We start from the raw sequence: 55,693 nt of genomic DNA, 5'->3' as shown, positions 1-55,693 counted from the left end.
TGATACACTTTCCACAAAAATCTATACAGAAGTTCGTAAAGGGATCAAACCGGAGATCTATGCACTTTCTACGATCATGTTTGTGACAGTTCTGGTGCTGCTCCTTTTGATCAACTATTCACCGAAGGAAGAAGAGGAAACTGTGGTCAGAAAGAAAAAAGTCCGCAAGCCTTCCAGAGTGAAAAAGATCCTGATTCAGCGTGTAGTTCCTGTTGCAATCTGTATTGTCTTTATTGGTGGTGGTTTCTATTATGCAAAAGAAAACGATGTCATGAATGGAGAGAAACTGGTTGTATACAACTGGGGCGAATATATTGATCCGGAAGTCCTGACGATGTTTGAAGAAGAAACGGGAATTGATATTGTTTATGAAGAATTTGAAACAAATGAGATTCTGTATCCAAAGATCAGTTCCGGTGCGATCGCATACGATGTGATCTGCCCGAGTGATTATATGATTCAGCGAATGATTGAAAATGATCTGCTTTCCGAGATTAATTTTGATAACATTCCAAATCTTAAAAATATCGGGAAACAGTATCTGGAGCAGTCAAGGCAGTTTGATCCGGAGAATAAATATTCCGTGCCGTACTGCTGGGGAACTGTCGGCATTCTGTATAACAAGATGATGGTAGATGAGCCGGTGGACAGCTGGTCTATTCTCTGGGATCCGAAATACAAGGATAATATTCTGATGCAGGATTCAGTCCGTGATGCATTTGGCGTGACACTGAAATATCTTGGCTATTCTCTGAATTCCACAGATTTGGACGAGCTGACTGAGGCAAAAAATTTGTTGATTGAACAGAAACCGTTGGTTCAGGCATATGTGATCGACCAGGTGCGTGATAAAATGATCGGAAATGAAGCTGCACTTGGTGTAATCTATTCCGGTGAGGCAATTTACACACAGAAAGAAAACCCAAATCTGGAGTATGTGATCCCGAAGGAAGGATCCAATATCTGGATCGATTCCTGGGTAATCCCGAAAAATGCAGAACATAAAGAAAATGCAGAAAAATTTATCAATTTCCTCTGCAGACCGGATATTGCGTTGATGAACTTTGAATACATTACGTATTCTACGCCGAATGAAGCTGCGAGAGAACTGATCGAGGATGAATCTATCCGAAACAGTGAGATCGCATTCCCGGACCTTTCCAAATATGATAATCTGGAAACATTCCAGTATCTTGGAACAGAGGCTGACCAGGTGTATGGCGATCTCTGGAATAAAGTAAAATCCTCATAAAGCATAAAACAAAGAAAAGACTTTCTATGGAAAATGGATTTCTGTAGAAGGTCTTTTTTCTTGCGGAAAAATGTCTGACAGAGGTATAATACAGAAAAAGAAAAGTCATATGAGGAGGGTGTACTGTGGCAGAGGAAAGAACATCCAATTATATCAAACTCTGTGATGAGTGGGCAGAGAAATTCCTGCAGATGGAAAAAAAGGAATTGATGAATCGGCTTCCGGAATTGAAGGAAGAGGATGGCTATCTGAAAATCACACATTTTGGTGTGCCATTCGGAATTCGGCTGGACAATGGAAGAATTGACCGGCTGGCAGAAGTGGCAGGACTGCCTCTGAAGGGAAAAGCTTTTGAAATGAGCTGATTGTGAAAACGATGGAACTGAAAATACGTTCAGAGATAAATCTGATTCAATGAGGGAAAATGGAATGGATTATTTAACACTGGCTTTTGACAGACCGGCAGAAGCATGGAATGAGGCACTTCCTCTGGGGAACGGCTCTATGGGAGCGATGTCATATGGACGGCTTCGAGAGGAAAAGATCGAGCTGAATCTGGATACACTCTGGTCTGGAACCGGAAGAAGCAAAGAAAACAAAAATACAGATGTGGACTGGGATTTTTTGCGCCAGAAGATCTTTGACGGAGAGTATGAAGAAGCGGAAGCCTATTGTAAAGAAAACATCCTTGGTGATTGGACAGAGAGCTACCTTCCGGCAGGAAATCTGCATATTGATGCAAATATACCTGAATTAAAAGAGCATGGATCATACCAGAGACAGCTTTCGATTAAAGATGCGCTGGAACAGGTTGTATATCGTCAGGACGGACAGGGATATCTAAGAGAATTTTTTGTAAGTATGTCAGAACCGGTCATGGCACTTCATTATAGAGCAGATGCAGGCAGCAGTCTGGAACTGCGTATTTCTCTGGACAGCCAGATAAGACATGTCTGTTCTGGTTATGGGACAAGTGAACTTGTGCTTGAGGGACAGGCTCCGGTCTATGCGGCACCGTTGTATTATTCCTGTGAGCAGCCGATCGTCTATGAAGAAGGAAAAGGAACACGGTTTGCAATCGGTATTTCCGTGCAGGCACCGAAAGGCTGTATCCGCCAAAAAGACAACACGCTTCTTGTAACTGCAGATGGTGATGTGTATATTTATCTGTCCGGGATAACGGATTTTCAGGCACAGGACTCCTACTTATCCAGAAAGAAACAGATGCTGGAACAGATCTGTGACCTTTCATATCCACAATTAAAGGAAGCTCACAAGAAGGAATATGCAGCATATTTTGACCGGATGGATCTTACGTTGAATCCTGGCATACAGAATGATCTTATAACAAAAATGTTTCACTATGCCCGTTATCTTATGATCTCTTCCTCTAAACCTGGTACACAGTGTGCAAACCTGCAGGGAATCTGGAACCATAACTTGAGAGCTCCGTGGAGCAGCAACTATACGGTAAATATCAATACAGAAATGAATTATTGGATGGCAGAGAAGGCGAATTTAAGCGACTGCCATGAGTCGCTGTTCGATCTGATCGAACGGACTGCCTCGCATGGAAAAAAGACAGCAAAAGAAGTCTATCATCTGGATGGATGGGTGAGCCATCATAATGTGGATATCTGGGGACATTCCAGCCCGGTCGGATATTTCGGGCAGGATGAAAATCCCTGTACCTACTCTATGTGGCCGATGAGCTCCGGGTGGCTCTGCAGTCATCTGTGGGAGCATTACCGTTATACACTGGACAGAGAGTTTTTGAGAAAAAAAGCCTTTCCGCTTATCCGGGGAGCAGTGGAATTTTATCTGGGATATCTGGTGCCTTATGACGGATACCTCGTCACAGCTCCATCCACGTCGCCGGAAAATACATTTACAGCCTCGGATCACAGTGTCCATAGTGTGACCTTTGGTTCGACAATGGATTGCAGTATTCTGAAGGAATTGTTTGGAAATTATCTGAAAGCCTGCGAGATCCTTGATATCACCGACCTTATGGATGAAGTAAAAGCTGCACTCAAAAAACTGCTGCCATTTAAGATCGGGAAAGAAGGACAGCTTCAGGAGTGGTACCTGGACTATCCTGAGGTGGATATGCACCACAGACATGTTTCACAGCTATACGGCCTTTATCCAGGAAATCTGATCCACAGAGAAGATAAAGAACTTCTGGCTGCCTGCCGCGTAGCTCTGGACAGAAGAGGGAACGAGGGAACCGGCTGGTGCATGGCATGGAAGGCGTGTCTCTGGGCGCGGCTCGGAGATGGAGAGCGTGCGTTGAAGCTCTTGAAAAATCAGCTTCACGTTACAAAAGAAGAAAACTGCAGTCTGGTTGGCGGCGGGACCTACCCGAATATGCTCTGTGCACATCCGCCATTTCAGATCGACGGGAATTTCGGGTTTGCGGCTGCTGTGCTGGAAATGCTGGTACAGTATCAGGATGACAGGATCTTCTTTCTTCCGGCGCTTCCGGAGGAATGGAAGGATGGAAAGATAAGCGGCCTTAGGGCACCGGGCGGCATTACCATTGACTTTGCATGGAAAGACAGATGCATTACAGAATGCAGTCTGCAATCACAGACAGATATGGTACGCATACTTTTGTACAACGGAATTGAGAAGAAAATAATGCTGAAAGCAGATACCATCTGTCATATCGTTTGATTTTTTTTGCTGCGGCGGTACTCTCCGGCAGTCATGCCACAGTATTTCCGGAAACTCTGAGCCAGATAACTCTGCGAGGAAAATCCGGCAAGATGAGCGATATCCGAGATTTCATGGTCTGTATTCTCCAGGAGATTTTTGCATACTTCGATCCGGCGGTGGGTCAGATAGCTGATCGGAGAGATTCCGTAGTAGCGCGTGAATTCGTGACTCAGATAATATTTATTCAGATGGCTTAAGCTGGCAAGCTGTTCCAGATTGATGTCATCGCTGTAGTGGGAATCCAGATATCGCTTGACAAGGGCGCATTCTTTGCTTGGATGAAAGGATGGAAACAACTGAAAATCAGAGACAGCAAAACGACGGAGCTGAGAGATCAGAATGGCCAGCGTGTGTTTGCAGATCTCTTCATAACCATCATTTTTTTCATCCAGTTCCTGAAAAAGAGAATGAAAATAAAATAAAAGGTCGGCGTGCTTCTGGTGGTAGTGAAAGATCTGGAATTCCTTCTGGTCATGAAAGGAAAAACTGATCCCGTCCACACCGACCGTATAATAAGAAAGTGGCGAGGCACTTAAGGAAATTTCCGTGTGCTGAATATGAGGGTTGACGATGATCAGGTCGTCTTTTTTAATAGAAAAATGCTGGTTTTCAATCAGGAATTCTCCACTTCCCTCACTGACGTAAAAGAGTTCCGTGAAGGCATGGGTATGTGGGATGCTGGGCCAGTCTTCCTCATAATGAGAAGAAGAGGCGTTCACCAGGACTGCTTCTGTTGAAAAAGGCGTATCATCTGAAAAAGAAAAAAACTGTGTGCTCATATGTACCTCCCAGGACCGAAAAGTTTTTCAACTGTCAGGATAGCACAAAAGATAAAATACCGCAAGATTTCTAAAAAGTATAGCAAGAACAACGTTGAAAAACAGACAAAAACAACGTATTCTGATAGTATCTGAAATAAAACAAAAACAGATGATAAAAGAAATCCATAAATATAAAACGGAGGTACACCTATGAGTCAGAACAAAGGCAGAGTTACGATCCCGACAAACCTGGATGTGGTAAAAGAAACACTGGATATCGTAGAGGAATGGGGCGCAGATGCGATTCGTGACTGCGATGGAACAGAATTCCCGGCAGAACTCAAAGACACAGGTGCAAAGATCTACGCTACTTATTATACAACAAGAAAAGATAATGCATGGGCAAAGGCAAACCCGGATGAGATCCAGCAGATGTACATCATGAGTTCTTTCCATACAGCAACGGAGGAGAAACTTGAGATCAACCTTATGGATCATCTCTACCCGGACATGTTGAAAGTAAATACCCGTGATGATATCACCAGATGGTGGGAAGTCATTGACCGTACCACAGGCGAAGTCGTTCCGACAGATCGGTGGTCTTATGACGAAGAGAGTGGAAATGTCGTGATCGCACCGGCGAAACTTTTTCATGAATATACGGTCAGCTTTCTGGCATATATCATGTGGGACCCGGTTCATATGTATAATGCTGTCGTAAATGACTGGAAGGACGTAGAGCCGCAGATCACTTTTGATGTGCGTCAGCCGAAGACAAGAGCACATTCCCTGGAGCGTCTCCGTCGTTTCCTTGATACGCATCAATATGTGGATGTAGTACGTTTTACGACATTTTTCCATCAGTTTACCCTGATCTTTGATGAGTTTGCGAGAGAAAAATATGTAGACTGGTTCGGTTACTCCGCATCTGTCAGTCCGTATATCCTTGAACAATTCGAAAAAGAAGTGGGATATGCGTTCCGCCCGGAATATATTATCGATCAGGGTTACATGAATAATACATACCGTATTCCATCCAAAGAATTCAAGGACTTTCAGGCTTTCCAGAGAAGAGAAGTTGCGAAGCTTGCCAAAGAGATGGTAGACATTGTCCATGAATGCGGCAAAGAAGCTATGATGTTCATGGGCGATCACTGGATCGGTATGGAGCCGTTTATGGACGAGTTTGCTTCAATCGGACTGGATGCTGTCGTTGGAAGTGTCGGAAACGGTGCGACCTTGCGCCTGTTCAGCGATATCAAGAATGTAAAATATACAGAAGGACGTTTCCTTCCGTACTTTTTCCCGGATACCTTCCATGAGGGCGGCGATCCGGTCAAGGAAGCCAAAGTAAACTGGGTAACAGCAAGGCGTGCAATCCTTCGAAGCCCGATCCAGAGAATCGGTTACGGCGGATACCTGAAACTTGCCCTGGAATTCCCGGATTTTGTACAGTATATCAAAGAGGTATGCCAGGAATTCCGTACACTCTATGATAACATCCAGGGTGTGACCCCATACTGTGTGAAGCGTGTAGCGGTCCTGAACTGCTGGGGTAAAATGCGCTCCTGGGGCAACCACATGGTACATCACGCAATTTATTACAAACAGAATTATTCTTATTTCGGGATCATCGAGGCTTTGAGCGGCGCACCGTTTGATGTTTCCTTCATCAGCTTTGATGATATCCTGGAAAATAAGGATCTGCTGAAAAACTTTGATGTTGTGATCAACGTAGGCGATGCAGATACTGCACAAAGCGGTGGCGAGTACTGGGTAAACGAAACGATCATCACTGCAGTAAAAGAATTTGTCTACAATGGCGGCGGCTTCATCGGAGTCGGCGAACCGGCAGCCCATCAGTGGCAGGGACATTATTTCCAGCTTGACGATGTACTTGGAGTAGAAGAAGAAAATGGCTTCAACCTGAACAAAGACAAATACAACTGGGAAGAACATAGAGATCACTTTATCCTGTCAGACAGTGACGGAGACGTTGATTTCGGTGAAGGAAAGAAAAATATTTATGCACTTGACGGAACTGAGATTCTGATCCAGAAAGACCAGGAAGTGCAGATGGCAGTGAAGAACTTCGGAAAAGGCCGTGGTGTCTATATCAGCGGACTTCCGTACAGCTTCAAGAACAGCCGTGTCCTCTACCGTGCAGTCCTCTGGTCCGCATCTGCAGAGGAAGAACTGAACTGCTGGTATTCCACAAATTACAATGTAGAAGTCCACGCCTATGTAAAGAACGGCAAATACTGTGTCGTAAACAACACCTACGAGCCGCAGGATACTGTTGTATACAAAGGCGATGGAAGCTGCTTCGAACTTCACATGGAAGCAAATGAGATCAAGTGGTATCAGATCTGAGAAGCGAAAATATCTAAGAAATAGAAGAATGATGTGATAAGAAAAAAGGTATGAGATCATAGAAGCTAAATCTGTGGTTTCATACCTTTTTGAGATTTACTGATGAAATCGTTTCCCGTATTCCGAAGGGGAAATTCCCATACATTTTTTAAACAGTCTGCTGAAATAGAGCTGGTCATCAATTCCTACCATTGTGGAGATCTCTTTGAGAGAAAGTCGATTGTCTTTGATCATGGTGGCGGCTTTTCGTATTCGGAGGTTGTTCAGATAACTGGTGATGCTTGTTCCGACTTCTGATTTAAAAACACGGCACAGATAGCTGGAACTTAAGCTGACATTTGCGGAAATGGAGGACAGCGTGAGCCGGTGCATGTAATTTTCTTCGATATATGCGAGGGTTTTGGCAATATCGTCTGTATAATGTCCTTCATTTATGGTAAAGGTCTGATAGGTATTTCTGGCTTCCTCATAGTCCGGAAGATTTTCCTGATATGGCATATCCGGGGCGAAGGACTGGTACATGGTGAAACGGTTGTACAGCTTTTTTACGAGCTGAGCGACTTTCATCTGGCCTGCATCCAGTTCTTTCTGGGAAAAGACTACCAGTGCACTGTAGTCGTTCAGTACAAGGATATATGGCTGCAGTACACCCTGTACTGCGTCCAGAATCATATCACACAGAAGTTTTCCCGAGATAGAAAAAGCTTCATTGGACAGGAATTTTTCAAAGGTCACATAGCAGACGGCGCATGGTTCCTGCATAAAGCGCAGGTCTGTGCCGGCGTTTTGGATCGTAAAAGAGGAAAGGGAAGATTCTCCCTCAAAAAAGGAGAGGAGCAGGCGGGTCCTGTTTTCGGATACGGTTTCCGCTGGAACAGAAATTTTCCTGTCAGCTTTTTCATGCAGCTTTTCGGTCGTTTTGTTCAGGCAGGCGAGAAGGGTGTCCGGACTGATCTTGATCTTTAACAGATAGTCTGCCGCGCCCAGAAGAAGTGCGCTCCGCACAGAATCAAAATCTTCATAATTGCTGAGTACGAGGATCTCTCCGGGATAATTTTTTTCTTTCAGGGTACGGATTAGTTCCAGCCCGTCCATTTCCGGCATTTTGAGGTCAGTGATGATCACATCCGGCTGATGCTTCTCGATGAGAGGCATGGCTTCCAGACCATTCGAAGCAGTTCCGCAGATGGAAAAACCGTGTTCTTCCCAGGGGAGGATCGAGCGGAGAGCAATTTTTACAATGGGTTCATCATCTATAATAAGTATACTGTACATTTGGGTCCTTTCTGAGGTACTTGTTTATTCTTCTGGATGTTGTGACAGGGTATCGGCATAAAGCTCTGGCAGTGTCAGGGTGCAGGTGGTACCCTCGCCCGGGTGACTGTTGATCTTCAGCCCGTATTTCCGGCCAAAGTTCAGATGGATACGATCATTTACATTTGCTACGCCGATTTTTTTGCGGTCTTTGTGCGGGTTCAGATCAGTCTGAGTCATCTCGAATCCTTTTCCGTTATCCTGAAGTTCCAGGATCATATGTCCGTCTTCTTCCCAACAGGTAATATGGATCTTCATGACAGAACCATCATCGGAAGAACCATGCATCACGGAATTTTCCGCGAGCGGCTGCAGGATCAGTTTGGGAACGAGGCAGGAGAGCAGTTCGTCATCCTCAATGTGGAAAGAATATTCGAAACTTCCTGCATATCGGATGCGGAGGATGGCAAAATAATTTTCCAGATTTTCCAGCTCTTCCTGCACGGTGATATATTCGTTCTTATTCGTGAGCGTATTCTGAAGAAGACTGCTGAGCGCCTGGATTCCGTCACTGACGATCTGGTCATTGTGCATGGCTGCCACAAAGCGCAGACTGTTTAAGGTGTTAAAAAGAAAATGAGGATTGAGTTGATACTGGAGCATCTGAAGTTCCAGCTCTCTTTTTTTCTTTTCCTGTTCTTTTTGCTGTTCGAGAAGATTCTGGATGGTATCTGCCATGTGGTTCATGCTGCCGGACAGGTCCGAAAGTTCATCTTTGTGGTTATCCTGAATACGGATATTCAGGTTTCCGTGGGATAATTCTTTACAGAAATCCAGCATGCTTCTGATCGGGGAGGTGATTCCCGGATATACCATTGCGACGATCCCGATGCACATGAGGACCAGGATCACTGCCACGATCAGAATCCGGCGAAGCATGGTATAAACTTCGGAATTGATATAATGATAAGGCATAGTGTACACAAAAAGCTGATTGAGATTTTTATTGAAAATATAAGTGACCAGCTGTTCTTCGCCATCTTTGTGGATGCTGAAGGAATCAGTCCTGGAAGGAAGCTTCTGCTGGATATTTTTGAGAAATTCGCTGTCAACTTTTTCACCGAGTGCGATATCTCTGTCCCAGGAGGAAAGAACAGTACCGTCCATGTTCATATACATAATATTAGAAGAATCTGCCAGTCCCACCGGTTCGAGGACTGTCTTGGAAAAAATCTTCTCATCGATGGAAATCAGGGTGTAACCGATCACGCGGCTTTCGCTGTACTGTTCATAGATCCTTCTTCCAAGGACCAGAATGTCTCTGTCACGGTAGGTGTGTACATACGCCCATACATCCTGATTTTCCAGGCGCAGCCGGTCGAGGAGCATGTCTACATCATTCTGATAGAAACCGTCATAGCCAAGATCATAAAAAATATTTCCGTCGGTATCATATACGGTGATATTTTTGGCCTGTGCCGGATAGATGATCTTGGTGCGAACCATATGTTGGATCTCATTGATCGCCTGATTTTTCTCAATATCTGACATATCTTTGTTCAGAAGCCCGTCCTTGATCTCTTCGCTGATGCAGATAGAGCCACACAGATACTGATATTTTTCAATCTCACTTACCATATTCAGATTGATCATCGATAAAGTCTGAGAAATGGAAGCAGAAAGTTTTTCCCGGAGTGCTACGGAAAAGATATGAAAGGAATAGCCACTGATTCCTGCCAATGGTATAATGGATATCAGCAAAAGAGCGATGACAAGCCTTGTTTTGATACTGAATTTACGAAATCCCTGATAACGTTGTTTTTTATTCATTTTTCTCCCCGCCTTTTTATCCATTATACTAAAAAAAGTCAGGATAATCCATCCAAAACACAAATAGAAAAAGATTGTACATATTTATCACAAGAAAATCTATATCATATAATTTTTACAAGAAAAAGTTCCATAAGCAGGGCTGTTTTGTTAATTTACTACAAAAATATTTTGCCGTATACTGTCATCATAAGGCGAACGTAAAAAAGCCAGAACGAAGGAGGAAACAAACATATGAAGAAAAGATTTGCAGCTTCTGCTATGATCCTTGCGATGAGCGCAGCTAGCGTACTCTCACCACTCACTGCATTTGCAGACGCGGAAGAACAGGAACTGAACATCGCAATCTTCCAGGGTGGATACGGAGATGCTTACTGGAATCAGATGGTAGAACTCTTTGAGGAAAGTCATGAGGGCGTGAAAGTAAACATGACCATCAGCCCTACCATCGGTGATATCATTCGTCCACAGATCGTTGCCGGAAATGTACCGGATTTTATCTGCCTGAATGATGGCGGTGAGGACGGCGTGATCCTTTCTCTGATCAAAGAACATGCACTTCTGAACCTGAACGATGTTTTTGATGGCGAAAACTATGCAGGAACCGGTACACTCCGTGATGATATCACAGATGGAATCCTTGCAAGCAGCAAGTGTGCACCATATGGAGATGGCGATATCTATCTCGCACCGTTCAACAGCGGTCCACAGGGCCTGATCTACAATAAGACATTCTTCGACGAAAACAATCTGGAAGTTCCGAAGACCTGGGATGAGTTCTTTGCACTTGGTGATACAGTCAAAGATATCGACGGACGTTCCCTCTTTACTTATCAGGGAATCTATCCGGGATATATGGAAGAAATGCTCTGGCCGGCAATTGCAAATGAGTGTGGTGAAGAAGCTCTCACAAAGATCGCAAATTATGAAGAAGGCTCCTTTAATAATGAAGGCGTGCTGAAAGCCCTCACTCATATCAAAGAGATTGCAGATAAGGGATATCTTCTGGAAGGTACAGTAGGTATGAACCATACAGAATCCCAGACAGAGATGATGCTTGGAAAAGCTGCTTTTATCACAAATGGAACCTGGATGGAAAATGAGATGCAGGATGCTCCGAGAGAAGACGGATTTGAGTTTGCCATGGCTCCGATCCCGACAGAGAATGCAGATGATGTTCACTATGTATTCGACAGCTGCGAGCAGTTCTCTATTCCGGCAGCTGCAAAGAATCAGGAACTCGCAAAAGAATTCCTCCGTTTCCTGTACAGCGATGAATCTGTATCTGCATTTGCAGAAGCTTCCGGTGCCCTTTACGCAACAAAGAGTGCCCGTGAAGTGGCAAAAGACAAACTTTCTACAGCAATCTACAACATGTACGGAATCTATGACGAAGCAAATGCCTCTTCTCTGATCATGAGCTTCTCAGCAGTTCCGGCTGACTGCAAGATCAATCCAAAAGATGAGATTTTTAACCCGATCACTTCTGTTATGAACGATGAAATGACAGTAGAAGAGTGGGCACAGAATGTAGAGGACGCTTTTGCACAGGTTCGTGCAGACCAGGAAGCTGCCAAATAAATATCTTTTTTGTTATTTACAGAATGAATGTTGTCCGATTAAGCGAAAAGGCTGCTGCACAAGGTATGCGGCAGCCTTTTTTTACCCCAAAATGATTTGAAATCTGAAAAAAGGAGTGACCAGACGTGGTAAAAAAGCCAAAATTATTTATAGCTTTGTGTACGCTTCCCGCGTTGATTCTTACGATTGTTTTTATGATCGTACCGATGCTGAATGCCATCTATCTGTCATTTACCAGTTCCACAGCACTCAGTGTTGGATTCAACAGTAAGTTTGTATTTCTGGATAATTATATTTATATGTTCAAAGACAAGGACTTTGTGCAGGCGCTTTTTAATACGTTTAAACTGATGCTTGTGATTCCGGCTCTGACGATTTTTCTGAGCCTGATATTTGCTTTCATCCTTACACAGGGAGAACTTCGGGAGAAATCTTTTTATCGTACCGTATTCTTTTTTCCGAGTGTTGTATCCATGACGGTTGTCGGGATTGTATGGTCTTTTGTGTTTAATCCGACAAGAGGAATCCTCAATCATATGCTGGATCTGTTTAACCTGTCTTCCTGGAAACATGCCTGGCTCGGAGAGGGAAAAACAGCTCTCTGGTGTATCGGTGCCGCACTGGTGTGGCAGGCGATCGGTTATTATATGGTAATGCATGTGGCTTCGATTGACGGGATCTCTCAGGAAATTTATGAAGCGGCCTCGATCGATGGAGCGACCGGAGTCCAGAAGTTTTTCAGGATCACGATCCCGCTTCTTCGCAGATCCATCGGAACGACCTATATCCTTTCTCTGTCCGGAACGATCAATCTGAGTTTTACTCTGTCTAATGTCATGACGGGAGGAGGACCGAACGGTGCTTCCAGTGTCCTTTTGCAGTATATGTACACGCAGGGCATGCGAAATGCAAACTTTGGCTATGCGATGGCAATCGCCATGTTTACGCTTCTGCTTGCAATCGTGCTTGCGCTGATCTCACGAAAACTGTCAGCTGAGAAAGAATAGGAGGGAGACTGATGAAAACTGTAAGAACCTGGTGTATCAGGATCCTGATGATTCTGTTTACAATTATTTTTCTTTATCCGCTTTTCTGGAACCTGATGTCTGCGTTTAAGACAAATGCGGAGTATCTGACAGATCCTTATGCACTGCCGGTATCACTGAATCTGGATAATTTTGTCGCTGCATGGCAGAAGGCAAATATTGCAGCGTATTTTGGAAATTCTGTGTTTGTAACGGTATTGTCTACGGCATTGCTTCTGCTGTTTGTCATACCGATTTCTTACGTACTGGCAAGATACCGCTTTGCCGGAAGCAAACTGATCTCCACAATCTATATGGCATGTATTTTCCTCCAGGCAACGTATATCATGATCCCGCTTTTCCTGGAATTGCAGGCAATCAATGGGCTGAATAATCTGCCGGTACTCTGTCTGGTCTATGCGGTCATGCAGTTCCCGTTCTGCATTTTTACTCTGCAGGGCTTTATGTCTGCTGTGCCAAAAGACTATGAAGAATCTGCCCGGATCGATGGTGCCACAAACCTTCAGCTTCTTCTGAAAGTTATGGTTCCGCTTGCAAAACCGGGAATTGCAACGATCACAATGTTGAGCGCAATGGGATTCTGGAACGAATATCCGCTGGCACTGGTCCTTCTGACCGATGATGCCAAAAAGACCCTTCCGATCGGAATGGCAAATCTGTTTGAGATACAGAAGTATGCGACAGACTGGGGTGCACTGTTTGCGGGACTTGTGATCATTATGATCCCGACCATGATCATTTATCTGATCGGACAGAGATATCTGCTGCAGGGAATCGGGGCAGGCGGCCTGAAAGGGTGAATTGGATTTTTTTGAAGAAGGAGAAGAGATATGCCGACAGATCAGGAATTGATTAAGATTGTTCCGTCGAAGCGTCAGCTTAAGTATCAGGAAACGGAATTTTATGCATTTTTTCACTTTGGGATGAATACGTATACGAACCGGGAATGGGGAGACGGTACGGAAGGTCCCGGGGTTTTTGATCCGCAGGAATTTGACGCCGGGCAATGGGTATCGGCGGTGAAAGCGGCAGGAATGAAAGGCGTGATCCTTACCTGCAAGCATCATGACGGATTTTGTCTGTGGCCGACGAAATATACGCAGCATAGTGTCGCTTCGAGTCCATGGAAGGATGGAGCGGGGGATGTAGTACGGGAAGTTTCGGATGCCTGCCGCCGTTATGGCTTGAAGTTTGGAATCTATCTTTCTCCGTGGGACCGGAATCAGCCATGTTATGGAAGAGGGAAGGAATATGACGATTATTATATCGCACAGTTGACAGAACTGCTGACCGGGTATGGGGAGATATTCAGTGTCTGGCTGGACGGGGCCTGTGGGGAAGGTCCGAATGGAAAGAAGCAGGTTTATGACTGGGAGAGATATTATGCATGTGTACGGAAGTATCAGCCAGATGCCTGCATCTGCGTCTGCGGACCGGACATCCGATGGTGTGGAAATGAAGCCGGCGATGTAAGAAAATCAGAGTGGAGTGTAGTTCCTGCGCGGACAGCTCTGGCAGAAAGTGTGCAGGAAAGAAGTCAGCAGTCGGACGATGAAGAATTTCGCCAGAGGAAGATCACCAGTGATATGGAAGACCTTGGAAGCCGTATCGCTCTTGAGGGCGAACATGATCTGATCTGGTATCCGGCAGAGGTAAATACCTCGATCCGACCGGGATGGTTTTATCATCCGGAAGAGGATGGCCAGGTGAAAAGCCTGGAAGAACTGGTCCATATTTATCTGGGGTCTGTTGGTGGAAATGCAACATTTCTTCTGAATATCCCGCCAATGTCGAACGGGCTTCTGCATGAGAATGATGTGGAGCGTCTGAGGGAACTGGGAGAATGGCAGCAGAGAAGTTTTTCCCGCAATCTGCTGGAGGAATCCCACAGACCGGTGGAACTTGTCTTTGCATTGGATGAAGCAGAAGATGTCGGGTATCTGGTACTAAAAGAAGAAATCCGGAATAGCCAGAGAGTAGAGGCTTTTGAAGTATTTGTAAGAGATCAGGGAGAGTGGGAGAAGGTCTATACAGGAACTGTAATCGGGTACAAAAAAATCATCCCACTTTTTAAAGAAAACGTGAAAGAAATCAGAATCGTACTGAACGATTACAGAGTTCTGCCACAGATTTCCTTTGTTGGAGTATATCCGAGGAAGAAATAAAGTACAGAGTCAACCCCAAAAGAGAAAGCAGATGACCTAAATTCTATAAAGACAAAAATAAACCATCCAGGAGCGTTGCAAATGGATGGTTTATTTTCTGGTTTTACCATTTCTGTGCACGTTTCTCAATGAAATCCAGAATGGCATACAGCCCCATTGCGATCACGCACAGGATTACGATGGACATCAGCACCCATGTCAGCTTAAAGGTCTGGGAACCGTAGATGATCAGATATCCAAGCCCCTGCCTTGCACCAATGAATTCACCGATGATCACGCCGACCAGGCACAATCCAATATTGACTTTCATCACACTCAGGATGAGAGGCACGGAAGACGGAAGGACAATCTTTGTCAGTTCGTCTTTTTTTGTGCCGCCGAGGGTGCGGATGAGTTTCAGTTTTTCCGGGTCAGCTTCGCGGAAGCCGGTGTAGAGATTGATGACTGAGCCAAAGATTGCCACAGACATTCCGGCAACGATGATCGTCCGGATATTTGCACCGAGCCACACGATCAGGAGCGGGGCAAGGGCGGATTTTGGCAGACTGTTCAGGACGACGAGGTAAGGCTCCAGGATCCGTGAAAGCTTTGGACAGCACCATAGAAGAACCGCCGTGCCGATCCCGAGAAAAACGGTAAAGACAAAGCTGACCAGAGTTTCCATCAGCGTGATCCCGATATGTGTAAACAGAGACTGATCCTGTACCATCTTAAAAAATGTTCGCCAGATCTCAGACGGACTGCTGAAGATAAAAGAATCGATCCATCCCTGTCTGGCAGATACTTCCCACAAAAGGAGAAAGCCCAGGAACAGAAAGATCCTGGACACATGGATCAGATATTTTTCACGCCGGACACAGGCCAGATATTTTTTCTGTGCAGGAGAAAGGTCAGGCATACTGGTTCAGCTCCTTCCAGATAAGATTGAAATAAGACTTAAATTCCGGTGCACCGCGTGCGGCAAGAGGGGTCCTTTCATCCAGTGACAGTCGGATCGGGACAATACGCGCGACATAGGCAGGACGGGCAGAAAGGATGATCACACGGTCTGCCATGCTGATCGCTTCGGAAATATCGTGCGTAACAAGGATCGCGGTTTTCTGTTCTTTTTTGAGGATGCGACCGATGTCATCGCTGACATTCAGACGTGTCTGATAATCCAGTGCAGAGAAAGGCTCGTCAAGCAGCAAAAGTTCCGGTTTCAGGGAAAGTGTGCGGATAAGAGCCGCACGCTGGCGCATGCCGCCGGATAACTGCGAAGGACGGGCGGTGCGGAACTTGTCAAGCCCGTAGGTGTCAAGCATTTTTTCGATGTATGCAAGTTTTTCAGGCGTTTTTTCCTTACGGATCTCAAGACCGAGGAGGATATTCCGGTAGATGCTTCTCCATTCCAGAAGATGGTCTTTCTGGAGCATATATCCAATGCGTGGATCGCCGGGAGACGGAGGGATGCCGTTCATAAGAATCGTGCCTTCTTCTGCTGGGAGCATGCCGCAGATCAGATTCAGGAGCGTGGATTTTCCGCAGCCGGATGGACCGACAACGGCAAGAAATTCACCGGGCATCAGGTCAAACGATATATTTGAAAGAGCTTTCGTCTCTCCGGATACGGTATGGTAAGAAAGAGAAACATTTCTGATCTCCAGAAGGGGTTTCATACAAAATACCTCGAAAGAGAATCTATATTTTAAGATATGCGGGAGAGTGCATCTGTGTTATGATAGGAAAAAGGATCACGGAAACAGTCTGACACAGAAAGATCCATATAGAAATTTCAGCAATAATCTTACAAGAGGAATATCACCATGAATAAACGAAATTATCAGAAAGAGCTTGACCGGCTCATTGAAAACATAACAAAAGAGGGAAAAGTTCCACGGCTTTTTCTTCACAGCTGCTGTGCACCGTGCAGCAGTTATGTGCTGGAATATTTATCTCAGTATTTTGAGATTACAGTATTTTTTTATAATCCCAATATCTCATTGGAGGAAGAATACCGTAAGCGAGTCGCAGAGATTCGCCGTCTGGTAGCGGAAATGTCTTTTACACATCCGGTTCATATCGAAGAAGGCACCTATGATCCGCAGGTATTTTATGAAATGGCGAAAGGTATGGAAAAAGTTCCGGAGGGTGGCGAACGTTGCTTCAAATGCTACCGCCTCCGAATGGAAGAAGCAGCAAAACTTGCCAGAGAGGGAAACTATGATTATTTTACAACGACGCTTTCAATCAGTCCTCTGAAAAATGCAGAGAAGATCAACGAGATTGGCGAAGAACTGGCAGAAATTTACAAAGTACCTCATCTTCCATCTGATTTCAAGAAGAAAAACGGCTACAAGCGTTCGATTGAATTATCTCACGAGTTTGATCTTTACCGGCAGAATTACTGTGGCTGCGTCTTTTCGAAGCGCGAACAGGAAGAAAAACTGAAACAAAAACTGAAATAAAAACAAATTTCAGAGAGTTCTGCTCTTTGATTTTCCACTGGAATGTGGTAAACTGATAGAAAATTATGCACTGTGGGATTCTGGTGAGATCTGGCAGTGGCAAAATCACCGTACAATAAGGAGGACATTATGGCACAGTTATGGGGAGGACGTTTCACAAAGGAAACGGACAAACTTGTATACAATTTCAATGCTTCTATTTCATTTGACCAAAAATTTTATAAACAGGATATCCGCGGAAGTAAAGCTCATGTCAGAATGCTGGCCAAGCAGGGCATCCTGACAGAAGAAGAAAGAGATCAGATCCTTGGCGGTCTGGACAGTATTCTTGCAGATGTAGAATCCGGAAAACTGGAGATTACATCTGAATATGAAGATATTCACAGTTTTGTAGAGGCAAATCTGATTGACCGTATCGGAGATCCGGGTAAGAAGCTTCATACAGGAAGAAGTCGTAATGACCAGGTTGCTCTTGATATGAAATTGTATGTGCGTGATGAGATCGAAGAGATCGATGCAGAACTGAAGAAACTTCTGGAAGCTCTTCAGGTGATCATGGAGAATAATGTGCACACATATATGCCTGGATTTACGCATTTGCAGAAAGCACAGCCGGTTACACTGGCACATCATGTAGGGGCATATTTTGAGATGTTCCGCAGGGACAGAAGCCGTATGGCTGATATTCGTAAACGTATGAATACCTGTCCGCTTGGAGCAGGTGCGCTTGCAGGAACCACTTATCCGCTGGACAGATTTTATACTGCAGAGCTGTTGGGCTTTGACGGACCGACGAGAAACAGTATGGATTCCGTATCTGACAGAGATTATGTGATCGAACTACTTTCTGCCATGTCCACAGTCATGATGCATCTGAGCCGTTTCTGCGAGGAAATCATTCTCTGGAATTCCAACGAATACCGTTTTGTGGAGATCGATGACGCATACAGCACCGGAAGCAGTATTATGCCGCAGAAGAAGAACCCTGATATCGCAGAGCTTGTAAGAGGTAAGACGGGACGTGTTTATGGTGCACTGACTTCTATCCTGACAACTATGAAAGGTATTCCGCTTGCATATAACAAAGATATGCAGGAAGATAAAGAACTGACCTTTGATGCGATTGATACCGTAAAAGGCTGTATTGCCCTGTTTACAGGTATGGTCTCTACCATGGAATTCCGTAAAGATGTCATGGAAGCAAGTGCAAAGAACGGCTTTACTAACGCAACAGATGCTGCAGACTATCTGGTAAATCACGGAGTTCCGTTCCGTGATGCACATGGTATTGTAGGCCGCCTGGTACTGACCTGTATTGATAAGGGAATCTCTCTTGATGAACTTCCGCTTGAAGAATACAAAGAAATCTCACCTGTATTTGAACAGGATATTTATGAGGCAATCAGCATGAAGACATGTGTGGAAAAACGTGAGACATATGGTGCTCCGGGACCGAAAGTGATGGAGCAGATCATTGCAGAGAACAAAGAATATCTGAAAAATAATTAAAAACCACTTGCATTTTTGATTAAAGTGGTATAGTATGTACAAAGAAAACAGATGTGTGCCGTACAAAGACACATGTGAAATAAACGAGTGAGGAGAACGATTGTTATGAGTGAAAAACTGAGAGTCGGTATTTTAGGTGCTACAGGTATGGTAGGACAGAGATTTATTTCTCTTCTGGAAAACCATCCGTGGTTTGAGGTCGTTACTCTGGCAGCAAGCCCGAGAAGCGCTGGAAAGACATATGAGGAAGCTGTTGGCGGCAGATGGAAAATGGATACTCCAATGCCGGAAGCAGTAAAGAATATCGTAGTTATGAATGTTAATGAAGTAGAAAAAGTTGCTTCTACTGTTGACTTTGTGTTTTCCGCAGTTGACATGTCCAAAGATGAGATCAAAGCGATCGAAGAAGAATACGCAAAGACAGAGACTCCTGTTGTTTCCAACAACAGTGCACATCGCTGGACACCGGATGTGCCGATGGTAGTGCCGGAAATCAACCCGGAACATTTTGATGTGATCCAGTATCAGAAGAAACGCCTTGGTACTACTAAGGGATTCATCGCTGTTAAACCAAACTGCTCCATTCAGAGCTATGCACCGGTACTTACTGCCTGGAAAGAATTTGAACCATATGAAGTAGTTGCTACTACATATCAGGCAATTTCCGGAGCAGGAAAGACATTTAAAGACTGGCCGGAAATGGAACACAATATCATTCCATATATCGGTGGAGAAGAAGAAAAGAGCGAGAAAGAGCCGTTGAGACTGTGGGGTAAGATTGAAGACGGAGTGATCGTACCGGCAACAGAACCAGTCATCACATGCCAGTGCCTGCGTGTTCCGGTACTGAACGGACATACAGCAGCAGTATTTGTTAAATTCCGTAAAAAACCTACAAAAGAACAGTTGATCGAAGCTCTGAGAAACTTCAAAGGTCTTCCTCAGGAACTGGAACTTCCGAGTGCACCGAAACAGTTCATCCAGTATCTGGAAGAAGACAACCGTCCGCAGGTAAGCGAGGATGTCAACTACGAACACGGAATGGGCGTATCTGTTGGACGTCTCCGTGAAGACACTGTTTATGATTATAAGTTTGTAGGACTTTCTCATAATACCGTAAGAGGAGCTGCCGGTGGTGCTGTACTCTGCGCAGAAACTCTGAAAGCAAAAGGCTATATTACAAAGAAATAAAAATCATTTCAAATAATGATATTTAACCAGAACTGTCCTGACAGGAAATAAAGTCTGCCAGGGCAGTTTTTTTGCGCTTTTCTGTCAAAAAAAGACATGGAGAAAACGGAAGATTTATGTTATCATAGATGGACAAGGTTAAGACAGAAAGGAAATTGAGCAAAATGGAGAAGGTATATCTTACAAAGCTCGCCCCCAACTGTGGATGTGCAGCGAAAGTAGGTCCGGGAACGCTGGCAGGTGTACTTTGTGGACTGCCGAAATTTCAGGATCCGAATCTTCTTGTTGGAACAGAAACATCTGATGATGCAGCTGTTTACAGAATTTCGGACGAACTGGCAATGATTCAGACCCTTGATTTTTTTACGCCGGTTGCAGACGATCCATATGATTTTGGGCAGATAGCAGCGGCGAATGCATTGAGTGACGTCTATGCTATGGGTGGTGAGCCGAAAACCGCATTGAATATTGTTGCTTTCCCGAAGGATATGGATACAGCAATCCTTGGTGAGATTCTGAAGGGCGGAGCGGACAAAGTAATGGAAGCGGGAGCTGTACTTGCCGGTGGGCATACGATCCAGGATGATACACCGAAGTATGGCCTGAGCGTAACAGGCTTTGTACATCCAGAGAAGTTCTGGAAGAATTACGGAGCTCAGACAGGTGACAGGCTGATCCTTACAAAACCGCTTGGAACGGGTATTGTGAATACGGCTATCAAAGCCGATATGGTATCTGAAGAGGCGCGGGAAGCAGCTTTGAAATCTATGAAGACGCTAAACAGATATGCCCGTGATGTATTAAAAAGACATACTGTTCATGCCTGTACAGATGTGACAGGGTTTGGTCTTGGCGGACATGGAACGGAAATGGCAGACGGTAGTAAGAAGACACTTGTGATCGATGCAAAAGCACTTCCGATTCTTCCGGATGTAGAAGAATATGCCTCTATGGGACTGATTCCGGGAGGTGCATATCGCAACCGGGAATTTGCAGCAAAATCCGGTTACATAAGCACAGCAGAACTCTGGCGGGAGGATCTGGTCTTTGATCCGCAGACGTCTGGCGGACTTCTTGCGGCGGTTCCGGCAGATGAAGCAGAAGAGATACTTCTGGAATTGAGTGAATCTGCTCTTTCCTGTGCGATGATCGGTGAAGTGACTGACCGGGAAAATCACGCACTGGAGATTCGATAACTGACAGTTATCGAAAATAAATGAAAATTTGTTATAAAAATATCAAACTTTGCGGTATATATATTGAGAATTTATATCAAAAATGCTATAATGCAAGAATACAATATGTGGAGGGAACAAAAGAGTTTATAAGATACTCTGTTCCTTGGAAAGGGAGGTATTTTTTATGAATCAAGAGGATGTACAGAAACTATCAAATGCAGCAAACGCGAAGATTACCCTGCTGAAAAATGACTTTTTCAAGTATTTCATGCGGGCGATCATGGCAGGGTTCTTTATTGTAGTTGCAATGATCTTTTCCAATGTTGTGGGAAATGTGTTCTCAGGGGCCGAAGAACCGGCATGGGGGAAATTCCTGGGGGCGCTCGTGTTCTCGATTGCGGTATTGCTGATTTCGCTGGTAGGCGGCGAGCTTTTTACCGGAAATAATCTGGTGATGGCATTTGGAGCATTTGACAAGAAGATCAGCTGGGGCGATGCGGCTAAAGTATGGGTAGTCAGCTATATCGGTAACTTTGTTGGCTGTCTGATTCTTTCTCTGATTTTTGTATGGGCGGGAGCATCCGGAACAGCAGATTATTTTGCCGGATTTATCGGAAATAAACTTGCAATTCCGGCAGGTCAGATGTTTTTCCGTGCAGTTTTGTGTAACTTCTTTGTATGTCTTGGGGTTCTTTGTGGCATTAAGCTTAAGAGCGAAGTTGCAAAGTTTTTGATGATCGTTATGTGTATTTCTGGATTTGTTGTCAGCGGATTTGAGCACTGTGTGGCAAATATGGGTATCTTTGTAACAGCAGGATGTCTGGTACCGGGAGTTTCCATTGGAGCAATGGTTAAGAGCATGATAATCGTCACTTTGGGAAATATGGCAGGCGGTGCGCTTCTTCTTGCATGGCCTCTCAGAAAGATGAGTGCAGATAAATAATATGGGTAAATCCTTATACATAGCTGAGAAACCAAGTGTTGCTCAGGAATTTGCGAAAGCATTAAAAATTAACGGACAGAGAAAGGATGGCTATCTGGAATCAGAAGATTCTGTAGTGACCTGGTGTGTTGGGCACCTGGTCACTATGAGCTATCCTGAAAAATATGATATCAAGTATAAAAGGTGGAGTTTGGATACCCTGCCTTTTTTACCGCGTGAATTTAAGTATGAAGTGATTCCGGGGGTGCAGAAACAGTTTAACATTGTTAAGGGGCTTCTGAACCGTCCGGATGTAGAGAGGATTTATGTGTGTACCGACTCCGGGCGTGAGGGAGAATATATCTATCGTCTGGTGGCACAGATGGCGGGTGTGAAAGATAAAGAGCAGCGTAGAGTATGGATCGATTCCCAGACAGAGGAAGAAATCCTTAGAGGAATCCGCGAGGCAAAAGAACTGTCAGTCTATGACAATCTGGCAGATTCTGCCTATTTGCGGGCAAAGGAAGATTATCTGATGGGAATCAATTTTTCCAGAGTCCTGACTTTGCGTTATGGCAACAATGTTTCTAATTACCTGAACAGTAAATATCAGGCAATCTCCGTAGGCAGAGTCATGACATGTGTGCTTGGAATGGTTGTGCGTCGCGAACGGGAGATCCGATCTTTTGTGAAAACCCCGTTTTACCGTGTCCTTTCCAGTATTGCACTGGAAGGAGAACACTTTGATGGAGAATGGAGAGCAGTAGAAGGAAGCAGATATTTCCAGTCGCCGTACCTTTATAAGGAGAATGGCTTCAAAGAAAAGAAACATGCCGAGGAACTGATTCGGATGTTGGAGTCGGAACAACCCTTGTCCTGCCGCGTAGAAAAGGTGGAACGCAAAAAAGAAAACAAAAATCCGCCACTTTTATTTAACCTGGCAGAGCTTCAGAATGTCTGCTCCAAACTGTTCAAGATCAGTCCGGACGAGACACTTCGTATTACACAGGAATTGTATGAGAAAAAACTGGTGACTTATCCCAGAACTGATGCCAGAGTGCTGTCGAGTGCGGTTGCAAAAGAAATTTATAAAAATATTTCAGGACTGCGTCGATATCTGATGATCGACAATGCAGCAGATGAGATTTTACAGATGGGTTCTTACAAAACAATCGCAAAAACCAGATATGTCAATGATAAACAGATTACAGATCATTATGCGATCATCCCGACAGGTCAGGGATTAAATGTTCTGAAAAGTCTTTCTCAGACATCACAGAGAGTTTATGAGACGATCGTACGACGTTTCCTCTGTATTTTCTGTCCGCCGGCAGTTTATCAGAAAGTCAGTCTGGTGACAGAGATGCAGAAAGAAAAGTTCTTTTCCGGTTTCAAGGTGCTGCAGGAAGAAGGATACCTGAAATATGCGACGAATTCTTTTGCCAGAAAATCAGCAGCAGACAGATCACAGGAGTCCGGCAAAGAAGACAGTGAGGAGGCATCCTGTGACGTGCAGCTTTTGAATGCGTTGCAGCGACTGAAAAAGAATGATATACTGACCGTAGATGCTCTGAACATTAAAGAGGGAGAAACGTCTCCGCCGAAACGGTATAATTCAGGTTCTATGATTCTGGCAATGGAAAATGCAGGTCAGCTGATCGAAGATGAGGAACTGAGAGCACAGATCAAGGGAAGCGGAATCGGAACCAGTGCAACAAGGGCAGAGATTCTTAAGAAACTTGTTTCTATCAAATACTTGTCATTAAATAAAAAGACACAGGTAATCACACCAACGCTTCTTGGAGAGATGATATTTGATGTTGTAAACTGTTCGATTCGTCAGCTTCTGAATCCTGAACTGACAGCAAGCTGGGAAAAGGGCCTTACATATGTGGCAGAGGGAAGTATTACTTCACAGGAGTACATGGACAAACTGGAACATTTTGTGCGTCTGCGTACCGCTCAAGTGGAACAGAGTAATTATCAGTATGCACTGCGGCAGTTTTTTGACGCAGCCGCTGCGAATTATAAATCGAAGCCAATGGCTTCCAGACGAGGAGGAAAATCATAATCATGTTAAAAGATTTTACAGTTGCAAATCTTCTGGATTTGAATGAAACAATAGCTGCAGAGTTGTTTGAAGGAAAGACATATCCGTGGGAAGTTCTCCCGGAAATCAGTGATTTTATTATGAAACTTGGTCCGACACTTAATCCGTCTGAGTATGAGTGTAAGGATGGCAATGTATGGATCGCAAAATCTGCCAAAATAGCTCCAACTGCTTATATCAATGGGCCGGCTATTATCGGTAAGGATGCGGAAGTCCGCCATTGTGCATTTATCCGTGGAAATGTAATTGTGGGAGAAGGAGCAGTTGTCGGAAATTCCACAGAACTCAAAAATGCAGTCCTTTTTAATAAAGTACAGGTTCCGCATTATAACTATGTAGGAGATGCTGTTCTTGGATACAAATCCCATATGGGCGCAGGTTCTATCTGCTCCAACGTTAAGTCAGACAAGAAACTGGTCGTTGTCAAAGATGGTGATGAGAAGATAGAGACAGGACTGAAGAAATTTGGTGCCATGCTTGGTGACTATGTAGAAGTTGGATGTGGCTCTGTGCTGAACCCTGGAACTGTGATCGGCAGAAATACGAATATATATCCGCTTTCACCGGTAAGAGGCTGCATTCCGGCAGACAGTATCTACAAAAACGCAGCCGAGATCATCAAAAAGAATTAAGGCCGGCCAAAATAGTCTTTAAAGAAAAAAGAGATTCCGGATGATCACAAGGATTGTGATATGTACGGGATAGAATAAATAAAAGAAATACTTCGCGGCTTTTCCTCGGATAAAGCCGCGTTTTCCATTGTACATATTAATGGAAATAAAGGCAAAACAGGCTTTCCATTCATAACTCAGCCAGCAGCTTCCAACGATCGCCTGGGATACTTTCTCATTTCGGAGAAGATACATCAGAACGAGAAAGATGAAACCACGCCATCCGTAATCTGCATGCAGCAGGATAGAGATACCGAGGAGAGCAAGCAGAGAGAAAAGCTGCATCCACGGTGTTTCCCAGAAGTATTCAAGAGCACAGAAGGCAAGATATCCAAGAAAGAGAGTAAAAAAAACATTCTGTTTATCAGCATAATGCCAGGTGTTTGAAAACATAAAATTCCACGGAATTTCGGAAATTAGCGCAAACAGCAGCAGATTCCGGCCATATTTTCTGCGGTCATGCGTATGAAGGAATCCTTCGACGATCAGGAAACAGAAAATAGGAAAAGCACATCGTCCGATATCGCGGACAATACGATAGAAAGTAATTCCTTTTCCATTGATATAAAAGAGCTCCGTGAGCGCCGGCGGATAGTGGCTGAGTATGATTGCACCTGTATGATCGATCAGCATGGCAATACAGGCAAGCAGTTTCAGCATGCTGCCACTTAGAATCTGAAAGCGTGCCGGAAAAATGCTTGGAGGGAGTTTGTCAGACATAGAATTTTCTCCTTGTTTTTTAATGAATTTTATCACATTTATACAAGAACGGCAATTATATGATATCCATATAGAAAAGTTCGTATTATTTGACATAAGTTTGACTGGACTAACGGTAGTGATTTGTGAGAAAATACATTCAGGTTGTTAGTCTATCTTTTAACAACATCATAAGTAAATCTATACTTGAAAGGAGTTTTAACATGATTTATTCACGCGAAGTAGAAGAAATGTGCCCAGTTGCACAGGGTGTCCATCACGGCGCCGCTCCAATCCCGGAAGAAGCAAAATGGGTTCAGGCTAAGGAAGTGAAGGACATTTCCGGTTTCACACATGGTGTAGGCTGGTGTGCTCCTCAGCAGGGTGCCTGTAAGCTGTCCCTGAACGTAAAAGAAGGTATCATCCAGGAAGCACTGGTTGAGACAATCGGATGCTCAGGTATGACTCATTCCGCAGCTATGGCATCTGAGATTCTTCCAGGATTGACTGTTATGGAAGCTCTGAATACAGACCTTGTTTGTGATGCTATCAACACAGCTATGAGAGAACTTTTCCTTCAGATCGTATACGGACGTTCCCAGTCTGCATTCTCTGAAGACGGACTTGCAGTAGGTGCTGGTCTGGAAGACCTTGGTAAAGGACTTCGTTCTCAGGTTGGTACAATGTACGGAACACTTAAAAAAGGTCCTCGTTACCTGGAAATGGCAGAAGGCTATGTTACAGGTATCGCTCTTGACGAAGATAATGAAATTATCGGTTATCAGTTCGTAAGCCTTGGCAAAATGACTGACTTCATCAAAAAAGGTGATGACCCGAACACAGCATGGGAAAAAGCAAAAGGTCAGTACGGCCGTGTTGCAGATGCTGTTAAGATCATCGACCCGCGTAAAGAATAATTATACCGATTATAATTTCAGGAGGATAAGTAAATGGCTTTATTTGAATCATATGAGAGACGAATTGACAAAATCAATTCAGTTTTAAACAGCTATGGAATCGCTTCTATCGAAGAAGCAGAGAAAATCACTAAAGATGCAGGCCTTGACGTATACAATCAGATCAAAGGCATTCAGCCGATCTGCTTCGAGAACGCTTGCTGGGCATACATCGTAGGTGCAGCTATCGCAATCAAAAAAGACTGCAGAAGAGCAGCTGACGCAGCAGCAGCTATCGGTGAAGGACTTCAGGCTTTCTGTATTCCTGGCTCCGTTGCTGATACACGTAAAGTAGGTCTTGGACATGGTAACCTTGGTAAAATGCTTCTGGAAGAAGAAACAGACTGCTTCTGCTTCCTGGCTGGACATGAGTCCTTCGCAGCAGCTGAGGGTGCTATCGGTATTGCTGAAAAAGCAAACAAAGTTCGTAAAAAACCTCTTCGTGTTATCCTGAACGGTCTTGGAAAAGACGCTGCTCAGATCATCTCCCGTATCAACGGATTTACATATGTAGAGACAGAGTATGATCCATACAAGAACGAAGTTAAAGAAGTATTCCGTAAATCTTATTCTGAAGGACTTCGTGCAAAAGTTAACTGCTATGGTGCTAACAGCGTTCCGGAAGGTGTTGCTATCATGTGGAAAGAAGGCGTTGACGTTTCTATCACAGGTAACTCCACAAACCCGACTCGTTTCCAGCATCCGGTTGCAGGTACTTACAAGAAAGAATGCAACGAAAAAGGAAAGAAATACTTCTCCGTTGCATCCGGTGGTGGTACAGGACGTACACTTCATCCAGACAACATGGCAGCAGGTCCTGCTTCCTACGGTATGACAGATACACTTGGACGTATGCATTCTGACGCTCAGTTCGCAGGATCTTCTTCCGTACCGGCTCACGTAGAAATGATGGGTCTGATCGGCGCAGGAAACAACCCGATGGTTGGTATGACTGTAGCTGTAGCTGTAGCTGTTGAGGAGGCAGCTAAGGAAGGCAAGTTCTAAGAAATCCAGTAAAATCAAGGGTTTAAGAAGTTGTAAGAAGTAGAAAAAAGTAGGAAAATGTATGTTATTCATACATTATTCCTACACTACTTCTACACACCTATTCCTACACTGAAAAAACATATTATTTTATTTTTTCTATATCCTCTCGCAACCATTCTAAATCACGTACGGTGTAAGTGGATTCAGTTATATCTTGAATTGAATGACCGACCATTTCTTTGAGGGCGTATTCATCCATTCCGGCTTTTTTACCCATCGTAACAAATGTTGTTCGAGGATCATGAGGTCTGTGTTCGGGATTCAAGTTTAATTGTTTAACAACCTTTTCAAAACGACTTGCATATTTGTCGTATGTTACAGACCAGGAACCAGAGTGAGTTTGTCCTTTATCATTGAAAAGATAATCGCTGTTTATAGAAAGGGCGAAATCATAATTGCGTTTCACAAGTTCTTTGATTTTGGAATGAATAGGAACAATCCGTTGCTTTCCGGCTTCCGTTTTCATTCCTGCTTGCATATACCATTTCTCCAAATTTACTTCATCTAAGCGTAAAGTAGCAAGTTCTTGAGGTCGCCATCCCATATAGCATTGTATGATAATCCAGTCTGTAAATTTAACATCATCAACATTTTTCCATAAAAGATCCATTTCTTTATTATCAAAGGGAAAATGCTTTTTCTTGTTTTTTTCTATTTCAACGATAACATCTCCAGAGAGCTCAAATGTTCTTGCATAATTCATTGGTACAATTTCGTATTCTAAAGCATAGTCTAGCATGTTATTGAATAGTGATTTTATTCTCGATTTAGTTCCTGGAGTTGCATAAACTTTTTCCCCTTTCTTTTTTCCGCGAGTTTCAATTCGAAAACCTTCCTCCATACACCCTTTAATATGTCGAGATCTGATGTCTTTCGCACGCATATCATATATAGAAGAACAATAAGCCCATGCCGAGTTTACAGTCCTAATATAGTTGTCTGTGGCATTTTTAAAATACTCAGCAGTCCATTTTTCGTAAAGCTCTTTCACTGTAATGTCCGGCTTTAAGTCATATGGATTTTTATTATATTCTACTAATGCGGCATAGGCGTCGTTATAAGTTGGAAAATAGGATTCCGGTTTTAGTGGCTTACATATAGGACGACCAGTAGATGTTTTTCCAACAGTAACCATTGCCCGATATGGGTTTCTAAGGTTTCGATTTTTGATTTGACTTATCTGTCCAAAGCCGTTAGGAAGTCGTTTTCTTTTATTATTTTTATTGCGGGGCTTTCTTGGTTTGATGTCTGGCTGTATCGGATATCCACAATGTGGGCAGAAAGTAGCTTTATCGCTTATCTGTAATTCGCATTCGGGACATTTTAGCAGCATATTTCATACCTCCTTCACGATATTAAAATGAGTTTTGTGTGTGGCAATGTTGATTTATCATGAGTAATCATATATGCTAGTGTAGGAATTGTCAACTCCTACACTCAATATTTTAAAGGGTTTTAATATATGGTTAGTAATGATAAATCAATTTGTCAGAATTGTGGGTCTAAATTAAAACGGTATGATAAGGTTTCAAGAATAGTACGGACGAAAGGCGGAAAAACTTCGTGGATAGAGATTGAACGTTTTCGATGTCCCGTTTGCGGTCAAATACATAGAGAGTTACCAGATTATATTTTTCCGTATAAGCAATACGAAGCGGAGGTGATTCGTGGTGTGTTGGAAGGTTTTATTACTTGTGAAACTTATGGATATGAAGATTATCCATGTGAAATGACCATGATTCGATGGAGGAATTCGCAGGAATTACAACTCCTTTTGTGAAGAATAAAACGAAAGGAGAAAAATCATGTCAAAAGAGGAACGGCACTTACAGACTAAGATTCGAATGTTTGAGGACATACTTTTAAGAACAAAGAATCCAAGTCAAGTAGACAACATCCAAATGGAATTGACAAGGATGAGAGCAAAATTGCAAAAATTATACTTCAAAAGAATGGAGTCCTAACAAGGGCTCTTTCTTTTTTGTGTGTATCGTTTTGCCACTGAGGTTGTTTTAACAAATCGCAAGTCTTATCCTAGAATAGCCGTTGAAAGGAGGTAACAGCCAATGGAAGAAATTGCATTTACACCGGGGTCTGTTCCAGTGGTAGTGGTAGCCAGAGTGTATGGAAAAGATGCTTCTTGGGTTCGTGCCGGTATTATATCCGGGTGGCTACCAATTGGAAAAGCTACTAGAAATGGTAAATTGATAACCAACATTGAGGAGATGAATTCAAGATACGGACGCATCAATTTTTACATCTCTCCGAAACGGCTTTGGGAGGAAACGGGATATTTGTGGAAAGGAGAGAAAAATTAAAAATGGGCACAACAATTCGTCCGGAATTATCGGAGAAAAATCCATATTGGATTGAACGTCATCGTTATTATGAGCTGAAGCATTTTTGTCTTCAATATCCAATCTGGAAAAAAGCATATGCAGCCTTGGATGGGCTTAGCCGCCGACCTTCCGATTTAGAAGTCTTTTCGAAAAAGGGAGAGATTAGCGATCCAACTGTTCGGTGTGTAGAAGCTCGATCCTATTATATTGAGCGTATGAAGACTGTTGAGCAGGTAGCGATTGCAACGGATGCGGAGTTATCCAGCTATATTCTAAAAGGAGTAACCGAAGGATGGTCTTATGACATCTTGAAAGCTAGGTTAAATATTCCATGCTGCAAGGATGTTTATTACAACTTATACAGACGATTCTTCTGGTTATTGAACAAAGCGAGGGATTGAAATGAAAATTATAGACATAGCAGTCAAGAAGGTCTATCGTTTCAACTGTCCGAATTGTCAGAGTCGTCTGGAAGCCGACAGTAAAGAAGTGGTAGATATCGGAGGAAAGGTGTGTAAATTCCATTGCCCTATGTGCCGGAAAGAGCGGTACATTGCTTGGTCTGACATGAGAAAGAAAATCGTGTATGAGGGTGAGAATACGCAATAATTACATCTCCTATTGTGAAAGGAGGTCGTTTAAATGATTAAATCAAAATTTGGACCGATAACAAATCCTAAAACAGGTATGAGCAAAGACATTGTTATAAATGCTTTGTCAAAAGAAAGTCTTAAAGACATTTTAATAGGTGGAGGTATTGTGATGGTAGGTATTACCTATCTAGCATTATCAACGTTTAAAAATGGAGCAAAGGCTTTTGAAACGGCGGAGTATGAAACATTGGAATCGCTTGATTTGTTTACTAATTAACGGTCAAAGACAAACGTCATTTAATAACAGATTTAAAGACTGAGCCAGCAATGGCTCTTTCTTTTTATCCTAGATTAAAATGCAGTACCGAGGTATCTGAAAGACATGTTATGTTGATATTTGAAAAAATCCCGGGTGGGAAATTTGGAAAAAGGTTTTTTGAAAGGTGGGGACAAAATATGGAACTGATTATTTGTATTATTGTTGGCATCATTATCGGAATTGTCTTCGGACGACGAGTGTTTCGAAGCGATGTCGTGGGTTCGCTGCGAGTTGATCAATCAGATCCGGATAGCGGACCTTATTTGTTTTTGGAGCTGTCTCATGAAGGGGTAGATGCGATATATAAGAAAAAATATGTTGTCCTAAAAGTCAACATCCAAGATTATATTTCGCACGAATAACAAGTCCTTTTATGGAACAGTTAATGAATTCACGAAAGGAGAACTAAAATGGGTGAAAACATCAAAGAATTGTTGAACGAGGAGATAGCGGCAGAGATTCAGGCGATATCTTCTCTGGATTCAGGTAGCGAAAAGAAATCAAAGGCTATAGAGGATTTAGCGAAGCTGTACCGTTTGAGAATCGAGGAAAGTAAAAATGAGTTAGACGCGGAAGATAAGCGAAGTCGCCGTACATTGGAAAGTGAGGCAAGTATCCGAGAACATGAGATAAAACAGTCTCAATTGGATGAACAAATCAAAGCAGATGTACAAGATGAGCAATTTAAGTCCTGCCAGCTCAACGAGCAAATGAAAGATCGATATTTCAAAGTGGGTATTGCTGCGGCAGAACTGCTTATACCGTTGATGTTCTATGGTATCTGGATGCGGAAAGGATTTAAGTTTGAGGAAACTGGAACATATACCTCAACAACATTCAGAGGATTGTTCAATCGTTTTAGACCGACAAAGAAATAATTAACCGGTCAGAAAATGAGGAGGGCGTGATTTATACATGTCCTCTTCGTTTTTGCGTGATTTTTACAGACGCTATTATGGAAAGGAGATGCTATAAAGAGCTCTTTGTCTCTTGACTATAAACCGGAAGAAACCGTACAATAATAGCGGTTCTTTCGAAAATGAAAGGAGATAATATTTATGAGCCACAAAATTATCAAACCAGAAGGTATTGAATTGATTGAGTACCTGAATAACGGATATGCGATTTGCAATCGGTGTGGAGCCGTCATGAGGCAAACAGAAGATCCGAAGACTGGATGCGGAATTTATATCTGTCCATCGTGCGGATTAAAGATGGACGAAGAGGATTACGAGTATGAGTCCGATGAAGAAGTAGAGTGGACGGAAGAAATGCTCGATATGGAACAAGGAGATATTCCTCCAGCCGGATGTAGAGCCTGTGGAGGACCATATCCGTATTGCAAAACGTCATGTAAGCTATTTGATGACTAAAAATATTATTGAGGGAAGGTCTATGCTTCGGCATAGGCTTTTTCTTTTTGGAGAATAAACGATGCGATACCATTATGAAAAACCAGAGATCTATTTATCAATGTATGGGAAAGTATATTTTTGCGATCATCCGGTCTATCATTGCTGCACGCTATTTCAAATCGGAGAAAAGGGACTGGCGATTATTCAGCAGCGATTTGATGAGAAAACGAAGAGTACCTGGTGGGGAGAAGTGGACCCATGGATTACAGATGATTTATATTTGCATCCTTGCTTTAAAGGATACTTTGATATGCGTTCTGGAATGGCTACGAACGGACTTTATCCGACCGTAACGATTCGTCAGATTATGTGGGCTTTAAAAATGAAACCGATTAAGAAAGAACGATGGGAAACTGTCTTTGACAGACGGGATATTTAATCCGCAAAAATCACAACTCCTGTTATGGAAAACTGATAAAAGTGAAAGGAGTTTAAGGGTGATGGACGAAATGAAAATCAGCTCAAAATTTACACGGATGTTACTTTCAAAATTAGCAAAAGGAGTATTACATAAAAAACTTGGATACGACATAGATATCCAGTTAAACGAGTTAAATGCTTCGATTTCAGATGAGAAAGCACATGTGCATGTAAGTATTGACGCGGATATGAGTAAAGAAGAACTCATGAAAATTCTGAAAAAAGTCGGTTTGAATTAGAGGGATTGAGCCAGCAATGGCTCTTTCTTTTTACTCCGCAAAATTTACAATTCCTATTATGGAGAAACAGTTAGCTCATTGGTAGAGCGCCACGCTTTTGTGGAGGTAATCGGTTCGAGTCCGATACTGGTTCTCTTTTATTTTTTATCAATCTTAGGAAAGGAGATTTTTAAGAATGTGGTCAAAAATTTAAGTCTGGGTGATTTGGAGTTAATTTTATGCGATTGGTATGAAATGGATGAACAACTTCCAAATCCTATCTTTGAAAAGAAAGAGTTTGAACGGGTCAGTAATGGTTTATGGGCTATTGGGGAATTTCGAAATTATGTATCAAAACAGATTTATCCAGAAACTCAAACTTCGATAAAAAATCTGAGAGAAATGGCTTGTACATTTGCGAAAAAGATGGAAATGTTTGCATCTATGAACAAAAAGAATAGTTCCATTTTCATGACTGCAAAACTGATCGGAGAAAGTATTCAAGATTTACTACACGCTATGGAGTAAGACAAAACGAAAGGAGAATATCATGCAAAAAGTTAAAATCTCAAAAAGAGTTGGGAGGCAATTGTATCGCTCTTCGCCGACCATATTAACTGTAGTGGCTTCCGTTGGAGTTGTTACAACAACTATTATGGCTGTTCGAGCAACACCAAAGGCAATAAAAATATTGAAAGAAGCGGAGTTAGAGAAAGGGGAAGATTTAAGCAAATTAGAAATTATTCGAGCGGCTGGACCGATTTATATTCCTTCTGTTCTACTGGGAGTTTCAACCATCGCATGTATCTTTGGGGCAAACGCATTAAATCAAAAGAAACAAGCATCTTTGATGAGTGCCTATGCCATGCTTAACGAATCTTATAAGCAATATCGAAAGGCAGCCAAGACAGTTTATGGGGAGGATGCGGATGATAAAATCCATGCGGAAATGGCGAAAGACGCGATGGTATCGACATATGACTGGGGATATCAGGTTTACAACATGGATATGGATTCCGATAGCGAGAGGTTACTTTTCTACGATCTTGCTTCAAAGAAATATTTTAGAACAACGATGGCTGCTGTATTAAATGCTCAATACCATGTAAATCGTAATCTTTCAGTAAGAGGGGTTTGTCCGTTGAATGAATATTTGTCCTTTCTTGGTCTGGATGAGGTGGACGGAGGTGATGTAATTGGTTGGGATATATGTTATATGATTGAAGAAATGGATTGTTACTGGTTGGATTTTGATAATCATAAAACGACTTTGGAAGATGGGCTGGAATGTATCATCATTGATACGATGGCATTGAGTAAATTTGAGTGATTCGCAAAAATTACAAACCGTATTATGAAAGGAGGCTAATGCTTTATGACGAATGGAAAAATTATCAAAACTATTGGTATTGCGGTTACCGTAATTGGGTTTGGAGTGAATATCCTTACCGATTGGGTGAACGAAAAGAAAATGGATGAGAGAATCGAAGAGAAAGTAAATGAGGCACTTGCCAAACGAGATAGCGAAAACGAAGAGGAGTCCTAACAAGGGCTCTTTCTTTTTAGTTTGGAGTAGGTGCATATGAACGATGAAGCGATTCAAAAAATTATAAGCTATGCAAACGAATATTTATTCGAACCGAGGTCAAATTGGTCTAAACAAGCCATTATGGAACGCTCATATGAAAGATGGGCAGTTGATGAGATTCTTTTAACTATTATGGATCATCCATTGACCGAAGCCGACTTTGTGATAGAAGGATTTATTTTAAAAATGGAATTTTTTCTTCATATGTCGGGAAATCAGGCAAATAATCTTATATTTCAAGTTGCAGAAAATACGGCTGAGGCACTTCTTGGTCTTATTTTATAACCACAAATTTTATATTTTCGAAAGGAAAAACATCATGAAGGTATTAAGAAAACAGGAAATTGAAACAGCTAACATTCAGGTAGGAGATCAGGTAATTATTCCATTAGCAGAGATTGGCGAGTTTAGCGCAACTGCTCACAAGGTTACGGATGAAGGAATCATGTTTATATTTGATGAGTATATTACTCGTCGTCCGATGAATAGCAAAAATACAAACAAAGGCGGCTTTGAAAAGTCTGAACTGAAAAAGTGGATGGATACGGTTCTGCTTATGACATTCCCGGAGGAACTGCGTGATAAGATTTATGGTCTTACGCTTCCTACTGTTGGACAGATTGTGGGGCATGAAGACGAATGGGATAATAACAATTTAGAACCCGATACTGACGAGCAGCTTCCGTTGATGACGGAACGAAAGAACAGGGTTGCTTATTTTAAAAATGATTCATCATGGGGCTGGCTGAGAAATGCAACAAAAGAAGAAGTTTCTTCGGCTGTTTTCGCTCGTGTGAACGGCGGTGGCGCTGCGTACTGCTACGCCGCTTCGGTCTCGTATGGGGTTCGTCCGGAATTCTGGTTGGTTAAGCAGGAATCCAGGGGCCCTGTGCCCCGTGAAAGCAAGGTTTCTTATAGAAATTACTGTGGGGGAAGAAACTCAAAAGAGGTAACAAAAGAATCCTTACAGGAGGAGGTTTTTGAAAAAGAGAACGAGATCAAGCTTCTCAAACAGGAAATCAAAAATCTGGAAGAGAAAGAGGCTATGGAACAGGCGGCTCGTGAAACGAAAAAAGTGATGGATAGTTATATTCAGGCCGGATTTACGAAAGACGAGGCGTTTCAGATGGTAATGGAGCTATCAAAAACGATTCTCGGAGGAGGAAGATAATGAAAAAAGAATTATCAAAAAGCTTTTTATTGCTTAAAACATCGATTAAAAAACATAGTCCAGAAATTCTTACAGGCATTGGTATTGCCGGCATGATTACGACAACTGTTATGGCGGTTCGTGCAACACCAAAGGCTCTTATTCTTATCGAAGAAAGAAAAGAGGAAATCGGTGTTAATCAGCTCGAGGCCGTAGATTTGATAAAAACAACATGGATGTGTTATGTTCCGGCAGCACTTACGGGGACACTTTCCATTGCATGTTTAATCGGCGCTAGTTCGGTAAACGTTCGTCGAAACGCAGCACTCGCAACAGCCTACACCTTATCGGAATCGGCTCTCAAAGACTATCAGGAAAAAGTAATAGAGATGTTTGGAGAGAAGAAAAACGAAGCTGTAAAGGATGCTATTGCAAAAGACAAAGTTGAGAAAAATCCGGTGGTTACACGAGAAGTAATCATTACAGAAAAAGGAAATACACTTTGCTATGATGCGGTGTCTGGGAGGTATTTCAAGGGAGATATCGAGAAAATTAAGAAAGCTGAATGTGAGCTGAATCGACAGATGAGGGATGAAATGTATATATCCCTGAATGATTTTTACTATGAAATTGGTTTGGATAATATTAAGCTGGGGGATGAACTTGGTTGGAATATTGATGACGGATATATCGACTTATCCTTCAGTTCACAATTAGCCAGTGATGGAACACCTTGTCTGGTGATCGATTACACAATTGCACCGAGATACGACTTTCGTAATTTGAGATAACCGCGCGAAAAAAACAATGGCTTTAATGGAAGAAGAATCACACATTTTCAAAAAATGAAAGGAGAATATTTATGGAAACTAATGAGATCATGAACAATGAAGAGGTTATGGAGACAACTACTGAGGAAATCGTTAAATCGAGTTCTGGTAAAGGGTTTAAGGTTGCGGCCGGTGTTGGTTTAGCTGTACTTGCAGGTGTTGTAATCTACAAGTATGTGGGTAAACCGATGATTGCCAAAATCAAAGCTCAGAAGGAACAGCAGATTATCGATGCTGAGTGGGAAGATTCAGATGAACCGAACATCGAGAGTGAGAAAGAGGAATCCGAAGAAATCTAAAGAGAAAACTGTGTTTCAACACGAGGGAGAGTATCTGTAACAAGGTACTTTCCCTTTTTTCTTTTATCCGGAGGTGATTTTTATGAATTTATATTTATATGATGGACCGGTGATGGAGTTCGATAACTGTGTTGCCAATCGTTGGACTGCTTCTACACGAGCGGTTTCTGAAAAGAAAGCACGATCGAATCTTACATATCAATTTAAAAAGAAAAACAATCGACTTCCGGGTACAAAGATTATATTACCTGGAAAAATTAGTCTAGTGAGTGGAAAGGAGATAACTTAATGGAGGAATATAAGCCAAATTCCCATAGGTCAAAGGAGGAACGAAAAGAATCTATTCCAGAAAAACATGTAGAGAAAGTAATTTCCGGAACGGTGAAGCCTAAGAAGAAGTCAGAAATGCAGAAGTTTGCGGATGTATTCATTTCTGAGGATGTCAACAATGTGAAATCGTATATTGTGATGGATGTTCTTATGCCGGCAATTAAAAAGGCAATTTCTGATATAGTTACCAACGGTATTGATATGATTTTGTACGGAGAAGCTGGGAAATCAAAAAAGAATTCTACAGCGTCCAAAGTATCCTATCAGAAATATTATGATGGCGGAAAAAAAGATTATGCCGCACCGAAAAGTCGGACAAGTTATGAATATGATGAACTCTTATTTGAAACTCGCGGAGATGCAGAATCCGTTCTGGATGCTATGAATGAAATTATTGCTCAGTACGAGGTTGTCAGTGTCGCAGACCTCTATGATTTGGCGAATGTATCCAATGACAACTATGCCGCAAATAAATATGGTTGGACGGATATTGCTGGATGCAGAGCAGTTCGTGTACGGGATGGCTATATCTTGAAATTACCTAAACCTACACCATTGTAAAGGAGAAAACAGATTATGTATGAATCAGAAGATAAAATGGTATCTCATCCGGAGCATTATATGTCCAAGACAGGTATGGAAGTCATTGACGTCATTGAAGCGTTTACCGACGAATTAAAAGGTGTCGAGGCGACTGATACCGGAAATATCATTAAATATGCCTGCCGTTGGAAGAAGAAAAACGGCATTCAGGATTTGGAGAAAATCCTTTGGTACACGCAGCATTTAATTGATCATTTAAAAAATATAGAAGAGGAGAATAAGTAACCATGAAAAAAGCAGAGATTGTTAAGAGTGTGAACGGTTTGTTTAGCAAAACAAGTTTTCAGTTAAAGAAGCATAGTCCGGAGATTCTTGTTGTAGCGGGGGTTATCGGCGTAGTCACAAGTGCGGTAATGGCATGTAAAGCGACAACGAAAGTCAACGAGATTCTGGACAAGACTAAAGAAGATGTTGAGGCAATTCATAAATGCGAAGAAGATGAATCTATGAAAGAGCAGTATTCCAGCGAAGATGCAAAGAAAGATTTAACGATTGTATATGCTCAGACGGGCGTAAAGTTTGCAAAGTTATACGGTCCGTCTGTTGTGCTTGGAGCACTGTCAATTACCAGTATTCTTGCATCTAATAATATTCTTCGTAAGAGGAATGTAGCTTTGGGTGCGGCTTATGCGGCCATTGATAAAGGATTTAAAGAATATCGAAATCGAGTAATTGAAAGATTCGGTGAAGAGGTTGATCGTGAACTGAAATATAATCTCAAAGCCAAAAAGTTTGAAGAAACTGTTGTAGATGAGGAAACCGGAAAAGAAAAAAAAGTTAAGAAAAATGGCTTTGTTGTGAGTCCGGCAGATATCAGCGGATATGCACGTTTCTTTGAGAAATACACGCAGGATGAAGACGGAAATTCTATTTTGAATCCTCATTGGGAAAGCAATAATGAGTACAATTTAATGTTTATCAAGGCACAGGAACGTTATGCTAACGATCTTCTGAAGGCTAAAAAGCGAGTATTTCTGAATGATGTTTATGAGATGCTAGGTCTTCCAAGAACAAAAGCTGGTCAGATTGTAGGTTGGGTCTATGATCCTGAGAGCCCGAAGGGAGATAATTATATTGACTTTGGGCTGTATGCAGACAATTTGAGTTATTCTGATTATGTCAATGGATTTGATCAGGCAATCCTTCTCGATTTCAATGTGGACGGAAATATTTGGGATTTGATGTAAGAAAAAATTTTACAACCATCCCTAAGAGTTTGATATGACCAATTCTTCGGGGTGGTTTTTTAGGAGGATTTTATGCGTAAGTTAATCAAAGTAATAGCTGTTCCTGTCTTATGTTGTATCATTCTATTGTTTTTCATGGTGGACTTTCATTCACATGGAGAAGAAGTTTCAGCACCCAGAGCAACGGATGTTAAAAAGACGGAGCCAGCTATTGCGGTTTGGCAGGAGGAAAAGGAAGTTGTTCCGATTGCTATTGAAGAAACGGAGGAATTAACAGAAATTATAGAAGAAATGTCGAAAGAAGATGTGGAGTTAATTGCTCTTGTTACGATGGCTGAAGCAGAGGGCGAGTGTGAAGAGGGAAAAAGACTTGTAATCGACACTATACTAAACAGAGTTGATTCTGAACATTTTCCAGATACCGTTTACGAGGTTATCTATCAGCCAAATCAATTTTCATCTATGTGGAATGGACGAGTTGATCGATGTGAGGTTCGAAAAGATATTTGTGGGCTCGTTTATGAAGAATTGGAATCAAGAACAAATTATGACGTTGTGTTCTTTACTGCTGGTGAGTATAGTGCATACGGTGTTCCTATGTTTCAGGTTGGAAATCATTATTTTTCAAGATACGAGTAAGGAAAGGAGAATTATTATGCGTAATTTTTTAGCAGTTGTGTCTTATACATTGGCAGCTATGTCTGGTATTTGTTTCGCTGGTGGAATCGCCATTCTGTCAACAGGAAAGGGGCACTAATATGGATGGTCTGGAGAATATAATATCGGTACTGGACTACGTTCTGGATACCAAAAGAAAAAGACATATTACAGGAGGCATTTTGTTGAGTGTTTCCTTTCTTTTTGGAGGATTAGCAATAACCGTAATGACAATCAAAAACGAGGAGGATGAGTATGAACAGTAAAAGGTGGGTTCTTCTTGCTTTTATTGCTGGAGCAGGGATAGGCTCTGTATGTACATGGCAACTACTCAAGCGAAAATACGAGCAAATTGCCCAAGAAGAGATTGATTCTGTAAAAGCGGCTTATGCCGCAAGAGAAAATGTAGAAAAAGCAGGGAAGAGTTTGTTAGAAGGCTTACAAGACGGTCTGAAGAAAAATGAAGCTCAAGAAAATGAAGATTTAAAAAAATATAAATCAATCATTCAGAAAGAAGGCTATACAAATTATTCTCGCAGTGTGGAGGAAAAGAAAGGAGATCCGTTCGTGGAAAAGCCGTATGTTATTTCGCCAGAGGAATTTGGTGAATTTGAGGAATATGAAAAAATAAGTCTTACCTATTATGCGGATCAAGTCTTGACGGATGAAAACAACGAAGAGGTAGACGATGTGGAAGAAATTGTTGGAGAGGAATCTTTGACACACTTTGGGGAGTATGAGGACGATTCCGTATTTGTCCGAAACGATCGGTTAAAGTGTGATTACGAAATTCTGCTTGACCAGAGGAACTATTCTGATGTTACAAAGACGATGCCACATCGAGTGGAGGAATGATGACGAAGAACGAGCTTAATGATGCATATTTTAATTGGATGTGTCAGCTTGTGTTTGATGGCAGATATTCGAAGAAATTATCGTATCGAAGACTTTTGAAGGTTCTGCATAAAATTGAGTTTACTTACAGTATTCCGATGGATGGAAATCGGGCGGAAGATGGTATTGATTTGAGGTATCGGTTTGGATATGAGAATGGATGCAGTAGCTCCATGATTTCCGCTTATTTAGACAATAAGACGTGCAGCGTTCTGGAAATGATGATTGCACTTGCTATTCGGTGTGAAGAGCATATCATGGACGATCCTGATGTGGGAAACCGAACTGGACAGTGGTTTTGGAATATGATTGTAAATCTTGGATTAGGATCTATGAACGATTCTAAATTTGACAGAGCCTATATTGAAGAAATTGTGCAAAGATTTCTGGAACGAAAATATAGTCGAAATGGTTCAGGAGGACTGTTTACTGTAAACCATAGTAGATACGATTTGAGAACTGTTGAAATCTGGTATCAGATGTGCTGGTACTTAGACGAAAATGTTTAGGAGGAACGCTATGAGCCATAGTGAAGTAATGAAATGGTTTGAATATTATTTTCCAGATTATGCGGGTGAACGAATAGACGTATTCTTTCCAAATGGAAGAAATAGTATTCGGATACGCCAGAAAAATGGTCAGGAATTTATATTCACTTACCACAGTCAAAAAGAATGGAAATTAGAAACGATTACCAGTTTTTTGAATGGAATGAAGGGAGGAAAAAAGTAAAATGTGTGAGATTATGAATTATATTTTTAGGAGTTTACATAATTCGGACAGAAGGTTAGATGTTATCTCAAGAGCTATCAGAAAACAGCAAAAATTCAACAACTGTGTTGCGGTTTTTTCTGTTCTAGTTACGATGAATTTTTTTATTGGTGAGATTGAAAGACAGGAACAGGCAGCAAAAATTAAAAAGCTTGAAAGCGAAATCGAAGAATTAAAGCGTGACAAAGGAGAGTAAAAAATGAGATGATCGACTTTTTGATGATTTCCACACGTAGTACAAAGCGTGGTGCAATTGAAATCTATCCAAAGTTCATTATTAAAAAAAGCTCCGATCTGATGATTCGAGGTGGTGACTTCTACGCTATCTGGATTGAAGAACGAGGTTTATGGTCTACGGACGAACAAGATGCTTTGCAGTTGATTGACCGTGAGCTGGATAGATACGCAGAAGAAAGCCGCCAACGCTTTGACTCTGATATTAAAGTCCTTCACATGTGGGATGCTGAATCCGGAATGATTGATTCCTGGCACAAATATTGTCAGAAACAGATGCGGGATTCTTTTCACACACTGGACGATAAATTGATATTCTCCAACACCAAGACCGACAAAAAAGATTACGCCAGTAAAAAGTTGAAATATCCGCTTGAAGCTGGCGATTTGTCTGCTTATAACAAGTTGATGTCTACTTTGTACTCCGAGACAGAGAGGCAGAAAATTGAATGGGCTATCGGTTCCATTGTGTGCGGAGAATCAAAGAAATTGCAAAAATTTATGGTTTTGTATGGAGCTGCCGGAACAGGTAAATCTACGGTTCTCAATATTATTCAGCAGCTTTTTGAGGGATACTATTCCGTTTTTGATGCCAAAGCTCTGGGTTCATCTAGCAATTCTTTTGCATTGGAAGCATTCAAGAACAACCCTCTTGTGGCTATTCAACATGATGGGGATTTGTCAAGGATTGAAGATAATACTAGATTGAATAGTCTGGTGTCACACGAGCTGATGACGGTAAATGAGAAATTCAAATCTACTTATTCAAACCGTTTTAAATGCTTTTTATTCATGGGTACAAATAAACCGGTAAAGATAACGGACGCAAAATCAGGTCTAATACGACGATTAGTGGATGTATCTCCTTCCGGAAATAAATTAGGACCCAAAGAATACAAGACAATTATGAAACAGATTGAATTTGAGCTTGGAGCAATTGCATATCACTGCCAAGAAATCTATTTGAAGAATCCTGGAATGTATGATGATTATATTCCTATCGCGATGTTAGGAGCTTCGAACGATTTTTATAATTTCATTGTCGATTCGTACCATGTCTTTAAGAGAGAAAACGGTACAACTTTGAAAGCTGCTTGGGAAATGTATAAAACTTATTGTGACGAAGCAAAAGTCGGATATCCATTTTCACAGAGAGTTTTTAAGGAAGAACTGAAAAACTATTTTCGAGACTACAAAGAACGATTCAATATGGAAGATGGCTCAAGGGTAAGAAGTTATTACATTGGATTTCGGACAGAAAAGTTTGAAGAGGAAACTATTGTAGAGAAACAGGAAGAAAAGCATTCGTTGTTACACTTTGACGACATAGAGTCTGTATTTGATAGGGAGTGTTCTGATTGTCCGGCTCAGTATGCAACGGAAAAAGAAACTCCGTCAATGAAGTGGGATAATGTAAAAACCAAACTATCAGACTTGAATACTTCTCAAATCCATTATGTTAAAGTCCCAGAGAATCACATTGTGATTGATTTTGATATTCCGGATGAAGACGGAAATAAATCGTTTGAGCGGAATGTAGAAGAAGCAAGTAAGTGGCCGGCAACATATGCAGAGTTAAGCAAAAGCGGAAAGGGAGTTCACCTTCATTATATCTATACGGGAGATGTGAACAAATTAAGTCGTGTTTATGACGACCATATTGAAGTAAAAGTGTTCACAGGCAAAAGCTCATTACGGAGAAAACTTACGAAGTGTAATGACTTGCCTATCGCAACTATTAGCTCTGGTTTACCGATGAAAGGAGAAAATAAAATGGTAAATTTTGAAGCGATAAAAAGCGAGAAAGGGCTTAGAACACTGATTAAACGAAATTTGAATAAAGAAATTCATCCAGGTACTAAGCCTAGTATCGATTTTATCTACAAAATACTGGAAGATGCTTACTCCAGTGATTTAAGTTACGATGTAACGGATATGCGTAATGCGGTATTGGCATTTGCTGCAAACAGTACACATCAAGCCGATTATTGTATTAAATTGGTAAACAAGATGCAGTTTAAATCGGCGGACCCTTCCACAGCGGGGAAAAACGAAGAGGCAAAACTGGTATTCTATGATATTGAAGTATTTCCCAATTTATTCCTTGTAAATTGGAAGATGGAGGGAGAAGGGAAGCCAGTTGTACGAATGATCAATCCAACACCAACAGAGATTGAAGAATTGATACGATTTCGATTGGTTGGATTTAACTGTAGGAGATATGACAATCATATTCTCTATGCAAGACTTATGGGTTATACAAATGAGCAATTATACAATCTTTCGCAAAAGATTATCAGTGGAAGCCCAAACTGTTTCTTTGGAGAAGCCTACAATGTTTCTTATACGGATGTATATGATTTTGCATCTGCTGGAAACAAAAAAAGCTTGAAAAAGTTGGAAATTGAAATGGGAATCCATCATCAAGAGCTGGGACTTCCATGGGATCAACCAGTACCGGAAGACATGTGGACAAAGGTTGCTGAGTATTGTGATAACGATGTGATTGCTACGGAAGCAGCGTTTCATTATTTGAAAGCGGATTGGACGGCTAGGCAGATTCTGGCGGATTTAGCTGGAATGACCGTCAATGATACCACTAATACGCTTACTCAGAAAATTATATTTGGGAATGAGCGAAAACCGCAAGACCAGTTTCATTATCGTAACTTAGCAGAACCGGTACATGATCTTGATGAGGAAACTTATTCGTTCTTAGCGGAAGCATGTCCAGAAATGATGTCCCAAACGCATGGGGAGGAAGGAAGTCTTTTACCATATTTTCCAGGATACAAGTACGAAAACGGAAAGTCTACTTATCTGGGAGAAGAAGTTGGAGAGGGCGGTTATGTTTATGCGGAACCTGGGATGTATGGGAATGTAGCTCTGTTAGATATTTCTTCGATGCATCCGCATAGTGCAATTGCGGAGGTATTGTTCGGGGTTAAATTCACCAAATCATTCCGTGATATTGTAGAAGGACGAGTCAGCATTAAACATGAGGCATGGAATGAGGTCAACCATATGCTGGATGGAAAGCTGACACCGTATATTCAGAAAGTAATTGATGGAGAAATGACGGCAAAGGATTTGGCGAACGCTTTGAAGACTGCAATCAATTCTGTTTACGGTCTTACTTCTGCAAATTTCGATAATCCATTCCGTGATCCTAGAAACAAAGATAATATTGTAGCCAAACGAGGAGCTCTGTTCATGATTAACCTCAAACACGAGGTACAGGAACGGGGCTTTACTGTTGCCCATATTAAGACCGATTCTATTAAGATTCCGGACGCAACTCCTGAGATTATCCAGTTTGTTATGGATTATGGAAAACGGTATGGCTACACCTTTGAACATGAGGCTACATATGACAGAATGTGCTTGGTAAACGATGCTGTTTATATCGCCAAGTATAAAGACGGAAAATGGACCGCAACCGGTACACAATTCCAGATTCCATATGTCTTTAAGAAACTTTTTAGTAAAGAAGAGATTGTCTTTGAAGATATGTGTGAAACAAAATCAGTAAGCAGTGCATTATATTTGGATATGAATGAGGGGCTTCCCGATGTATCTTCTTCCGAAAAGGAATTTGCAAAATTGGAAGATCAATACAAGAAAGGGCTACTCTCAGATACAACTCTTGAGAATCTTTGTGGGGAACTGCTCGAACGTATCGAAGAAGGGCACAATTATATTTTCATTGGACGAGTTGGTCAATTCTGCCCGATTAAACCAGGAGCTGGCGGCGGTTTATTGATGAGAGAAAAAGACGGAAAGTATTATGCTGCTACAGGCTCAAAAGGGTATCGATGGCTGGAATCAGAGATGGTTAGAGAATTATCTAAAGAAGATTCTATCGACCGTTCTTATTATGACAAACTTGTCGATGATGCTGTAAAGACCATATCTAAATATGGCGATTTTGAATGGTTTGTTTCGGAAGATCCTTACATTGCAAAGCCAAAACTTGAGGATTTTATGAACATTCCAGAAGACGCAGATGAAGAAATACCATTTAATTAAAAGAAAAGGAGAAATATATCATGGCTTTTAAAAATGTACCAAATATCATTATCGAAAACGCTCGTATTATCTTTCGTAATTTCAGAGGAGAAGAATCAAAGTATAATCGCGCGGGAAACCGGAACTTCTGTGTCATCATCGAAGATTCGGAGCAGGCAGAGAAACTTTCCAATGATGGATGGAATGTAAGACTGCTGGCTCCGAGAGACGAGGACGAAGAGCCGAGACATTATATCCAGGTGGCAGTCAGCTTTGAGAATATCCCGCCTAAGGTATATATGATTACTAGAAAAACAAAAACACCGTTGGATGATGAATCCATTTCCACTTTGGACTATGCGGAGATTCGGAATGTAGACTTGACGATTCGACCTTATTCATGGGAAGTGAATGGAAAGACTGGTATCAAAGCTTATCTGAAGACGATGTATGTTACTATCGAAGAGGACGAGTTCGCAGAGAAATATGCGGAGGAAGAGGGACCGGAAGAAGTTTAATTCTTCTAAAATATAAAAATAGGGTGCTTGCTATCACTAAGCAGGGTAAATGTCCTAAGGTAAAAGGAAACAGCCCTCTATTTTCGTGAAAGGAGAAAAACTATGGTATTTTGGAATCCGAAAAAGAGGCGAACCACAGCGAAACCGAAAACAACCGCTTCTATTTCTAAACCCAAAGTAGGTAGCGTAAAACAAGAACTAAATATTCTGCCACAACCTAAGAAAACAGATAACCCAAAGCCTAATAAAGTTCCTAAAAATGAAGATGTTAAAAAGCAATTTCTAAAAACATTTAATCAGTTGACTTACCGGCACCGATCATGGGATGTATGGCGGGATTTCATCATAATGTTTGCCTGTTCTTTATCGAATCCAGTGGATAAATTCCACTATGAAGAACGGGAAAAACGATATTTGAAAATTATTAAAAAATACAATAAGCGGGAGCAAGAGCAGTTCCCGGAATTGGCTGCCTATGTAGTTATGGCTTTGGAAGAAAACCCAGAGCAGGACTTTCTAGGCAGTATTTTTATGGAATTGAACTTGGGTGACAAATCCAACAGTCAATTTTTTACTCCATATCATGTGTGTGAATTGATGGCAAAAGTAACCGAAGAGGATGTTGCTGCTGTTGTGAAAGAGAAAGGATATATAACTATTAACGATTTTTGTTGTGGGGCAGGAGCTACTTTAATTGCAGCAATCAACGAAGCAAGAAAACAATTAGAAAAAGTTAATCTGAATTTTCAGAATCATGTATTGGTTGTGGCACAGGATATTGACGAAATTGTCGCTTTGATGTGTTACATTCAGCTTTCTCTTCTTGGAGTGGCTGCATATATCAAGGTGGGTGATGTATTTACACAACCGATGTCTACGGATGATAATGGAGAAAATTACTGGTTCACGATGATGTATTTTTCGGATGTGTGGACTATGAGAAGAGTGTTTCACAGCTTATGAAAGGATGACAAATATGATTAAAACAGTATCGTTGAAGAAAGAGGACTGTTATTGCGATTTGGCTACTTTTTATGAAAATGTAGCACGAAAAATATCGGCAAGAATAACAGATAAAAGCAAATTTGATTGCCGAAAAATTTGCGTTACGAAAGACGTTCAAGAAGTGTTATGGTCTTATTATCGTGAGGAGAAGAACCAAACTGACGAGCAGATAGCATCTATATTGCTGATAGGTGGACCTAAAGCGAATTTGGAGGAGTATGGGATTCTGGAGTATCGAGCAGAAGTTGAAAACGGATTTGTATCTTGTGGGGAGAATCCAGATGGCTGTTAAACTATATGATTATCAGATAGCAGCAGTAGAAAAAATGCAGAATGGATGCATACTTTGCGGGGGTGTTGGAAGTGGAAAATCCAGAACTGCTTTAGCTTATTATTATCTTCAAAACGGTGGAGAACCGAGCTGTTTGACAGGAACGGAGGAATATATTCCAATGGAAGATCCTCCAAAAGATTTATATATCATTACAACAGCAAGAAAGAGAGATACGATGGAATGGGAGGGGGATCTTTCACCCTTCCTTCTCTCCATTCATAAAGATGTCAATTTATACTCCAATTTAATTAAAGTGGATTCTTGGAATAATATTGGAAAGTATGCAGATGTGAAAAATGCTTTCTTTATATTTGACGAGCAAAGAGTAATTGGGGCAGGAGCATGGGTAAAAGCATTCCTAAAGATAGCAAAATCTAACCAATGGATTCTGCTATCGGCAACTCCGGGGGATACATGGCAGGATTATATTCCAGTGTTTGTTGCGAACGGATTCTACAAAAACCGAACAGAGTTCATCCGGGAGCATGTGGTATATAGCAGATTTAGCAAATTTCCAAAGATTGACCAATATCTAAACACTGGACGATTGATCCGTCTAAGAAATCGAATTTTGGTGAATATGGATTTCAAGCGACAAACAGTTTCACATCACGAAGATGTGTTTGTGCGGTATAGTATCGAGCAATATAAAGATGTGGGAAGAACCAGATGGGACCCGTACAAGAATGAACCGATTACAAACGCAGCCGGTCTTTGTTATATATGGCGAAAAATTGTGAATACAGACGAATCAAGACAACTTGCACTGCTGGAAATTGTAGAAAAGCATCCAAGAGCCATTATATTTTACAATTTTGATTATGAGTTGGAGCTTTTAAAAGAATTGTTTATTCCACATGCAGATACTATGTATTTTGAAATCGCGGAATGGAATGGCCATAAACATCAACCTATTCCAAAATCAGAAAGCTGGGTGTATCTTGTCCAATATAACGCAGGAGCTGAAGGATGGAATTGTATTAAAACTGATACGATTATATTCTATTCGCAGAATTATTCCTACAAAATCATGCAGCAATCTGCGGGGCGAATAGACAGGTTGAATACACCATTCAAAGATTTGTATTACTATCACTTGAAATCTCGGAGCGGAATCGATTTAGCAATCAGTAAAGCATTAAAGGAGAAGAAGGATTTTAACGAAACAAGATTTGTGAAGTGGTAACAATCTTATAGCAATACCGCCAAGCTTGTGTTAATATTAAAAATAGGAGGTATCAAGAATGTTTGATATTTTACAGAAGGCTGGGAGGGGTGTCAAGAAGTTTATGAGCGAAAAAATCAACACTTGTAAAGAAATTTTATCATCTGCTCAGAACAGATTGATTATTGGTCTTGTGATGATTGGTACTGGAGTAGGCTTTGTTGCTTCTGCTTATATTCGTGTACCGAAGGAGCAAATCTAATTTAAGAAAATTCGCAAAAATAACATGCCCTATAATGAAAGGTATATTTACCTTATCTTAAAAGAAAGGGCTTGCTAAAGGAGGCAGGTAAATGGAAGACAATATGAAAGAATTTGTTGCGTTTAGTAGAAAACTTTTGAGGGTTCTTATCGAACTCAGAGAGTTGCTGGAGGAAGGGGAATACGAAAAAGTCAAATCCAAACTCGATGGGTTGATTGAGGACACTCAGAGGGATATCGAAGCGTAACCAAGAAGCAATTATGTCAGAAAGGACCTGTGGTTGAAAAATCGCAGGCTCTTTCTTTTTTTATATCAAATGGGCGGTTTATTATGAACGAAGAGTATTTAAAAGAGTTAATAGTAGGTATTCGAGTATTTTTATGGATGTTGTCTATAAAGATAAAAGCTTTATCATTGACAGAATTTTGGAAATTGCTAGAAGGTTGTAGTTCTCAACAAAAACTTTATGCAGTATGGCTTAGATACTATTTTTAGAAGGAGCGATGTTATGAAAATCAAGGAAGTAAATACGAATTATATCCTTTTTGATAATGGTTCAAGAATCACATTTGACCACGAACAGGATTGTTGTGAAACAAATTATGCAGATTTTGAGCAGCTCGAAGATTTGGCATTAGAATACGAGTTTGAAAATGACTTGATATTCGAAGTGGTTCCAGAAAATGGCTTTAGATTTGGAAGCAAAGGAACACCGATGTTCTTTATCCCTTGCTATTCGGATCAGAATGGTTACTATTCCTCAGATATTGATATTTTCTACGATGGAAGGCATGTGTTCAATGTAGATTGTGAAGAAAGGATTTATTAAAACTATGAACGAAGAGTATTTAGAAGTTAATTTTGAAAAATATTGCAAGACGTGTCAGCACAAGGAATTGGAGGAAAAATTCGATCCTTGTAATAGATGCTTAGAACACGGTTGTAATCTGAATTCCCGTAAACCTATTATGTGGGAGGAAAAGAAAAAATGAAATCGACAGATAGTGTTATTGTAAGTTGGGATTTTTCTCGTGGAAAAGATGTTGGTGTTTTAATTGTTGGTAGTCAGAAAAACGGGCGAGTGGATGTCATCAATGCCTATCAAGGAAAGGAAGCATACGAGCTTTATCGAAAACTTACCATTCAGAAGAAAGGAGCGGACAAGTGAGCTTTCAGTACGATCAATATTTAACTCAGCATCGTTCTAATGTAAAAAGAGGATTTGACTGGATTGCTGAAAATCTTCCAGAACTTCTAGTCGATGGATTCGATTATGGATGGCAAATTGAATTTGCACATGATAAATCCAAAGATGAACAGGATGAATATGAGGCTTACGATGCGTATTTTTATGGAGGAAATCGTTCTTATGCGGTTATGCAAAATTATCAAAAAGCTTGGTTGTTACATCTGCATAGAAACCCTCATCACTGGCAATATTGGATTTTGATAAATGATGATCCGAAAGAGGGAGAAATTATTTTGGAGATGCCATACAATTATATCATCGAGATGATTTGTGATTGGTGGGCATTTAGTTGGCAAAAAGGAAAGCTGGATGAGATATTCGGCTGGTACGATGAGCATTGTAAGTATATGAAGCTGCATCCAAAGACTAGAAAGACCATTGAAGATATTCTGGAAAAAATGAAAACAAAGTTGGATGAGATCAAAGAAAAAAAATGAACTACAGAATTAGACATATTTTGGCTCGGATTCTTTTTAATTAGTGAATTCGGGCTATTTTTATGTCTTTTTGAAGGAGAGGAAGATGAAACAACCGAAGAAATTAACCCGTGAACAGAAAGAATGTCTGTCTGCTCATTATCTTAATTGTAAAGATTGGATGCTGGTGGAGGAAACAGATTTTTATTATCGCATTATCAATAAGAATACCGGTGTGATAAAGAGCGTAGATAAATTCAGAAGAGTAAGAAGGAGAAAATGATATGAATTCTAAAATTATCGCAGTAGATTTTGATGGAACTTTATGTGAAAACAAGTGGCCAGAGATTGGTGAGGCAAATGAAGATATGATTTACTATCTTAGAAAAAGACAGGCAGAAGGGGACAAACTAATTCTTTGGACCTGTCGTGTTGGTGATATGCTTCGGAAAGCAATCAATTGGTGCTACAATTATGGTTTGATTTTCAATGCAGTCAATGAGAACCTTCCTGAAATCATCGATAGCTTTGGCTCTGATACGAGAAAGATATTCGCCAACGAATATATTGATGATCGTAATCGTCTTATCAGTTCCTGCCGAGAAAAATCGAATATGGAATTATGGGTAGAGAATGAAGTTCGAATCGCCTGTGAACATGAGAGAAAAGCATCCGGAACAAAAGAGGAAGAACAGGATTATGGTTGTGCTTGCTTCGAAAGTGCCTTAAAAGCATATCGAAGCCTTCTGGAAGACGGTCATTCTGGATTTAGTATCGGTATGACAAAGTATATTTTGGTTCGCATGATTGAAAGAAAACCGCTCACCCCTATTGTAGATACGGAAGATGTCTGGAGCGATGCTAGAGATCGAAGTGGTCATCGAGGAGAAGTTGTCAATTATCAGTGTAAGCGCATGAGCTCATTATTTAAGTATGTGTATGCTGATGGGACGGTAAAATATCGAGATGTAGACCGGTTCTGCGGTATCAATTTGGATAACCCAAATGCTTCGTATCATAGCGGTTTAATTGATCGTGTGATGGAGGAAAAATTCCCGATTACCATGCCATATTTCCCTGAAAGTAAGCCTTTCAAAGTGTATTGTGAAGATTTCCTCGTCGATTCTAAAAATGGAGATTATGATACAGTCGGAATTCTGTATGCGATTGTACGGCTTTGTACTGTAAACGATAAACTTGGATATTTCCATGCATGGGAACATTACTCAAAACCTTTGGAAGCCAGTCCTCTAATAGGAGGAGCTCCGGCTGGGGTATTCAGCAAGATATTCGGTATTGTAGAGTTTTCAGATGGAGTCAGACGAGTTGATCCAACCGATATTTGTTTTTGCGATGAAGAGAATCAGATGCTATCAGAAATGGAGAAATTCGAAAATGAATAATGACATACTCATTATAATTCACCGAGATAAGTGTAAAGATGTGCTTGAGGCAATGTATGATTTAATCAACTATCTTCCAGATATTCGAAAAAATATGTATGTTGACAAGCATCGAGCAGTCATTGATATATGTAATCATATTAGGGTTTCATTCCGGTGTGGTGATGTATATAAAATGGCAGGGATAAGACCAAACTATTATGAAACTTGGAGCTTAGAAGCTGATGAATTTCTCGCTCAGTCGGCAGCAAAGTGCTGTGGGAAAAAGTTGGATTCTTTACAGGATATTGCTCGTGTCATTCAAGAAGAAATAAAGGAGAAAGAATTTAATGATCAAAATTGAAAATGTAGAAATTATGGGATGGGAACATGTCATCAGGGGAATGCGAAATCCGATGAATAGTTGGCAAAAATCGGATAGCGGTATCTGTAAAGGCGGAGATGATGGTATTGGATGTAAAAGTTGTGCTGCTTATGATTGCGAGCATACATATGATCATTCGTGGCAGCTTGGTAAAGCAGACCATGATTTGATGATGCGACTTGCAGCGGGTGGTCCGACTCACGCAAAGTATCGCCGAATGATTACCGTCTATATGGACATTACAGCTCCGCTTTATTGGTGGAAAGAGTTTGATACTTACAAAGTTGGTACCGTTGCAAATTCTTGTTCCACCATGCATAAGATTGCGGAGAAGAAATTTACAAGGAATGACTTTAGCTGGGAGCACTTAACTGGAGATGAAATCGTTCCGGATCATGCCTGTATATCATCCACCTATATTCTCGACCAGATAATAGAATCGTTAAATTTCTGGAGACATGAATATTTAACCGGAGAGGAATCGGGAATCAAGAAAGACAAAAGAGCATGGTGGCAGATGATCCAGCTTCTCCCCTCTTCTTACAACCAGAAGCGGACAGTCATGCTGAATTACGAAGTGTTAGCGGGAATCTATCCGATGCGGAAAAACCATAAACTCGATGAATGGGTAGAATTCTGCAAGTGGATTGAAAGCTTACCATATTCAGAAATTATTGTTGGTAAAAAGCAAGATGATTAAATATTATGAATCGGTGTTTTACAACACGTTGGAGGAATTAAATGCTACCTATAAACATAACCATCCAGATGTGTTACGCCTCAAAAAAAAAAAAACAATATGGGAATGGTGTTCAGTTTAGCAGAATAATGTATCCGGAAAAGATTATGCCGCGATTTGAATTATCTTGTTATAGAATTTTGGAGGAGGATTGAGTGTGTCGATAAAGGTCAAAGATTTATTACCTCTCATATGGTACAACGATATTCGTTTAGTTGTTGGTGCGAATGAAGAAGTTTGCTTAATACGAAAAGACTTCAATAAAAAAAATACTTTCCGACGAGTGTCTCAATATGGAAGTAGAGTGTATTGAAAATGATGAATGCATTCTTGATACTGTAAACATTCATGTGAAGAAAGTATAGAGAGGAGATTATGATGTCTAAAGTTCCATTCGCTGAGTATAAAATTGGTTTTGAAAAATTTCTAAAAAGTGAAAGCGGAACAATTTATGTCCAGTGTAAGACATTTAATGAAGCTTTATACGAATTACAAGAATTGATGAAAATGGTCGACTTCGAGAAATTCCACGCTTTATCTTATTCGACTTCGGATAGACTTTACTATTGGAATTTTTATAAAGAAAATACGATTTTCTGTTTAACAGACAGAGGCAGTACCTTCACTCATATTAAACATGTTCGGGAAAAAGGGGGAAAAGTTTTCTCTTGTAAAGGATTTGAAAAGCGAATGAAATATTTTATGTATATTGATGGAAAGGAAGGTTCGACAAAATGATATTTACTTTTATTCAGCTACTTATCATGTTCATCACTGTTTACTTATGTGTTTATTCGCTGATTGACCGAGTGCTGAAATGCATCGAACACTGTGCAACAGCGAAAGCATACGGAAAATTCCGAGAGGCGGGAATTATGACAAAAATGGAAGCCGTTGAAGAAAATATAATCAAATCAACAAAGGAGAAGGACAATGTGGAAAAAGGAGTTAATTAAAAATAAAATATATGCAGTCATTTTAATGTGTGGCGGAGCGTTGGCAATCCCATGGTGTGATGGGGATGCAACGTTCTTTTTATTTTCCCTGATGATGGGGATACCGCTGTTCTTTGCAAAAGAAAATTGGATTTATGAGGGGGAAGAAGATGATGGGACGAGCAGAGAGGAGACGTACTCAGAAATTAGAACAAAAAGCGAAAACCGCCACATACAATCTCACAAAAGAGCAGCTCAATATAGCGGTACGAGAACAAGTAGGAAAAGAGCTTGAGCGTATTAAGCAGGAAGCCACGGATGATGCCGTAAATACCGCTATGGTTTTACTCCTGACTCTCCCTTTGGAAGTGTTAATGGATCATTATTGGACAAAGACCTACGCCAAGCGTATTCCGAGATTTACTGAATTGGTTCTGGAATATTACGAACGCTGGCAAAATGGAGAGTTGGATATGGATAAGTTAAAAGAAGATTTGTGGGAGTATGGCGGTGTTAAATTAGTAGAAGGAGAGGGCGAAACAGCATGAAATATGTAATTGGAATTATTATCGGAATTGTGTGTCTGGCGGGAGTAATAGCATTAAAAGCAATTAGTGCGTCTACAACCTATATGGATGACTCTTTCCGATGGGGAGGACGAGATGGGTATTAAAAATGATTGTCGAAGAAATGCAGAGGGATATTCAGACCCGACTGCCTATGAAGCGCTGAAGAACATGGAACAGGAAGACGAACGGTTTCACAAATTATTGGACACTATCTTTGCTCTTTGTGAGTTGTCAGATTTTCATATTGAGGAACGGATCGTTATCAAGGACAAACGAACGGGACGAATTTGGAGGTGATATATAAACATGAATGATTTTCAGAAAGTAATTGATACGATTACGAAAGCATTTGAAGAATTTGCCGCCAAGTTAAAAGAGATGGCGGACACTCTGAACAAAGCGTTTGGATTATCGGTGCCCGAGAAAGAGAAGAAAAAGAGTCTAAGCTCTCCGGCTCGATATGGGATGTCTTTGAAAAAATTCCGAAGAGAATCTTTCATTAAACAATATTCTTACCGTCCGATTGCTCGGAAACATTTACCTTACCAGAGGAGAAACTATTAAAAACGTCTGTACAAAGCTTGAAGGTGGGTGAAAATTACGCCCACTTTTGAGTTTTGAAAAACGGGCTTTGGTCACTTTTATTTGGGCTTTTTGGAAAATGAGGGGAATTTTGGGGAAGGATTCGGACGATTTTGGTCAAATTTGTGGTCATTTGCCCACTTTGTGCCCACTTTTAAAACCCCGATTTGGTCAGTAAAAACCCAGTATTTATGCGGGTTTGCGGGCTCAAAGCCCACTTTCCCACTTTTTTTCTTAAACTATTATGATAGAAAGTTTAAATATATATAGTAATAGCGAAAAAAAAGTGGGTTTTTGACCACGAGTAAAAAATGGAGGAAATCATGAGCAAGATTAGTTGGGAGAGTTTATATGAAAATTTCAAGTCAATTTATCCAAGGTTGTCGCGGTCATCCGTATATTTTCGTCCGTTTGGGTATATGAGTATATTAGTGTACTTTGAAGATGGGATGAGAATGGTTTATGACGATCTCAGAAAACAGGCTCATATCACAGGTTGAAGAAAATGTCAAGAGCTAATAAAAAAATCTTGTAGGTTTGTCAAACATATGTTACACCCCGATCAATAAATTCCCTCAGAACAG

72 protein-coding genes and 1 tRNA gene (1 of these 73 cut by a window edge) are annotated in these 55,693 nt (G+C 41.2%); 66 read left to right on the top strand and 7 right to left on the bottom strand.

Going from position 1 to position 55,693, the window contains the following annotated elements:
* The 3 genes from LI112_RS08380 to LI112_RS08370 all read left to right on the top strand — a co-directional run.
* Positions 1-1,252, top strand: the 3' portion of a protein-coding gene (locus LI112_RS08380) for an extracellular solute-binding protein (RefSeq protein WP_022387764.1). Its footprint begins 632 nt before the window's first position; only the last 1,252 of its 1,884 coding nucleotides appear in the window; its start codon lies beyond the left edge, outside the window; it ends in the stop codon at positions 1,250-1,252.
* A 125-nt stretch (positions 1,253-1,377) separates the two neighbouring features.
* Positions 1,378-1,617, top strand: a complete 240-nt coding sequence (locus tag LI112_RS08375) for a hypothetical protein (RefSeq protein WP_044924815.1) — start codon at positions 1,378-1,380, stop codon at positions 1,615-1,617.
* 64 nt (positions 1,618-1,681) lie between these two features.
* On the top strand, positions 1,682-3,931 hold the full coding sequence (locus LI112_RS08370; protein ID WP_227190528.1) for a glycoside hydrolase N-terminal domain-containing protein: 2,250 nt from the start codon (positions 1,682-1,684) through the stop codon (positions 3,929-3,931).
* Here LI112_RS08370 and LI112_RS08365 read toward each other — a convergent pair.
* A complete protein-coding gene (locus LI112_RS08365; RefSeq protein WP_005422221.1) occupies positions 3,919-4,752 on the bottom strand; it encodes an AraC family transcriptional regulator in 834 nt (277 codons plus the stop codon). The two genes, LI112_RS08370 and LI112_RS08365, sit on opposite strands and share 13 nt — an antisense overlap.
* Before the next feature lie 192 nt (positions 4,753-4,944).
* Here LI112_RS08365 and gnpA point away from each other — a divergent pair, with 192 nt between their 5' ends.
* Positions 4,945-7,107: a 1,3-beta-galactosyl-N-acetylhexosamine phosphorylase gene (gene gnpA / locus LI112_RS08360; protein ID WP_005422239.1), complete on the top strand. Its 2,163-nt coding sequence runs from the start codon at positions 4,945-4,947 to the stop codon at positions 7,105-7,107.
* Between the two features lie 96 nt (positions 7,108-7,203).
* Here the strand turns inward: gnpA and LI112_RS08355 are convergent, their stop codons facing one another.
* Both LI112_RS08355 and LI112_RS08350 read right to left on the bottom strand, forming a co-directional pair.
* On the bottom strand, positions 7,204-8,382 hold the full coding sequence (locus tag LI112_RS08355) for a response regulator (protein WP_138343409.1): 1,179 nt from the start codon (positions 8,380-8,382) through the stop codon (positions 7,204-7,206).
* Positions 8,383-8,406: 24 nt separating this feature from the next.
* The gene (locus tag LI112_RS08350; protein WP_227190527.1) at positions 8,407-10,191 is read right to left on the bottom strand and encodes a sensor histidine kinase; all 1,785 of its coding nucleotides are present in this window, start codon (positions 10,189-10,191) and stop codon (positions 8,407-8,409) included.
* A 234-nt stretch (positions 10,192-10,425) separates the two neighbouring features.
* Here LI112_RS08350 and LI112_RS08345 point away from each other — a divergent pair, with 234 nt between their 5' ends.
* From LI112_RS08345 to LI112_RS08330, 4 genes are all read left to right on the top strand, one after another.
* Positions 10,426-11,772 (top strand): carbohydrate ABC transporter substrate-binding protein, encoded by a 1,347-nt coding sequence (locus LI112_RS08345; RefSeq protein ID WP_022388998.1) that lies wholly within the window; start codon positions 10,426-10,428, stop codon positions 11,770-11,772.
* 125 nt (positions 11,773-11,897) lie between these two features.
* A complete protein-coding gene (locus LI112_RS08340) occupies positions 11,898-12,779 on the top strand; it encodes a carbohydrate ABC transporter permease (RefSeq protein WP_173907955.1) in 882 nt (293 codons plus the stop codon).
* An 11-nt stretch (positions 12,780-12,790) separates the two neighbouring features.
* The gene (locus LI112_RS08335) at positions 12,791-13,618 is read left to right on the top strand and encodes a carbohydrate ABC transporter permease (protein WP_022388996.1); all 828 of its coding nucleotides are present in this window, start codon (positions 12,791-12,793) and stop codon (positions 13,616-13,618) included.
* Between the two features lie 30 nt (positions 13,619-13,648).
* A complete protein-coding gene (locus LI112_RS08330) occupies positions 13,649-14,983 on the top strand; it encodes an alpha-L-fucosidase (RefSeq protein ID WP_227190526.1) in 1,335 nt (444 codons plus the stop codon).
* Positions 14,984-15,086: 103 nt separating this feature from the next.
* Here the strand turns inward: LI112_RS08330 and LI112_RS08325 are convergent, their stop codons facing one another.
* Positions 15,087-15,881 (bottom strand): ABC transporter permease, encoded by a 795-nt coding sequence (locus LI112_RS08325; protein ID WP_055055164.1) that lies wholly within the window; start codon positions 15,879-15,881, stop codon positions 15,087-15,089.
* Positions 15,874-16,641, bottom strand: coding sequence for an ABC transporter ATP-binding protein (locus tag LI112_RS08320; protein WP_055065486.1), 768 nt, complete (start codon positions 16,639-16,641; stop codon positions 15,874-15,876). Before LI112_RS08320 ends, LI112_RS08325 begins: the two co-directional genes overlap by 8 nt.
* 147 nt (positions 16,642-16,788) lie before the next feature.
* Between LI112_RS08320 and LI112_RS08315 the strand changes: the two genes are divergently transcribed.
* From LI112_RS08315 to LI112_RS08285, 7 genes are all read left to right on the top strand, one after another.
* The gene (locus LI112_RS08315; protein WP_022389353.1) at positions 16,789-17,430 is read left to right on the top strand and encodes an epoxyqueuosine reductase QueH; all 642 of its coding nucleotides are present in this window, start codon (positions 16,789-16,791) and stop codon (positions 17,428-17,430) included.
* A 129-nt stretch (positions 17,431-17,559) separates the two neighbouring features.
* The gene (argH, locus tag LI112_RS08310) at positions 17,560-18,939 is read left to right on the top strand and encodes an argininosuccinate lyase (RefSeq protein WP_044924829.1); all 1,380 of its coding nucleotides are present in this window, start codon (positions 17,560-17,562) and stop codon (positions 18,937-18,939) included.
* 105 nt (positions 18,940-19,044) lie between these two features.
* On the top strand, positions 19,045-20,130 hold the full coding sequence (gene asd / locus LI112_RS08305; RefSeq protein WP_022389355.1) for an aspartate-semialdehyde dehydrogenase: 1,086 nt from the start codon (positions 19,045-19,047) through the stop codon (positions 20,128-20,130).
* Between the two features lie 164 nt (positions 20,131-20,294).
* Positions 20,295-21,326, top strand: a complete 1,032-nt coding sequence (gene selD / locus LI112_RS08300) for a selenide, water dikinase SelD (RefSeq protein WP_117738934.1) — start codon at positions 20,295-20,297, stop codon at positions 21,324-21,326.
* A gap of 166 nt (positions 21,327-21,492) precedes the next feature.
* Positions 21,493-22,251, top strand: coding sequence for a formate/nitrite transporter family protein (locus LI112_RS08295; RefSeq protein WP_022389357.1), 759 nt, complete (start codon positions 21,493-21,495; stop codon positions 22,249-22,251).
* 1 nt (position 22,252) lies between these two features.
* Positions 22,253-24,301 (top strand): DNA topoisomerase, encoded by a 2,049-nt coding sequence (locus tag LI112_RS08290; protein WP_227190525.1) that lies wholly within the window; start codon positions 22,253-22,255, stop codon positions 24,299-24,301.
* 2 nt (positions 24,302-24,303) lie between these two features.
* Positions 24,304-24,972: a UDP-N-acetylglucosamine pyrophosphorylase gene (locus LI112_RS08285; RefSeq protein ID WP_055055169.1), complete on the top strand. Its 669-nt coding sequence runs from the start codon at positions 24,304-24,306 to the stop codon at positions 24,970-24,972.
* Between the two features lie 18 nt (positions 24,973-24,990).
* On the opposite strand, the gene LI112_RS08280 is transcribed toward LI112_RS08285, so the two are convergent.
* Positions 24,991-25,731 (bottom strand): TraX family protein, encoded by a 741-nt coding sequence (locus LI112_RS08280; protein WP_227190524.1) that lies wholly within the window; start codon positions 25,729-25,731, stop codon positions 24,991-24,993.
* A gap of 203 nt (positions 25,732-25,934) precedes the next feature.
* On the opposite strand from LI112_RS08280, the gene LI112_RS08275 reads away from it, so the two are divergent.
* Together LI112_RS08275 and LI112_RS08270 are read left to right on the top strand one after the other, a co-directional pair.
* Positions 25,935-26,627: an iron-sulfur cluster assembly scaffold protein gene (locus LI112_RS08275; RefSeq protein WP_005422272.1), complete on the top strand. Its 693-nt coding sequence runs from the start codon at positions 25,935-25,937 to the stop codon at positions 26,625-26,627.
* A 33-nt stretch (positions 26,628-26,660) separates the two neighbouring features.
* Entirely contained in the window at positions 26,661-27,671 is a 1,011-nt protein-coding gene (locus LI112_RS08270; RefSeq protein WP_227190523.1) for a GGGtGRT protein, read from the top strand.
* A 124-nt stretch (positions 27,672-27,795) separates the two neighbouring features.
* Here LI112_RS08270 and LI112_RS08265 read toward each other — a convergent pair whose 3' ends face one another.
* A complete protein-coding gene (locus LI112_RS08265; RefSeq protein WP_004847465.1) occupies positions 27,796-29,046 on the bottom strand; it encodes a tyrosine-type recombinase/integrase in 1,251 nt (416 codons plus the stop codon).
* 129 nt (positions 29,047-29,175) lie between these two features.
* On the opposite strand from LI112_RS08265, the gene LI112_RS18505 reads away from it, so the two are divergent.
* The 49 genes from LI112_RS18505 (at position 29,176) to LI112_RS08025 (ending at position 55,091) form a co-directional block, all read left to right on the top strand.
* Positions 29,176-29,493, top strand: a complete 318-nt coding sequence (locus tag LI112_RS18505) for a DUF6431 domain-containing protein (protein WP_004846167.1) — start codon at positions 29,176-29,178, stop codon at positions 29,491-29,493.
* Positions 29,494-29,779: 286 nt separating this feature from the next.
* Complete coding sequence (locus LI112_RS08255) at positions 29,780-30,031, top strand: hypothetical protein (RefSeq protein WP_227190521.1); 252 nt, start codon at positions 29,780-29,782, stop codon at positions 30,029-30,031.
* 2 nt (positions 30,032-30,033) lie between these two features.
* Positions 30,034-30,453, top strand: coding sequence for a hypothetical protein (locus LI112_RS08250; protein ID WP_004846238.1), 420 nt, complete (start codon positions 30,034-30,036; stop codon positions 30,451-30,453).
* A 1-nt stretch (position 30,454) separates the two neighbouring features.
* A complete protein-coding gene (locus LI112_RS08245) occupies positions 30,455-30,661 on the top strand; it encodes a hypothetical protein (protein ID WP_009320504.1) in 207 nt (68 codons plus the stop codon).
* Between the two features lie 33 nt (positions 30,662-30,694).
* Complete coding sequence (locus LI112_RS08240) at positions 30,695-30,922, top strand: hypothetical protein (RefSeq protein WP_004846240.1); 228 nt, start codon at positions 30,695-30,697, stop codon at positions 30,920-30,922.
* A 179-nt stretch (positions 30,923-31,101) separates the two neighbouring features.
* Complete coding sequence (locus LI112_RS08235) at positions 31,102-31,326, top strand: hypothetical protein (protein WP_009320506.1); 225 nt, start codon at positions 31,102-31,104, stop codon at positions 31,324-31,326.
* A 48-nt stretch (positions 31,327-31,374) separates the two neighbouring features.
* Positions 31,375-31,842: a hypothetical protein gene (locus LI112_RS08230; protein WP_004846242.1), complete on the top strand. Its 468-nt coding sequence runs from the start codon at positions 31,375-31,377 to the stop codon at positions 31,840-31,842.
* Positions 31,843-32,022: 180 nt separating this feature from the next.
* Entirely contained in the window at positions 32,023-32,337 is a 315-nt protein-coding gene (locus LI112_RS08225) for a hypothetical protein (protein ID WP_009320510.1), read from the top strand.
* Between the two features lie 61 nt (positions 32,338-32,398).
* Positions 32,399-32,758 (top strand): hypothetical protein, encoded by a 360-nt coding sequence (locus tag LI112_RS08220; protein WP_044998026.1) that lies wholly within the window; start codon positions 32,399-32,401, stop codon positions 32,756-32,758.
* Positions 32,759-32,819: 61 nt separating this feature from the next.
* Positions 32,820-33,038 carry a hypothetical protein gene (locus LI112_RS08215; protein ID WP_004846246.1) on the top strand — a complete coding sequence of 73 codons (219 nt, stop codon included), beginning with the start codon at positions 32,820-32,822 and terminating at the stop codon, positions 33,036-33,038.
* Positions 33,039-33,101: 63 nt separating this feature from the next.
* Positions 33,102-33,172: transfer RNA gene (locus LI112_RS08210), tRNA-OTHER, on the top strand.
* Positions 33,173-33,215: 43 nt separating this feature from the next.
* Positions 33,216-33,545, top strand: a complete 330-nt coding sequence (locus LI112_RS08205) for a hypothetical protein (RefSeq protein ID WP_009320520.1) — start codon at positions 33,216-33,218, stop codon at positions 33,543-33,545.
* Between the two features lie 22 nt (positions 33,546-33,567).
* Positions 33,568-34,347 carry a DUF6353 family protein gene (locus LI112_RS08200; RefSeq protein ID WP_009320521.1) on the top strand — a complete coding sequence of 260 codons (780 nt, stop codon included), beginning with the start codon at positions 33,568-33,570 and terminating at the stop codon, positions 34,345-34,347.
* A gap of 45 nt (positions 34,348-34,392) precedes the next feature.
* Positions 34,393-34,563 carry a hypothetical protein gene (locus LI112_RS08195; RefSeq protein ID WP_004846249.1) on the top strand — a complete coding sequence of 57 codons (171 nt, stop codon included), beginning with the start codon at positions 34,393-34,395 and terminating at the stop codon, positions 34,561-34,563.
* Between the two features lie 36 nt (positions 34,564-34,599).
* The gene (locus LI112_RS08190) at positions 34,600-34,890 is read left to right on the top strand and encodes a hypothetical protein (protein WP_004846250.1); all 291 of its coding nucleotides are present in this window, start codon (positions 34,600-34,602) and stop codon (positions 34,888-34,890) included.
* Positions 34,891-34,924: 34 nt separating this feature from the next.
* Positions 34,925-35,776, top strand: a complete 852-nt coding sequence (locus LI112_RS08185; RefSeq protein WP_227190519.1) for a DUF6273 domain-containing protein — start codon at positions 34,925-34,927, stop codon at positions 35,774-35,776.
* Positions 35,776-36,546, top strand: coding sequence for a DUF6353 family protein (locus tag LI112_RS08180; RefSeq protein WP_004846252.1), 771 nt, complete (start codon positions 35,776-35,778; stop codon positions 36,544-36,546). Before LI112_RS08185 ends, LI112_RS08180 begins: the two co-directional genes overlap by 1 nt.
* 71 nt (positions 36,547-36,617) lie before the next feature.
* The gene (locus tag LI112_RS08175; RefSeq protein WP_009320526.1) at positions 36,618-36,884 is read left to right on the top strand and encodes a hypothetical protein; all 267 of its coding nucleotides are present in this window, start codon (positions 36,618-36,620) and stop codon (positions 36,882-36,884) included.
* An 82-nt stretch (positions 36,885-36,966) separates the two neighbouring features.
* Positions 36,967-37,173, top strand: coding sequence for a hypothetical protein (locus tag LI112_RS08170; protein WP_227190517.1), 207 nt, complete (start codon positions 36,967-36,969; stop codon positions 37,171-37,173).
* Entirely contained in the window at positions 37,173-37,775 is a 603-nt protein-coding gene (locus LI112_RS08165) for a hypothetical protein (protein WP_227190515.1), read from the top strand. Before LI112_RS08170 ends, LI112_RS08165 begins: the two co-directional genes overlap by 1 nt.
* Positions 37,776-37,790: 15 nt before the next feature.
* Positions 37,791-38,042 carry a DUF3310 domain-containing protein gene (locus LI112_RS08160; RefSeq protein WP_004846256.1) on the top strand — a complete coding sequence of 84 codons (252 nt, stop codon included), beginning with the start codon at positions 37,791-37,793 and terminating at the stop codon, positions 38,040-38,042.
* A 2-nt stretch (positions 38,043-38,044) separates the two neighbouring features.
* A complete protein-coding gene (locus LI112_RS08155; RefSeq protein ID WP_004846257.1) occupies positions 38,045-39,004 on the top strand; it encodes a DUF6353 family protein in 960 nt (319 codons plus the stop codon).
* 72 nt (positions 39,005-39,076) lie between these two features.
* Positions 39,077-39,643 carry a cell wall hydrolase gene (locus LI112_RS08150; protein ID WP_227190513.1) on the top strand — a complete coding sequence of 189 codons (567 nt, stop codon included), beginning with the start codon at positions 39,077-39,079 and terminating at the stop codon, positions 39,641-39,643.
* Positions 39,644-39,762: 119 nt separating this feature from the next.
* Positions 39,763-39,927, top strand: coding sequence for a hypothetical protein (locus tag LI112_RS08145; protein WP_004846259.1), 165 nt, complete (start codon positions 39,763-39,765; stop codon positions 39,925-39,927).
* A complete protein-coding gene (locus LI112_RS08140) occupies positions 39,917-40,516 on the top strand; it encodes a hypothetical protein (protein WP_227190512.1) in 600 nt (199 codons plus the stop codon). Before LI112_RS08145 ends, LI112_RS08140 begins: the two co-directional genes overlap by 11 nt.
* Positions 40,516-41,064, top strand: a complete 549-nt coding sequence (locus LI112_RS08135) for a hypothetical protein (protein ID WP_227190561.1) — start codon at positions 40,516-40,518, stop codon at positions 41,062-41,064. The genes LI112_RS08140 and LI112_RS08135 overlap by 1 nt, the downstream gene beginning before the upstream one ends.
* A gap of 10 nt (positions 41,065-41,074) precedes the next feature.
* Positions 41,075-41,287, top strand: a complete 213-nt coding sequence (locus LI112_RS08130; protein WP_009320540.1) for a hypothetical protein — start codon at positions 41,075-41,077, stop codon at positions 41,285-41,287.
* A 1-nt stretch (position 41,288) separates the two neighbouring features.
* Positions 41,289-41,522, top strand: a complete 234-nt coding sequence (locus LI112_RS08125; RefSeq protein WP_227190511.1) for a hypothetical protein — start codon at positions 41,289-41,291, stop codon at positions 41,520-41,522.
* 8 nt (positions 41,523-41,530) lie between these two features.
* Positions 41,531-45,589, top strand: a complete 4,059-nt coding sequence (locus LI112_RS08120; RefSeq protein ID WP_227190510.1) for a DUF5906 domain-containing protein — start codon at positions 41,531-41,533, stop codon at positions 45,587-45,589.
* Between the two features lie 20 nt (positions 45,590-45,609).
* Complete coding sequence (locus LI112_RS08115) at positions 45,610-46,086, top strand: hypothetical protein (RefSeq protein ID WP_009320546.1); 477 nt, start codon at positions 45,610-45,612, stop codon at positions 46,084-46,086.
* Between the two features lie 102 nt (positions 46,087-46,188).
* A complete protein-coding gene (locus tag LI112_RS08110) occupies positions 46,189-47,049 on the top strand; it encodes an N-6 DNA methylase (protein WP_227190509.1) in 861 nt (286 codons plus the stop codon).
* Between the two features lie 13 nt (positions 47,050-47,062).
* Positions 47,063-47,383 (top strand): hypothetical protein, encoded by a 321-nt coding sequence (locus LI112_RS08105; protein WP_009320548.1) that lies wholly within the window; start codon positions 47,063-47,065, stop codon positions 47,381-47,383.
* A complete protein-coding gene (locus LI112_RS08100; protein WP_227190508.1) occupies positions 47,373-48,611 on the top strand; it encodes a hypothetical protein in 1,239 nt (412 codons plus the stop codon). The genes LI112_RS08105 and LI112_RS08100 overlap by 11 nt, the downstream gene beginning before the upstream one ends.
* Positions 48,612-48,669: 58 nt before the next feature.
* Positions 48,670-48,852, top strand: coding sequence for a hypothetical protein (locus tag LI112_RS08095; RefSeq protein WP_009320550.1), 183 nt, complete (start codon positions 48,670-48,672; stop codon positions 48,850-48,852).
* 91 nt (positions 48,853-48,943) lie between these two features.
* Positions 48,944-49,099, top strand: coding sequence for a hypothetical protein (locus LI112_RS08090; protein WP_004847026.1), 156 nt, complete (start codon positions 48,944-48,946; stop codon positions 49,097-49,099).
* Between the two features lie 83 nt (positions 49,100-49,182).
* A complete protein-coding gene (locus tag LI112_RS08085) occupies positions 49,183-49,347 on the top strand; it encodes a hypothetical protein (RefSeq protein ID WP_156796077.1) in 165 nt (54 codons plus the stop codon).
* 13 nt (positions 49,348-49,360) lie between these two features.
* Positions 49,361-49,681 (top strand): hypothetical protein, encoded by a 321-nt coding sequence (locus tag LI112_RS08080; RefSeq protein WP_009320551.1) that lies wholly within the window; start codon positions 49,361-49,363, stop codon positions 49,679-49,681.
* 159 nt (positions 49,682-49,840) lie between these two features.
* Positions 49,841-50,020 carry a hypothetical protein gene (locus LI112_RS08075; protein WP_004847024.1) on the top strand — a complete coding sequence of 60 codons (180 nt, stop codon included), beginning with the start codon at positions 49,841-49,843 and terminating at the stop codon, positions 50,018-50,020.
* Positions 50,017-50,538 (top strand): DUF5662 family protein, encoded by a 522-nt coding sequence (locus tag LI112_RS08070; RefSeq protein WP_227190507.1) that lies wholly within the window; start codon positions 50,017-50,019, stop codon positions 50,536-50,538. Before LI112_RS08075 ends, LI112_RS08070 begins: the two co-directional genes overlap by 4 nt.
* 85 nt (positions 50,539-50,623) lie before the next feature.
* Positions 50,624-50,800, top strand: a complete 177-nt coding sequence (locus LI112_RS08065; protein WP_227190506.1) for a hypothetical protein — start codon at positions 50,624-50,626, stop codon at positions 50,798-50,800.
* Position 50,801: 1 nt separating this feature from the next.
* Positions 50,802-51,920, top strand: a complete 1,119-nt coding sequence (locus LI112_RS08060) for a hypothetical protein (protein WP_227190505.1) — start codon at positions 50,802-50,804, stop codon at positions 51,918-51,920.
* On the top strand, positions 51,913-52,263 hold the full coding sequence (locus tag LI112_RS08055; RefSeq protein ID WP_227190504.1) for a hypothetical protein: 351 nt from the start codon (positions 51,913-51,915) through the stop codon (positions 52,261-52,263). Before LI112_RS08060 ends, LI112_RS08055 begins: the two co-directional genes overlap by 8 nt.
* Positions 52,250-52,984 carry a hypothetical protein gene (locus LI112_RS08050; protein WP_227190503.1) on the top strand — a complete coding sequence of 245 codons (735 nt, stop codon included), beginning with the start codon at positions 52,250-52,252 and terminating at the stop codon, positions 52,982-52,984. The genes LI112_RS08055 and LI112_RS08050 overlap by 14 nt, the downstream gene beginning before the upstream one ends.
* Positions 52,985-53,398: 414 nt before the next feature.
* Complete coding sequence (locus LI112_RS08045) at positions 53,399-53,761, top strand: hypothetical protein (RefSeq protein ID WP_004847014.1); 363 nt, start codon at positions 53,399-53,401, stop codon at positions 53,759-53,761.
* Positions 53,758-53,979, top strand: coding sequence for a hypothetical protein (locus LI112_RS08040; RefSeq protein ID WP_009320559.1), 222 nt, complete (start codon positions 53,758-53,760; stop codon positions 53,977-53,979). Before LI112_RS08045 ends, LI112_RS08040 begins: the two co-directional genes overlap by 4 nt.
* A 152-nt stretch (positions 53,980-54,131) precedes the next feature.
* Positions 54,132-54,506, top strand: coding sequence for a hypothetical protein (locus tag LI112_RS08035; RefSeq protein ID WP_044929584.1), 375 nt, complete (start codon positions 54,132-54,134; stop codon positions 54,504-54,506).
* Positions 54,503-54,631 (top strand): hypothetical protein, encoded by a 129-nt coding sequence (locus tag LI112_RS18165; protein WP_009320561.1) that lies wholly within the window; start codon positions 54,503-54,505, stop codon positions 54,629-54,631. Before LI112_RS08035 ends, LI112_RS18165 begins: the two co-directional genes overlap by 4 nt.
* Entirely contained in the window at positions 54,621-54,824 is a 204-nt protein-coding gene (locus tag LI112_RS08030; protein WP_009320562.1) for a hypothetical protein, read from the top strand. The genes LI112_RS18165 and LI112_RS08030 overlap by 11 nt, the downstream gene beginning before the upstream one ends.
* A 9-nt stretch (positions 54,825-54,833) precedes the next feature.
* Positions 54,834-55,091, top strand: a complete 258-nt coding sequence (locus tag LI112_RS08025; protein WP_227190502.1) for a hypothetical protein — start codon at positions 54,834-54,836, stop codon at positions 55,089-55,091.
* Positions 55,092-55,693 lie beyond the last annotated feature (602 nt).

Source organism: Blautia sp. 210820-DFI.6.14 (genome assembly GCF_020558815.1).
Taxonomy (GTDB): domain Bacteria; phylum Bacillota; class Clostridia; order Lachnospirales; family Lachnospiraceae; genus Blautia_A; species Blautia_A obeum.
Note: the sequence above shows the minus strand (reverse complement) of the source record. Positions and strands in the feature narration are given on the sequence as shown.

Bases quoted from the DNA above. Each gene is read 5' to 3' on its own strand.
- LI112_RS08370 (WP_227190528.1), top strand. From the start codon at position 1,682: ATGGATTATTTAACACTGGCTTTTGACAGACCGGCAGAAGCATGGAAT.
- LI112_RS08365 (WP_005422221.1), bottom strand. From the start codon at position 4,752: ATGAGCACACAGTTTTTTTCTTTTTCAGATGATACGCCTTTTTCAACA.
- gnpA (WP_005422239.1), top strand. From the start codon at position 4,945: ATGAGTCAGAACAAAGGCAGAGTTACGATCCCGACAAACCTGGATGTG.
- LI112_RS08355 (WP_138343409.1), bottom strand. From the start codon at position 8,382: ATGTACAGTATACTTATTATAGATGATGAACCCATTGTAAAAATTGCT.
- LI112_RS08350 (WP_227190527.1), bottom strand. From the start codon at position 10,191: ATGAATAAAAAACAACGTTATCAGGGATTTCGTAAATTCAGTATCAAA.
- LI112_RS08345 (WP_022388998.1), top strand. From the start codon at position 10,426: ATGAAGAAAAGATTTGCAGCTTCTGCTATGATCCTTGCGATGAGCGCA.
- LI112_RS08335 (WP_022388996.1), top strand. From the start codon at position 12,791: ATGAAAACTGTAAGAACCTGGTGTATCAGGATCCTGATGATTCTGTTT.
- LI112_RS08330 (WP_227190526.1), top strand. From the start codon at position 13,649: ATGCCGACAGATCAGGAATTGATTAAGATTGTTCCGTCGAAGCGTCAG.
- LI112_RS08325 (WP_055055164.1), bottom strand. From the start codon at position 15,881: ATGCCTGACCTTTCTCCTGCACAGAAAAAATATCTGGCCTGTGTCCGG.
- LI112_RS08320 (WP_055065486.1), bottom strand. From the start codon at position 16,641: ATGAAACCCCTTCTGGAGATCAGAAATGTTTCTCTTTCTTACCATACC.
- LI112_RS08315 (WP_022389353.1), top strand. From the start codon at position 16,789: ATGAATAAACGAAATTATCAGAAAGAGCTTGACCGGCTCATTGAAAAC.
- argH (WP_044924829.1), top strand. From the start codon at position 17,560: ATGGCACAGTTATGGGGAGGACGTTTCACAAAGGAAACGGACAAACTT.
- asd (WP_022389355.1), top strand. From the start codon at position 19,045: ATGAGTGAAAAACTGAGAGTCGGTATTTTAGGTGCTACAGGTATGGTA.
- selD (WP_117738934.1), top strand. From the start codon at position 20,295: ATGGAGAAGGTATATCTTACAAAGCTCGCCCCCAACTGTGGATGTGCA.
- LI112_RS08295 (WP_022389357.1), top strand. From the start codon at position 21,493: ATGAATCAAGAGGATGTACAGAAACTATCAAATGCAGCAAACGCGAAG.
- LI112_RS08290 (WP_227190525.1), top strand. From the start codon at position 22,253: ATGGGTAAATCCTTATACATAGCTGAGAAACCAAGTGTTGCTCAGGAA.
- LI112_RS08285 (WP_055055169.1), top strand. From the start codon at position 24,304: ATGTTAAAAGATTTTACAGTTGCAAATCTTCTGGATTTGAATGAAACA.
- LI112_RS08280 (WP_227190524.1), bottom strand. From the start codon at position 25,731: ATGTCTGACAAACTCCCTCCAAGCATTTTTCCGGCACGCTTTCAGATT.
- LI112_RS08275 (WP_005422272.1), top strand. From the start codon at position 25,935: ATGATTTATTCACGCGAAGTAGAAGAAATGTGCCCAGTTGCACAGGGT.
- LI112_RS08270 (WP_227190523.1), top strand. From the start codon at position 26,661: ATGGCTTTATTTGAATCATATGAGAGACGAATTGACAAAATCAATTCA.
- LI112_RS08265 (WP_004847465.1), bottom strand. From the start codon at position 29,046: ATGCTGCTAAAATGTCCCGAATGCGAATTACAGATAAGCGATAAAGCT.
- LI112_RS18505 (WP_004846167.1), top strand. From the start codon at position 29,176: ATGGTTAGTAATGATAAATCAATTTGTCAGAATTGTGGGTCTAAATTA.
- LI112_RS08255 (WP_227190521.1), top strand. From the start codon at position 29,780: ATGGAAGAAATTGCATTTACACCGGGGTCTGTTCCAGTGGTAGTGGTA.
- LI112_RS08250 (WP_004846238.1), top strand. From the start codon at position 30,034: ATGGGCACAACAATTCGTCCGGAATTATCGGAGAAAAATCCATATTGG.
- LI112_RS08245 (WP_009320504.1), top strand. From the start codon at position 30,455: ATGAAAATTATAGACATAGCAGTCAAGAAGGTCTATCGTTTCAACTGT.
- LI112_RS08240 (WP_004846240.1), top strand. From the start codon at position 30,695: ATGATTAAATCAAAATTTGGACCGATAACAAATCCTAAAACAGGTATG.
- LI112_RS08235 (WP_009320506.1), top strand. From the start codon at position 31,102: ATGGAACTGATTATTTGTATTATTGTTGGCATCATTATCGGAATTGTC.
- LI112_RS08230 (WP_004846242.1), top strand. From the start codon at position 31,375: ATGGGTGAAAACATCAAAGAATTGTTGAACGAGGAGATAGCGGCAGAG.
- LI112_RS08225 (WP_009320510.1), top strand. From the start codon at position 32,023: ATGAGCCACAAAATTATCAAACCAGAAGGTATTGAATTGATTGAGTAC.
- LI112_RS08220 (WP_044998026.1), top strand. From the start codon at position 32,399: ATGCGATACCATTATGAAAAACCAGAGATCTATTTATCAATGTATGGG.
- LI112_RS08215 (WP_004846246.1), top strand. From the start codon at position 32,820: ATGGACGAAATGAAAATCAGCTCAAAATTTACACGGATGTTACTTTCA.
- LI112_RS08200 (WP_009320521.1), top strand. From the start codon at position 33,568: ATGCAAAAAGTTAAAATCTCAAAAAGAGTTGGGAGGCAATTGTATCGC.
- LI112_RS08195 (WP_004846249.1), top strand. From the start codon at position 34,393: ATGACGAATGGAAAAATTATCAAAACTATTGGTATTGCGGTTACCGTA.
- LI112_RS08190 (WP_004846250.1), top strand. From the start codon at position 34,600: ATGAACGATGAAGCGATTCAAAAAATTATAAGCTATGCAAACGAATAT.
- LI112_RS08185 (WP_227190519.1), top strand. From the start codon at position 34,925: ATGAAGGTATTAAGAAAACAGGAAATTGAAACAGCTAACATTCAGGTA.
- LI112_RS08180 (WP_004846252.1), top strand. From the start codon at position 35,776: ATGAAAAAAGAATTATCAAAAAGCTTTTTATTGCTTAAAACATCGATT.
- LI112_RS08175 (WP_009320526.1), top strand. From the start codon at position 36,618: ATGGAAACTAATGAGATCATGAACAATGAAGAGGTTATGGAGACAACT.
- LI112_RS08170 (WP_227190517.1), top strand. From the start codon at position 36,967: ATGAATTTATATTTATATGATGGACCGGTGATGGAGTTCGATAACTGT.
- LI112_RS08165 (WP_227190515.1), top strand. From the start codon at position 37,173: ATGGAGGAATATAAGCCAAATTCCCATAGGTCAAAGGAGGAACGAAAA.
- LI112_RS08160 (WP_004846256.1), top strand. From the start codon at position 37,791: ATGTATGAATCAGAAGATAAAATGGTATCTCATCCGGAGCATTATATG.
- LI112_RS08155 (WP_004846257.1), top strand. From the start codon at position 38,045: ATGAAAAAAGCAGAGATTGTTAAGAGTGTGAACGGTTTGTTTAGCAAA.
- LI112_RS08150 (WP_227190513.1), top strand. From the start codon at position 39,077: ATGCGTAAGTTAATCAAAGTAATAGCTGTTCCTGTCTTATGTTGTATC.
- LI112_RS08145 (WP_004846259.1), top strand. From the start codon at position 39,763: ATGGATGGTCTGGAGAATATAATATCGGTACTGGACTACGTTCTGGAT.
- LI112_RS08140 (WP_227190512.1), top strand. From the start codon at position 39,917: ATGAACAGTAAAAGGTGGGTTCTTCTTGCTTTTATTGCTGGAGCAGGG.
- LI112_RS08135 (WP_227190561.1), top strand. From the start codon at position 40,516: ATGACGAAGAACGAGCTTAATGATGCATATTTTAATTGGATGTGTCAG.
- LI112_RS08130 (WP_009320540.1), top strand. From the start codon at position 41,075: ATGAGCCATAGTGAAGTAATGAAATGGTTTGAATATTATTTTCCAGAT.
- LI112_RS08125 (WP_227190511.1), top strand. From the start codon at position 41,289: ATGTGTGAGATTATGAATTATATTTTTAGGAGTTTACATAATTCGGAC.
- LI112_RS08120 (WP_227190510.1), top strand. From the start codon at position 41,531: ATGATCGACTTTTTGATGATTTCCACACGTAGTACAAAGCGTGGTGCA.
- LI112_RS08115 (WP_009320546.1), top strand. From the start codon at position 45,610: ATGGCTTTTAAAAATGTACCAAATATCATTATCGAAAACGCTCGTATT.
- LI112_RS08110 (WP_227190509.1), top strand. From the start codon at position 46,189: ATGGTATTTTGGAATCCGAAAAAGAGGCGAACCACAGCGAAACCGAAA.
- LI112_RS08105 (WP_009320548.1), top strand. From the start codon at position 47,063: ATGATTAAAACAGTATCGTTGAAGAAAGAGGACTGTTATTGCGATTTG.
- LI112_RS08100 (WP_227190508.1), top strand. From the start codon at position 47,373: ATGGCTGTTAAACTATATGATTATCAGATAGCAGCAGTAGAAAAAATG.
- LI112_RS08095 (WP_009320550.1), top strand. From the start codon at position 48,670: ATGTTTGATATTTTACAGAAGGCTGGGAGGGGTGTCAAGAAGTTTATG.
- LI112_RS08090 (WP_004847026.1), top strand. From the start codon at position 48,944: ATGGAAGACAATATGAAAGAATTTGTTGCGTTTAGTAGAAAACTTTTG.
- LI112_RS08085 (WP_156796077.1), top strand. From the start codon at position 49,183: ATGAACGAAGAGTATTTAAAAGAGTTAATAGTAGGTATTCGAGTATTT.
- LI112_RS08080 (WP_009320551.1), top strand. From the start codon at position 49,361: ATGAAAATCAAGGAAGTAAATACGAATTATATCCTTTTTGATAATGGT.
- LI112_RS08075 (WP_004847024.1), top strand. From the start codon at position 49,841: ATGAAATCGACAGATAGTGTTATTGTAAGTTGGGATTTTTCTCGTGGA.
- LI112_RS08065 (WP_227190506.1), top strand. From the start codon at position 50,624: ATGAAACAACCGAAGAAATTAACCCGTGAACAGAAAGAATGTCTGTCT.
- LI112_RS08060 (WP_227190505.1), top strand. From the start codon at position 50,802: ATGAATTCTAAAATTATCGCAGTAGATTTTGATGGAACTTTATGTGAA.
- LI112_RS08055 (WP_227190504.1), top strand. From the start codon at position 51,913: ATGAATAATGACATACTCATTATAATTCACCGAGATAAGTGTAAAGAT.
- LI112_RS08050 (WP_227190503.1), top strand. From the start codon at position 52,250: ATGATCAAAATTGAAAATGTAGAAATTATGGGATGGGAACATGTCATC.
- LI112_RS08045 (WP_004847014.1), top strand. From the start codon at position 53,399: ATGATGTCTAAAGTTCCATTCGCTGAGTATAAAATTGGTTTTGAAAAA.
- LI112_RS08040 (WP_009320559.1), top strand. From the start codon at position 53,758: ATGATATTTACTTTTATTCAGCTACTTATCATGTTCATCACTGTTTAC.
- LI112_RS08035 (WP_044929584.1), top strand. From the start codon at position 54,132: ATGGGACGAGCAGAGAGGAGACGTACTCAGAAATTAGAACAAAAAGCG.
- LI112_RS18165 (WP_009320561.1), top strand. From the start codon at position 54,503: ATGAAATATGTAATTGGAATTATTATCGGAATTGTGTGTCTGGCGGGA.
- LI112_RS08030 (WP_009320562.1), top strand. From the start codon at position 54,621: ATGGGTATTAAAAATGATTGTCGAAGAAATGCAGAGGGATATTCAGAC.
- LI112_RS08025 (WP_227190502.1), top strand. From the start codon at position 54,834: ATGAATGATTTTCAGAAAGTAATTGATACGATTACGAAAGCATTTGAA.